This window comes from Streptomyces sp. NPDC029216, assembly GCF_040648015.1.
Taxonomy (GTDB): domain Bacteria; phylum Actinomycetota; class Actinomycetes; order Streptomycetales; family Streptomycetaceae; genus Streptomyces.
The window spans coordinates 1-49,977 of sequence record NZ_JBEZWL010000051.1 but is presented as its reverse complement, the minus strand read 5'-3'; the positions used below and the strand labels follow the sequence as shown (position 1 = coordinate 49,977).

Sequence of the window (49,977 nt, the reverse complement as noted above, 5' to 3'; positions counted from 1 at the left end):
GCGCGATCCGCGCACCGGGCCACCGGTCTTTTCACGTGCTCCGGAGGCTGGTCAGGCCGCGGAGCCGCCGGCCTGCTCGGCCGCGGCCGCCGCCGCGGCGGCCCGCTGGGCGCCCTGCGCCTTGGTGCGCTTGACGAAGCCGACCGTCCAGAGGGCCAGACCGCCGAGCGTCCCGTAGATCATGAACGGGCTCAGGGTCACCATGGTGGAGGTGTCCAGGACGTACGACAGGGCGATCCGGACCGCCGCCTCGATGAGATAGACCACGCCCCAGACCAGGGTCATGCGGCGCTGGGCGTTGCGGAAGCCCTCGAACTGCCACAGGCCGTTGTAGTACGCCACGCCCGCCGGGGTGCCGTCCGTGCCGAACTTCCGGCCGAAGTAGAACATCAGCGGCCGCGGCGCGAGCAGCGTGGCCAGGCACAGGAGCCCGAACAGCCCCGTGACGGCGGAGTCCTTGACCAGCAGGGCCCGGGTGGAGTTGGCGCCGACGAGGGAGACGGCGGCGGTGATCCCCAGGAACACCAGGGTGACGATGGCGAACTCGTCCAGCTTGCGCCGCCAGGCCACCATGATGGCGCTGTCGAGGACCGGCCAGGCGCCGCTGACCAGCAGCGCCGAGGCCTCGCTCCAGCCGTGGTCGTCGACGAGCGTGTTGTAGGTGACGATCGGTGCGACCACGCTGAGCGCGATGGTCAGGATCAAGCCGACCGCCGCCGCTCCGCCGGAGCGTGCGGGAGGTGAGGGCTGTACTGCTGCCGTGGACAAGGTTCCCCCTGGAACGTGCCTGAGTAGTGCGGTAAGGGGACCGTAAGGAACTGTCGCTGGCATGTACAAGTCGACACGGCTCAAATGATCACCAAGCCGGTCGGAGGGCCTAGTTCCGCATAACAGGGCGCGCAGTCACGCCAGTTAGGCGCGCAGGCCCCGGATGACGAGCGTGACGACGGCCTCGAACTCCGAGGTGATCGTGGGGGAGAGCCACTCCGTCACGTACTGCGGATCATGGAACCGGCCGGTGGCGTCGAAGACGGCGCGCGCGGCGGCCGGCACGTCGGGCGCGGCCAGGGTGCCGGCGGCGACGCCTTCGCCGATGATCCGGGTCAGCTGGTCGATCAGCTCCGTCAGGTGGGCGTCGACCACCCCGCTGTTCTCGGCGAGCAGCACCGTGTACGTGGCGAACAGCTCCGGGTCGTCGCCCGCCTTGTGGCGCTTGGCCTCGAAGAGGGCCTCCAGCCAGGCCTCCAGCTTGGAGGGGGCGGTCTTGCCCGGGGCGGAGGCGATCCCCTCCAGCATGACCACGCTCTTGGCGAGCCAGCGGTCCGTGACGGCCTCGCGCAGCGCCGCCTTCGAGGGGAAGTGGCGGTACACGCTGCCGTGGCTGACGCCCAGGGCGCGCGCCACGTCGACCACGGTCGCCTTGGTGGGGCCGAAGCGGCGCAGCACCTCCTCGGTGGTTTCGAGGATGCGCTCGGGGGTCAGGGGCTCGGCAGCAGGGGAGGGCATGGGTACGACCGTACCGCCAGGTCAGTGTTCGCTGTCGAGGTGGGCCATCTGCGCGGCCGGATAGCGGTCGCCGGAGGCCGCCCCGGCCGGTACCGCCGCCTCGATGGCGGCGAGGTCGGCCTCGGTCAGCTCGACCCGCAGGGCGCCGAGCGCCTCGGTCAGCCGGTCCCGGCGGCGGGCGCCCACGAGCGGCACGATGTCGACGCCGTGGCGCGGGCCCTGCGCGAGCACCCAGGCGATCGCGGTCTGGGCCACGGTGACCCCCTTCTCCCCGGCGACCTTGCGCAGGGCGTCGACCAGGTCGAGGTTGCGGTGCAGGTTGTCGCCCTGGAAGCGCGGGCTCATCCCGCGGAAGTCGCCGGGCGCCAGTGCGCGGTCACGGCTGAAGTGCCCGCTGATCAGGCCCCGGGACAGCACCCCGTACGCCGTCACGCCGATGCCGAGCTCGCGGGCGGTCGGCAGTATCCGGTCCTCGATACCGCGCGAGATCAGCGAGTACTCGATCTGGAGGTCCGAGATGGGGGCCACCGCCGCGGCCCGGCGCAGGGTGTCCGCGCCGACCTCGGAGAGGCCGATGTGCCGGACGTGCCCGGCCTGCACGGCCTCGGCGATGGCGCCGACGGTCTCCTCGATCGGGACGTCGGGGTCCACGCGGGCGATCCGGTAGACGTCGATGTGGTCGCGGCCGAGCCGCTGGAGCGAGTAGGCCAGGAAGTTCTTCACGGCCTCGGGCCGCCCGTCGTACCCCGTGAACCCGCCCTCGACGGTCCGCAGGGCGCCGAACTTGACGCTGGTCAGCGCCTGCTCGCGGGCCGCGGCCGGGGCGGTGCGCAGGGCCTCGTTGATCAGCAGCTCGTTGTGGCCCATGCCGTAGAAGTCGCCGGTGTCCAGGAGCGTGTTCATGCCCTGGGGGGCGGCCTCCAGGAAGGCGTGGATGGTCGCGAGGGACTCGGCCCGGTCGGCCTCGCCGTAGAGGGCGGACATGCCCATGCAGCCCAGCCCCAGGGGGAAGACGGCCGGACCCGTGGCCCCGAGGCGGCGGGCGGTGGCAGTGGACGCGGAGGTGTTCTCGTTCGTGGTCATGGAACGAGAATGGCATGACGAGTGACAGATTTCAATATCTGTCACTCGTCAGCGTTCAGCTCGCCGGAGCCGGCCCCGGGGCCGGGGGCAGTCCGCCGTCCATCCGGGGGCCGGGGGCCTGTCCCGACGGGGGAGCGGAGGGGGCGGCCGAGGACGATTCGAGGGCCCCGGCCGTGCGCAGCGCGGTGGCACGGGCCCAGGGGCCGGTGGTGACGGCCCCGACGACGAGCACCAGGAAGGCGCAGCCGGTGATGATCCACCAGGCGGGCCGGGTCGCCGCCGCGAAGTCCCCGCCGCCCGCCGTCCCGGCCGCCAGCACCGCCCCTATCACCGCCACGCCCAGCGCCCCGCCCGTCTGCCGGCTGGTGGAGGCCACCGCGGCCGCCACCCCCGCCTGGGCGCGCGGCATCCCGGACACCGCCGTATTGGTGATCGGGGCGTTGACCAGGCCGAAGCCGATGCCGAACAGCACGTACCCGGTGAACATCAGCGGCGTGGAGGCCTCCGCCGAGAACGCCGCGAACAGCAGCCCGCTCGCCCCCATGGCCACCCCGGAGACCAGCAGCGACGGCCTCGGCCCGTGACTGGCGACCAGCCGCCCCGACACCGGGGCGCACAGGAAGGCGAAGGCCGCCATCGGCAGCATGTGCAGCCCCGCCTCCAGGGCGCTCAGCCCCCGCACCTCCTGGAGGTAGAGGGTGGTCAGGAAGAGGAACCCGGAGAGCGAGGCGAAGGTGCTCACCGCGATCACGGTCGCCCCGCTGAAGGGGGCGCTGCGGAAGAACCGGGGGTCGATCAGCGGGTCCGCCCGCCGGGCCTCGTAGAACACGAGCCCCGCCAGCGAGGCCGCCGCGCCCAGCGCGCACCCGAGGATCGGCGGCGAGCTCCAGCCCTCGGCCGGGGCCTCGATGATCGCGTACGTCATCCCGCCCAGCAGCGTCATGACCAGCAGCTGCCCCACCGGGTCCGGCCGGCGCGGCCGCTCGGAGCGGGACTCCGGGACGTGCCGCAGGGTCAGCACGAGGGCGACCAGTCCGACGGGCAGGTTCACCCAGAAGATGGACCGCCACCCCACCGAGTCCACCAGCAGCCCGCCGATCAGCGGCCCGGCGGCCATGGAGATGCCGACCACCGCACCCCAGACGCCGATGGCGCGGGCGCGCTCCTTCGGATCGGTGAAGGTGTTGGTGATGATCGACATGGCGACCGGGTTGAGCATCGCCCCGCCCACGGCCTGGAGCATCCGGAACGCGATCAGCCACTCCAGGCCCGGCGCGAGGGAGCACAGCACCGACCCCGCCGTGAAGAGCACCAGCCCCCAGGCGAAGACCTTGCGGCGCCCGATCCGGTCCGCCGTGGACCCGGCCAGTATCAGCAGCGAGGCGATGACCAGGGTGTAGGCGTCGATGGTCCACTGCATCCCGGATACCGATGCGTGGAACTCGCGGCGCATGGCGGGCAGGGCCACGTTCAGGACGGTGTTGTCCAGGCTGACGATCAACAGGCTCATGCAGCAGATCGCCAGGACCAGCAGGCGGTGCCGACGACTCATGTGATCCACGCCACTCATGTGATGCATACCGCCGAGCGTACGAATAAGTAACGAACGGCGCTGCGGGACAATGGGGGGATGACCACGCTTCCCGCCCCCCTCGCGATCGGCCCGCACACCGTGCAGCCCCCGGTGGTGCTCGCGCCCATGGCCGGCATCACCAACGCCCCGTTCCGCACCCTCTGCCGCGAGTTCTCGGGCGGCAAGGGGCTGTTCGTGAGCGAGATGATCACGACCCGCGCCCTGGTCGAGCGCAACGAGAAGACCATGCAGCTGATCCACTTCGACGAGACGGAAAAGCCGCGGTCGATTCAGCTGTACGGGGTGGACCCCGCGACGGTCGGCAAGGCCGTCCGCATGATCGTCGAAGAGGACCGCGCCGACCACATCGACCTCAACTTCGGCTGCCCGGTCCCCAAGGTCACCCGCAAGGGCGGCGGCTCGGCCCTGCCCTACAAGCGCCACCTGCTGCGCGCCATCCTCCGCGAGGCCGTCGCGGGCGCCGGCGACCTGCCGGTGACCATGAAGATGCGCAAGGGCATCGATGACGACCACCTCACCTACCTCGACGCCGGCCGGATCGCCGTCGAGGAGGGGGTCACCGCCATCGCCCTGCACGGCCGCACCACCGCCCAGCACTACGGCGGCACCGCCGACTGGGAGGCCATCGCGCGCCTCAAGGAGCACGTGCCGGAGATCCCGGTCCTCGGCAACGGCGACATCTGGTGCGCCGAGGACGCGCTGCGCATGGTCCGCGAGACCGGCTGCGACGGCGTGGTCGTGGGCCGCGGCTGCCTGGGCCGCCCCTGGCTCTTCAACGACCTGGTGGCGGCGTTCGAGGGCCGCCCCGAGGACTTCCACAAGCCGACCCTGCGCGAGGTCAAGCGCACCATGCTGCGGCACGCGCAGCTGCTCGGGGAGTGGATCGGCGACGAGGCGCGCGGGGTGATCGACTTCCGTAAGCACGTGGCCTGGTACCTCAAGGGCTTCTCCGTCGGGTCCGAGATGCGCGGGAAGCTGGCGGTCGTCTCCTCCCTGGCCGAACTGGACGCTCATCTGAGCGAGCTCGACCTGGACCAGGCGTGGCCCGAGAGTGCGGACGGTCCGCGCGGCCGGACGTCCGGAAACAACCGAGTTGTCCTGCCGGACGGCTGGCTGAAGGATCCGTACGACTGCGCCGGTGTGAGCGAGGACGCCGAGCTGGACACGTCCGGAGGCTGACAAATCGCCCTGCGTGGCGCGTGATATACGCCACGCATGGGAGAGGTTTCGCTCAGATGAGCGCGTAAGTCACGGGTAAGACTTCCAAAGGGTGGCACTGGGTGCCACCCTTTGTGTGTTCAAGACTTGAACGCAAATGTATCGATGATCGCTCATCCGAGCGCGATCAAGCGGTTCTCGGCCCCTCACCCTTCGGGATGTGAACGCTGTTCGTAGCTTCTCATTACCGACCGGTTACTTTCGATACGGTGGCGCACGGGTGGTTACGGCCCCATGACCGCCAAGTGGACGTACCGATAAGCCTTCGATCTGGGTATGTTCCTGGCCGTCAGGGCAGCCACCCGAGTCCTCGAGGAGTCGAGACCCGTGTCGGAAAACAAAGATCAGAAGCTCGTCTACGACTTCACCGAGGGCAACCGGGACCTCAAGGACCTTCTCGGCGGCAAGGGGGCCAACCTCGCCGAGATGACCAACCTGGGCCTCCCCGTGCCCCCCGGCTTCACCATCACCACCGAGGCCTGCAAGGTCTACCTGGAGAGCGGCACGGCCCCGGCCGCGCTGCGCGACGAGGTCAGCGCGCACCTCGCCGCCCTCGAAACGAAGATGGGCAAGAAGCTCGGCCAGTCGGACGACCCGCTCCTGGTCTCCGTGCGCTCCGGCGCCAAGTTCTCCATGCCCGGCATGATGGACACGGTCCTCAACATCGGCCTCTCCGACGAGTCCGTGGCCGGTCTCGCCGCCCAGGCCGACAACGAGCGCTTCGCGTGGGACTCCTACCGCCGCCTCATCCAGATGTTCGGCAAGACCGTCCTCGGCGTCGAGGGCGAGCTCTTCGAGGACGCCCTCGACGAGGCCAAGGCCGCCAAGAAGGTCACCGTCGACACCGACCTCGACGCCGCCGACCTCAAGAAGCTGGTCAAGGCCTTCAAGAAGATCGTCGTGAAGGAGGCCGGCCGCGAGTTCCCGCAGGACGCCCGCGAGCAGCTCGACCTCGCCGTCGAGGCCGTCTTCAACTCCTGGAACACCGACCGCGCCAAGCTCTACCGCCGCCAGGAGCGCATCCCCGGCGACCTGGGCACGGCCGTCAACGTCTGCTCCATGGTCTTCGGCAACCTCGGCCCCGACTCGGGCACCGGCGTCGCCTTCACCCGCGACCCCGCCAGCGGCCACGCCGGCGTCTACGGCGACTACCTGCAGAACGCCCAGGGCGAGGACGTCGTCGCGGGCATCCGCAACACGGTCCCGCTCGCGGACCTGGAGGCCATCGACAAGGCCTCGTACGACCAGCTCATGGCGATCATGACGAAGCTGGAGACCCACTACAAGGATCTCTGCGACATCGAGTTCACCATCGAGCGCGGCCAGCTGTGGATGCTCCAGACCCGCGTCGGCAAGCGCACCGCCGGCGCCGCCTTCCGCATCGCCACCCAGCTCGTGGACCAGGGCCTGATCTCCGAGGCCGAGGCCCTCCAGCGGGTCTCCGGCGCCCAGCTGGCCCAGCTGATGTTCCCGCGCTTCGACGAGAACGCCGAGACCACCCTCCTGGGCCGCGGCATCGCCGCCTCCCCGGGCGCGGCGGTCGGCAAGGCCGTCTTCGACTCCTACACGGCCGTCAAGTGGTCCCGCTCCGGCGAGAAGGTCATCCTGATCCGCCGCGAGACCAACCCGGACGACCTCGACGGCATGATCGCCTCCGAGGGCATCCTGACCTCGCGCGGCGGCAAGACCTCGCACGCCGCCGTCGTCGCCCGCGGCATGGGCAAGACCTGCGTCTGCGGCGCCGAGGACCTCGACGTCGACACCAAGCGCCGCCGGATGACGGTCGGCGGCCAGGTCATCGAAGAGGGCGACGTCGTCTCCATCGACGGCTCCACCGGCAAGGTCTACCTCGGCGAGGTACCCGTCGTCCCGTCCCCGGTCGTCGAGTACTTCGAGGGCCGCATGCACGCCGGCGCGGACGACGCCGACGAGCTCGTCGGCGCCGTGCACCGGATCATGGCCTACGCGGACCGCGTCCGCCGCCTGCGGGTGCGCGCCAACGCCGACAACGCCGAGGACGCGCTGCGCGCCCGCCGCTTCGGCGCCCAGGGCATCGGCCTGTGCCGCACCGAGCACATGTTCCTCGGCGAGCGCCGCGAGATGGTCGAGCGCCTGATCCTCGCGGACACCGACTCCGAGCGCGAGGAGGCACTCAGTGCCCTCCTGCCGCTGCAGAAGAAGGACTTCGTCGAGCTGTTCGAGGCGATGGACGGCCTGCCCGTCACCGTCCGCCTCCTCGACCCGCCGCTGCACGAGTTCCTCCCCGACATCACCGAGCTGTCGGTGCGCGTCGCCCTCGCCGAGTCCCGCAAGGACGCCAACGAGAACGACCTGCGCCTCCTCCAGGCCGTGCACAAGCTGCACGAGCAGAACCCGATGCTGGGCCTGCGCGGCGTCCGCCTCGGCCTGGTCATCCCCGGCCTGTTCGCCATGCAGGTCCGGGCGATCGCCGAGGCCGCCGCCGAGCGCAAGAACGCCAAGGGCGACCCGCGCGCCGAGATCATGGTCCCGCTCGTCGGCACCGTCCAGGAGCTGGAGATCGTCCGCGAGGAGGCCGACGCGATCATCGCCGAGGTCGAGGCCGCCACCGGCACCAGCCTCAAGCTGACCATCGGCACGATGATCGAGCTGCCGCGCGCCGCGCTGACGGCCGCCCAGATCGCCGAGGCCGCGCAGTTCTTCTCCTTCGGCACGAACGACCTGACCCAGACGGTGTGGGGCTTCTCCCGCGACGACGTCGAGGCCAGCTTCTTCACCGCCTACCTGGAGAAGGGCATCTTCGGGGTCTCGCCCTTCGAGACCATCGACAAGGAGGGCGTCGGCTCCCTCGTGCGCCACGCGGTCAAGCAGGGCCGGGCCACCCGCCCCGACCTCAAGCTCGGCGTCTGCGGTGAGCACGGCGGCGACCCCGAGTCGGTGCACTTCTTCCACGAGGTCGGCCTCGACTACGTCTCCTGCTCGCCGTTCCGGATCCCGGTGGCGCGCCTGGAGGCCGGCCGTGCCGCCGCCGAGGCCAAGGGCTCCGACAGCCGCTGAGCCCGGCTCCCCCCGACAGCGCCCGCCCCCGGTTCCCTGACTGCCGGGGGCGGGCGCTTCCCACTATTCGGAAGCCCCTCAGGCCTCACCCGGCCGGTTTCGCGAAATATTCAACGATGTCATTACGGCGCCAGGCGGCGGACGGATCCCCACCCGTCCGCCGCCTGCCGCCTATCCGCCAGGCACGTCGGCGCTTCCCGGTGCGACCGACCGCCAGGCCCCGCAAAGCCCCCCACGGCCTTCACGGAGCGTTTCGGTCGCGCCGGAGTGTGCCTGGCGGAGTACAGGATTTCGCTTGTCACGCCCCTGCCGAAAGGGGTTTCAACTGTGGCCGAAAGGGCGTGGTGACCACGTGTGACGGCATGCATACTCATGGGGCGGGGGGATTGCGGTTGCACAGGTGGGGGTTCGGTGCTTCGTATCCATTTCACTGGAGTGGACCTGGCACGCGTACGGATGGCAGGGCGTCCCGATGCGTTGTGGGAAACGATTCTTAGTTTTCATCGCTTAAGAGACCGGCGTGACGCCCGGCTGTTCGGCGAATGGCGTACGGAAGCCCGGAGCCGGTTGAATGGTGAAACAAGGCTGCTGAGCGCGCTCATACCGGCTCGCGGCTATTTCCCCGATTTCCTGACCCCCTCCGAGGGCCAGTACGGGTGGGACGTCGCCCTCGACGCCCTGCGCGGGCTCCACGCCGACCGGCTGCGCCACGAGCTGTCCCTCGTGGGCGCGGGCGCCGCGGCGGGCTTCGGCGCGGCCTTCGGGACCCCGCCGCCGACCCGGCTGCGGGAGTTCATGGACGGCGGCACCAAGTACCTGCCCCGGCTGCTGGGCGAGCTGCGCGGCTACCACCGCGCGGCCGTGGAACCGTACTGGACCCACATCCAGGCCCAGATCGAGGCCGAGCGGGCCGCACGCGGCCGCGCCCTCCTCGACGGGGGCGCGGACGAGCTGCTGGCCTCCCTGCCGCCGATGCTGCGCTGGCGGGCCCCGGTGCTGGAGTGCGAGTACCCGGTGGACCGGGACGTACGGCTGCGGGGGCGCGGGCTGCTGCTCCAGCCCTCGTTCTTCTGCCGGCGCACCGCGGTGACCCTGCACGACCCGGAGCTGCCGCCCGTGCTGGTCTACCCGGCCGCGGCCCAGCTGGCCGGCGCCGGAGCCGGCGGGGAAGCCGCCCGGCCGGCCGAGGAGCAGCGCCAGCGCACCCTGGGCAAGCTGGTGGGCCACACCCGCTCGGTGGTGCTGCGGGCCATCGGGGACGGGGCCACCACCAGCGAACTGGCCCGCCGCGCCGGGGTCTCCCTGGCCTCGGCGAGCCAGCACGCCTGCGTGATGCGCGAGGCGGGCCTGGTGACGACCCTGCGCCACGGCAACGCCGTCCTGCACACGGTGACCCCGCTGGGCGCGGCGCTCCTCAAGGGCGGCGCGGTGGTCTCCTGAAGGATCGGTTCACCAGGGCGGCGGCCCCAGCCGCCGCCCTGGCACCGTCCTGACCTGCGGTTTCGTGGTCCGCAGAAAAAACTCGAAAAAACTTCGCGCACGCCGATGAGTTCCCGCGCCGCCCCCGGTCTACCTCTCGACAGCACCACACGGAACACGCGCACCACCGAGAGAAGAGGCACCGGCATGTCCGCCACCATGATCTTCGTCAACCTGCCCGTCAGCGACCTGGAGGCCACCAAGGCGTTCTGGGGCAAGCTCGGCTACTCCTTCAACGCCCAGTTCACCGACGAGAACTGCGCCGCCATGCCCATCACGGACAGCATCGTCGCGATGTTCCTCACCGAGGCCCGCTACAAGGACTTCACCCACAAGGCCATCGCGGACGCGCGGACCACCTCCGAGGTGCTGCTCTGCCTCAGCGCCGAGAGCCGCGCCGCGGTCGACGAGCAGGTCGACGGGGCCCTGGCGGCCGGGGCCACCGAGCCCCGCCCCGCCCAGGACCACGGCGTCATGTACGGCCGGGCCTTCGACGACCTCGACGGCCACACCTGGGAGATCATGTGGATGGACCCGGCCGTCGTCCAGGGCTGACGGCCCGCCCTACGAGGTCGCGGCGGTCCGCACCGGGTAGGTCCGGACCGTCACCTCCTCGTCGTCCAGGCAGCGCCCCGACTCCAGGTCGAAACGCTGCTTCAGCAGCGGCGAGGCCACGAACGCCCGCCCCGCCGCCCAGCCCACCAGCCCGCGCGACAGCACCTGCGCGCCGGTGAAGGGGTCCTGGTTGCCGATGGCGTACGGACGCCCCGCGCGGTCGACGAACACCGCGGCCTGGCTCCCGTCCGGGAGCAGGGCCGCGACCCCGCGCCCGGGGACGAGCGAGTCCAGCTCGCACACCGTCAGCCAGCCTTCGGCCACCCGCAGTTCGACGGTCATCGGACAGGACCTCCTATGGTCAGGACGGCCAGGTCGGGCTTGACCTGGTCGCGCTCGGGGACGAACCTCACGGTCGGGTCGGGGGCGCCCGGCGCGTTCACGAAGGACACGAACCGCCGCAGCCGCTCCGGGTCCTGGAGCGTCTCGGCCCACTCGTCGCGGTAGTGCGCCACGTGCTCGGCCATCAGCGACTCCAGCTCCGCGCACAGCCCGAGCGAGTCGTGCACCACCACGTCCCGCAGGTGGTCCAGGCCCCCCTCCAGCCGCTCCAGCCAGGTGGAGGTCCGCTCCAGCCGGTCGGCGGTGCGGATGTAGAACATCAGGAACCGGTCGATGAGCCGCACCAGTTCGGCGTCGGACAGGTCCTGCGCGAGCAGGTCCGCGTGGCGCGGGGTCGCCCCGCCGTTGCCGCCGACGTAGAGGTTCCAGCCGTTGGCCGTCGCGATGACCCCGAAGTCCTTGCTCTGGGCCTCCGCGCACTCGCGGGCGCAGCCGGACACCGCCGACTTCAGCTTGTGCGGGGCGCGCAGGCCCCGGTAGCGCAGCTCCAGGTCGATGGCCATCCGCACGCTGTCCTGGACCCCGTAGCGGCACCAGGTCTGCCCCACGCAGGACTTCACCGTCCGCAGGGCCTTCCCGTACGCGTGCCCGGACTCGAAGCCGGCGTCGACCAGCCGGGCCCAGATCTTCGGCAGCTGGTCCACGCTGGCGCCGAACAGGTCGATGCGCTGGCCGCCGGTGATCTTCGTGTACAGGCCGAAGTCGCGGGCCACCTCGCCGATCACGATCAGCTTGTCGGGGGTGATCTCACCGCCCGGGATGCGCGGGACGACCGAGTACGAGCCGTTGCGCTGGAGGTTCGCCAGGAAGTGGTCGTTGGTGTCCTGCAGGGCGGCCTGCTCCCCGTCGAGCACGTAGCCGCTGGCGCCCACGGCGGGGGCGAGCGAGGCGATGATCGAGCCGACGGCGGGCTTGCAGACCTCGCAGCCCTCGCCGCCGCGGGCCTCCGGCCGGCCGTGCCCGTCGAGCAGCTCCCGGTACGAGGACAGGCGCCGGGTGCGGACGATCTCGTACAGCTCCGCGCGGGTGTACGGGAAGCAGCCGCACAGCCCCGGGTCGGCGGCGGCCGGCAGCAGCTGGCCGATCACCTTGAGGCAGCTGCCGCAGCCGGTCCCCGCCTTGGTGCACTTCTTCACCTCGGGCAGGGTCGCGCAGGCGGTGATGGCCTTCTTGGTGACGTTGTGGCAGGAGCAGATCACCGCGGAGTCGGGGAGCGCGGACGGGCCGAGCTGCGCGGCGGGTCCGAGCCCGGCGGGCAGCACCAGCTGCTCGGGGGCCACGGGCGGGATGCTGCCGGTGAGCGGGCGCAGCAGCCCGTACGCGTCCGCGTCGCCGACGAGGACGCCGCCGAGCAGGACCCCCTCGGAGGAGATGACCAGCTTCTTGTAGATCCCGGAGCGGGAGTCGGACCAGACCACGTCCAGGCTGTCCTCGGCGGCGCCGTGCGCGTCGCCGAAGGAGGCCACGTCCACGCCGAGCAGCTTGAGCTTGGTGGACAGGTCGGCCCCGGTGAACTCCCGCTCCCGGCCCAGCAGGTCCTCGGCGGCGGTCTCGGCCATCTCGTAGCCGGGCGCGACCAGCCCGTAGACCCGGCCGTCGACGGCCTGCGCGCACTCGCCGATGGCGTACACGCGGGGGTCGGAGGTGCGGCAGCGGGCGTCGACGGAGATCCCGCCGCGCTCGCCGACCGCCAGGCCGCAGTCGCGGGCGAGCTGGTCGCGGGGGCGGACGCCGGCGGAGAAGACGACGAGGTCGGTGTCGACCGTCGACCCGTCGGAGAGGCTCATCCCGGTGACGGAGCCGTCCTCGCCGGTCAGCACCGCCTGGGTGCCGACGCCGGTGTGGACGGTGAGGCCCATGTTCTCGATGGTGCGCAGCAGGGCCGCGCCGCCGCCCTCGTCCACCTGGACGGGCATCAGCCGGGGCGCGAACTCCACGATGCGGGTGGTGAGCCCGAGGCCCTGGAGGGCGCCGGCCGCCTCCAGCCCGAGGAGCCCGCCGCCGACGACGGCGCCGCTGGGGGTCCCCCCGGACGGAGTCCGGGGGAGGGTTCTGGCGTACGCCTCGATCGCGAGGAGGTCCTCGATGGTGCGGTAGACGAAGCAGCCGGGGGCGTCCTTGCCGGGCACGGGCGGGACGAAGGGGTAGCTGCCGGTCGCCAGGACGAGGACGTCGTACGGGAAGACGCGGCCGGAGCGGGAGGTGACCGTACGGGCCTCCCGGTCGACGGTCTCGGCGGGGTCGTCCAGGTGGAGCTCGATGCCGTGCTCGGCCATGAAGCCGGCCGGGGTGAGGGAGAGCTCCTCGGGGCTGCTGCCGGAGAAGTACGAGGTGAGGTGCACGCGGTCGTAGGCGGGCCGGGGCTCCTCGCAGAGCACCGTGATCCGGTGCGTGGCGGTGGCTCCGCGCTCGGCGAGCGCCTCCAGGTAGCGCTGGCCGACCATGCCGTGCCCGATGAGCACGATCGCGGGCAGGGGCTCGGTCATGTCAGTGGCCTCCGTCGTCGGTGAGCAGGTGGAACATGTCGTGCGGTGCGTCCAGGGACTCGTCGCCCTCCCAGCTGCGGGCGAGGGCGCCCACGGTGGAGAGCTCGCCGAGCAGGACCCCGCCGACGAGCCGGTCGCCGCGCAGGACGACCTTGCGGTAGGTGCGGCGGGTGGCGTCGGCGAGGCGGACCACGTCGTCGCCGGGGAGCGGGGTGGGGTCGCCGAAGGCGGCGAGGTCGAGGGGGCGGCCGGCGCCGCCGAGGGTGAGCCGGGTGAGGGCGCGGGTGCCGGTGTAGTCGGTGGGGGACCCGGTGAGGGTGGCGGCGAGGGCGTCGGCCTGCTCCAGGGCGGGGCCGGCCAGGCCGTAGAGCCGTCCGGCGTGCTCGGCGCAGTCGCCGATGGCGTGCACGTGCGGGTCGCTGGTGCGCAGCCGGTCGTCGACCACGATCCCCTTGCGGACCTCCAGTCCGGCCGCCTGGGCCAGGCCGGTGCGGGGGCGTACGCCGCAGGCGAGGACGACGATGTCGGCGTCGAGGCGGTAGCCGTCGGCGAGCTCGACCCCGGTGACCCGGCGGGAGGAGGCCCCGCGCAGCGGCGTATCGGTCGTGGCCAGGCCGCGCACACGGCACTCGGTGTGGATCTCCACGCCCAGGCCCGCGAGGTGCTCCCGCAGCAGCGCGGCGGAATCGGCGTCGAGCTGCCGCTCCATCAGCCGCTCCGCCTGCTGGGCGAGGACCACCTGGGCGCCCCGCGCGGCCAGCGCACGGGCCGCCGAGACCCCCAGCAGGCCCCCGCCGATCACCACCGCCCGGACGCCGGGCCGTACGGCCTCGTCCAGGGCCAGGCAGTCGTCCATGGTGCGGAACGCGTGCACCCCCTCCGGGAGTTCCCCGCCGTCGGGGGCGAACAGCCCGCGCAGCGCCGGCAGGACCGGGTTCGAGCCGGTGGCCAGGACGAGGACGTCGTACTCCGGGGCCGTGCCGTCGTCGCAGTGCACCCGCCGCGCGGCGCGGTCGATCCGTACCGCCCGCACTCCCCGGCGCAGCACCGGGCCGGGGGCCGGGAGCGCGGCCACGTCGGCTCCGTACCGGCCGGCCAGCACCTCCGCCAGCAGGACCCGGTTGTAGGGGGCGTGGGGCTCCTCGCCGAGGACGGTCACCGCGGCGGCCGGTCCCAGCCGCGCGGCGAGCCGCAGGCCCGCCAGGCCGCCGCCGATCACCACCACACGCTGCTTCGAGGTCATGGAACGAGCGTGCGGGGCGGCTGTTTCCCCGCCGCATCGCTCCTGTTACCCGGACGGAACGCCGGCCTCAGCGCCCGTGGCGGGGGCCGGTGAGGCTTCCGGCGGCCGGGGTGCGCGGGCCGTGAACCTCAAGCTTCGCGCAACTTTCCGGGGATCGATGGGACCTGCACGGATCCGCTCCCTAGGGTCGGGTCCGTGCCTGACATATCAACGACCATGATCATCGTGCTGTGCGTGGCCGCCGGGGCGGCCGGCTGGATCGACGCGGTGGTGGGCGGTGGCGGACTGCTGCTCCTGCCCGCCCTGCTGCTCGGGCTGCCGCACGCCCAGCCCGCCGCCGTCCTCGGGACCAACAAGGCGGTGGCCATCGTCGGCACGGCCGGCGCCGCCGTCACCTACGCCCGCAAGACCCCGCTGGACGTGAAGCTCGCCGTGCGGATCGGGCTGGCCGCGCTCGCCGGGTCGATCGGCGGGGCGGCGCTGGCCGGCGGGATCAGCAAGGACACCATGCGGCCGCTGATCATGGGCGTGCTCGTGGTGGTCGCCGCCGTCGTGATCTTCAAGCCGGGCTTCGGCGCCGCCCCCGCCGCCGCGCCCGTCTCGCGGCGGCGCGTCCTGCTGACGATCGCCCTCGCCGGCCTGGGCATCGGTTTCTACGACGGCCTCATCGGGCCCGGCACCGGCACGTTCCTGGTGCTGGCCCTCACCGCTCTGCTCCACCTCGACCTGGTCACCGCCTCCGCCACCGCGAAGATCGTCAACTGCTGCACCAACGCCGGGGCGCTCGCGATGTTCGCCTACCAGGGGATGGTGTTCTGGCAGCTGGCCGCGCTGATGGCCGTGTTCAACCTGGCCGGCGGCATGGTCGGGGCCCGGATGGCCCTCAGGAAGGGCAGCGGGTTCGTCCGCGGCGTGCTGCTGACGGTGGTGGGCGCGCTGGTGGTCAAGCTCGGCCTGGAGCAGTGGGGCTGAGCGGGCACGGGGCCCCCGGGGCCCCGCGCCCGCCGAAGATCTAGGCCTGCGGGGCGCGGCGCATCACCCAGAGGGTCGGGCCGCCGCCGGGCAGCTGCGCCTCGCCGAGCACCGTGAAGCCGAAGTGCTCGTAGAACGGCACGTTGGACTCCTTCGAGGACTCCAGGTAGACGGGCAGGCCCGCCGCGTCCGCCTTGGCAAGCCCCGAGCGCAGCAGGGCGGCGCCGTGCCCCTGGCCCTGGCCGGCCGGGTCGGCGCCGAGCACCGCCAGGTACCAGTGCTCCTCCGGGGGTGCGTGCTCGGCCGCCGCCTCGATGCCCTCCCGGAACAGCGGAGCCCGGTCGCCGAGCACGTCGGCGAGCTCGTCGAGGGTCTCCTCGTCGGGAAGGGCCCGGCCGTCCGGCGCCACCCAGAAGGCGGCGGCCAGGTCCGTGCGCTCGCACACGCCGTGGCGGCCGTAGTGCCGGGTGTGGAGCGTCGCGAAGTAGCGGACCATGCGCTCCTCGCGCGAGGCCTCGTCGGGGAAGAACCAGCACATCATCGGGTCGTCGGCGAAGGCGCGGGTCAGGGCGCGGCTGATGTCCGCGGCGTCGTCGATCGTAGCTTTTTTGGGCGTGTTCGTTATCGACATACGGGTCATTCTGCAACCTGATGATCTTGGCCGGGGTGGCGGGGGCCCGTTCAGTACGTCCCGGTGAGGTGGGCGAAGACGACCACGTTGCCCTGGTAGCCGGTGCGCGGAGAGAACCCGCCGCCACACGTGATCACCCGCAGCTCGGCGCGCGGCGAGGGCCCGTACACGCGCCGGTCCGGGAAGGACTTCGCGTCGTAGACCTCGACGGCGTGGACCGTGAACACCGCCGTGCGCCCGTCCGCGCGGGCCACCTCGATCGCCGCGCCCCGGTGCAGCGCGCCCAGGTGGTAGAAGACCGCCGGGCCGCTCGCGTTGTCCACGTGGCCCGCGATCACGGCGGTGCCCGTCGCGCCCGGGGTGGTCCCGTCGCGGTACCAGCCCGCGAGGTCGCCCCGGGCGGGCGGCGGCACTTCGAGGCTGCCGTCGCGCTCCAGGCCGAGCCCGGCGAGCGGAGCGTCCACCCGGATGGAGGGGATCCGGATCCGGGTCGGCGGGGAGCCCGGGAGCGGGTCGATGCTGCCGGGGTAGGCGGCCTGCGCGCTCAGGGCCTCGGCGGGGGAGGGCAGGGGCGGCCGGATCGTCTCGCCGGAGCCGCTGGTGACGAGCCATACGCCGATGCAGGCGGCCACCGCCACCAGACCGGCCTGCCCGCGCCGGTCCCCGGGACCCCGCCCGTGCCGGTCGCCGGGCCCCCGCCCGCGCCCGGTGACCCGGAAGCCGAAACCGCCGGCCATGCCTCGTACCCCCTTGCCTCGCCGTGAACAGGGTGGCCGTCGCCCGGCCCCGCGAACGGGGGGGACCTCGCGGGGCGGGCGACGGGGGGCGGTACCGGTCGGACCGCGGCCGCAGCCGCGGTGGGCGCCCGTCAGCTCCGCGTGCCGCTCGCCCGGCGACGCAGGAGCCAGGTACCGCCGACGGCGGCCGCGGCCAGCACTGCCGCTCCCGCCGTGATCTTGGCCGGGTCGGTGGTGGTGGCCGTGCCACCGCCCACCCCGGTGCGCACGTGCCCCTGGGGGCCGTGCTCGGTGACGACCAGGTCGCCGGTGGCGAACTTGCCGTCGGCGCAGGTGGCGCCGATGCCGTAGGTCCCGGGCCGGATGTCGCGGGCGACCTGGAACTGGCCGGCCACCACCTCCTTGTGGGTGCCCGGAGTCAGCTTGAAGCGGCCGCCGCCCACGGTGGTGGCATCGCCCTCGGCGTGGCTGCCCGCGCCGCAGGCCTTGGTGTTCACGGTGACCGTGGCGCCCGGGACGGCCGACTTCGGCCAGACCTCCAGCACGGCGAAGTCCCCGGGCGCGAACGGGGGCATCCCGAGGTCCGCGGCGGCCACCGCTCCCGCGACCGGGCCGGCGAAGGCGACGGCGGTCAGCGCGGCGGCGGTCAGCGCGTGGGCGGTCCTGCGGCGCATGGGTCACTCCTGGGGACACGGGGTCGTGTCTTGAGGAAAACCGGGCCGCCCGGCGACCGCCTGCTGACCTGTCGTCAGATAGCGCGCCGGTGGCCCACCCGAGCGGCATCCGCCCACGTCAGAGGCCCTGCGCGGCCATCCGGGCACCCCCACCCCGTCCGGGTGAAATCCGGCCCCTCAGGCCTCCGGCAGGGTCACCGTCGCCGCCGCGCCCCCGGAGGCCGGGTTCCACAGGCGCACCCGGCGCCGATCACCTGGGCCTGCCCGAAGGCGATCGTCAGGCCGAGCCCCGTGCTGGTGACCGCGACCAGCGCACAGCCGGACGCCAGCAGCGCGGCGATCTTCCAGCGCAGCCCGAGCGCCCGCAGCAGCCGCCGGCAGCGGGCCGGCAGGGCCCTCACCGGGCGTCCCCGGCGGCGTCGCCCGTACCCGGCGTGCTCGGAGCACGGCCGGGGAGGGTCTTGTTGTAGCGCCGCTCCTCGTTGACCACCGTCATCCGCTCGCCGTCCCAGTGGTAGCGGACGGCCTGCTCGGAGCCGTCGTCCGGGGCGGTGCGGATCAGCAGGTCCCCGCCCGCCCAGGGCCTCGGCGGCCATCCGCCGCCCGATGGTGAACAGCACGGGGACGATCCGCTTGCCCCGGGCCGTGTACACGCTCAGTGCGGTGCGGCCGGTCTCGGTGTCGGCGGCGACGATCAGCTCCTTCTGCCCGTCCCCGGTCAGGTCCAGCCAGACCGGCGGGCGCAGCCCGGACCGGCCGGGGCCGTTGATCGTCCCCTTGTCGGCGAACAGCCGCATGCGCGGGTCCGCCGCGGCGACGTCCTCCGCCTTCACGCCCGTCAGCCCGCCCGGGCCCACCTCGGGCCCGTCCGCCAGCGGCGCCGGCGGCGGCTGGCGGGTGCCGGCCGCCACCCCGGGAGCCTTCGGGGAGTTCTCGGCCCAGGCCGGCCACAGGGGTTGGGGCTGGGGCTGGGGGGACGCCGGGGTCACGGGCTCCCCGGCGGCCAGTCCGCCGGGTGCGGCGCAGCCCCCGGCGGCCAGCGCGGCGGCGGCGCAGAGCAGCAGGGGGGTGACGGCGGAGGGGCGGCGCAGGGGTGATCGTGTCATGGGGGCGGAAACCGTGGGGTGAGGAAAGGGGAGGAACCGGACGGTAGTCGGCGACCGTCACGGGGACCGGGAGATTGTGTAACAGCGGTGCGTACGGTGGGGGTGCACCGGCGAAGAGGGGCCTTTGGACCCGGCCCCGCAGGCCCGGTCCTAGCCGAAGGAGGGGCTCGTGGCATCGGTCGATCGGCCGGGACCGGACGGCGTCCTGCCGTTCTTCGTGTACGGGACGCTGCGGCCCGGCGAGGTCAACCACGACCTGTTCCTGCGCGGCCGCACCGCCGCCGAGGAGCCGGCCCGGCTGCCGGGCGCGGTGCTGTACGAGGGGCCCGGATATCCGTACGCGGTCGAGCGGGCCGGGTCGGTGATAGCCGGCGAGCTGATCACGCCGGCGGCGGGCGCGTACGGGGAGCTGCTGGGGGCGCTGGACCTGCTGGAGGAGTACGTCGGGCCGGGCAGCCCGCGCAACGTCTACGACCGGGTCGCGCGGGAGGCCGTCCGGGGGGACGGGAGCCGGGTGCGGGCCTGGGTGTACGTCGCGGCCCCGCCGCTGGCTGTGCGTCTCGCCCGGTCGGGCCGGGAGATCCCCGGCGGGGACTGGCTGCGGAGGTAGCGGTACCCCCGGGCTACAGCCCCTCCGCGCCGCGGTTGCGTAGGCGTTGGCCGTACTGCTGGAGGACCCACAGTTCCTGCTGGACCGCCGCGTGCTGTTCCGGCGGGGCCTGGGGGCCGAGGCGGGCCATCTGGCCCTGGATCTCGTGGACGCGGCGGTCCACCGCGCGCAGCCGGACCTGCACCAGCTGGACCCCCGCGTAGACCTCGTCCACCGTCTTCGCGTGGATCGCCTCCACCGCCAGCTCCGTGACCAGCGCGCGCACGGTGTCGTTCGGGGCCGCCTCGCGGACCCGGGCCAGGTAGTCCTCGGTGCCCTGGGCGGCGCCGCCCGCGTCCTGGATGGCCTGGCGGACCGCCGCGTACGGCGGGGCCGTGAACTCGTCCGCGCCGTACGCGTCGAAGGCGGGGGAGACCAGGGCCGGCCGCTGGAGCGCCAGCTTGAGCAGCTCGCGCTCGGTGCGGTGCGCCGGGCTGCGCAGGTTCAGCGCGGGCCCGCCCGGCTGGGCGGCGGCGGGCGCGGGGGCCGGGGCCTCCTCGTAGCGCCGGCCGGGCTGCCGCTGCGCCGACTGCTGGCCGCGCTCGCGCGCCCAGCGGGCCTGCTGCGCGACGCGCTTGACCACGAACTGCTCGTCGCGGATGCCGAGCATGCCCGCCAGCTGGACCGCCGACTCGTGCTGGATCGCGATGTTCTTGATCCCGGCGACGACGGGAGCGGCCTCGTCCAGGGCGGCTGCCCGCCCCGCCGGGTTCTCCAGGTTGTGCCGGGACACGATGTGCCGCAGCGCGAACTCGAACAGCGGGGTACGGGACTCCACCAGCCCGGACACGGCCGCGTCTCCCTGCGCCAGGCGCAGGTCGCAGGGGTCCATCCCGCCCGGGGTGATCGCGATCGAGGTCTCCGCCGCGAACTTCTGGTCGTCCTCGAAGGCCCGCAGCGCGGCCTTCTGCCCGGCCGCGTCACCGTCGAAGGTGAAGATCACCTCGGCGGTCGCGTTGTCCATCAGCAGCCGGCGCAGGATCTTGATGTGCTCCCCGCCGAAGGCGGTGCCACAGGTGGCGATGGCGGTGGTCACCCCGGCCATATGGCAGGCCATCACGTCCGTGTAGCCCTCGACGACCACGGCCCGGGAGGTCTTCGCGATCTCCTTCTTGGCCAGGTCGATGCCGTACAGGACCTGGGACTTCTTGTAGATCGCCGTCTCGGGGGTGTTCAGGTACTTCGGGCCGGTGTCGTCCTCGCGCAGCTTGCGCGCGCCGAAGCCGACCACCTCGCCGCTGATGTCCCGGATCGGCCACATCAGCCGGCCGCGGAAGCGGTCGATGGGCTTGCCGCTGCGGCTGTCCTGGGCCAGCCCGGAGAGGATCAGCTCCTTGTCGCTGAAGCCCCGCCCGCGCAGGAACCGGGTCAGGTGGTCCCAGCCGGCCGGGCTGTAGCCCACGCCGAAGTGCTCGGCCGCCGCCTGGTCGAAGCCGCGCTCCGCCAGGAAGCGGCGGCCGATCTCGGCCTCGGCGCCGCCGAGCTGGTCCACGTAGAACTGGGCGGCCGCCTTGTGCGCCTCGACCAGGCGGATCCGCTCGCCGCGGCCGCTGGTGCCGGCGGTGTAGCCGCCCTCCTCGTAGCGCAGGGTGATGCCGGCCTGGCCGGCCAGCCGCTCGACCGCCTCCGAGAAGGAGAGGTGGTCGATCTTCATGATGAAGTCGAGGGTGTCCCCGCCGGCCTGGCAGCCGAAGCAGTGGTAGAGCCCCTTGCTCGGGCTGACCTGGAAGGACGGGGACTTCTCGTCATGGAAGGGGCACAGGCCCTTGAGGTTGCCGCCGCCCGCGTTGCGCAGCTGGAGGTACTCGGAGACCACGGCGTCGATCGGGACCGCGTCCCGTACCGCCTTCACGTCGTCGTCGTTGATCCGTCCTGCCACCCGAGAATTCTACGGTGGGGCGGCGGTAAACCCGTCAGGCCCCCTCGGCCGGGATCAGGGAGTCAAGCGGAACCGAGGGGTCCGCCAGTCGATCGCGGTCCACCGGGGCCTTCGAACGGATCAGGTTCTGGATGTGCTCGGTGACGTCCCACACGTTCACGTTCATCCCGGCCAGCACCCGGCCGTCGGAGAGCCAGAACGCGATGAACTCCCGCTTGGCCACGTCCCCGCGCACCAGCACCTGGTCGTAGCTGCCCGCCGGCGCGTACCCCGAGTACTCCAGGCCCACGTCGTACTGGTCGGAGAAGAAGTACGGCACCCGCTCGTACGAGACCTCCTGCCCCAGCATCGCCCGCGCCGCGGCCGGGCCGCCGTTGAGGGCGTTCGCCCAGTGCTCCACCCGCAGCCGGACCCCGAGCCGAGGGTGCTGGGCGGCCGCCACGTCCCCGACGGCGAAGACGTCCGGGTCGGAGGTGCGCAGCGAGGCGTCCACGGCGATGCCGCCGCCGTGCTCCCGGTCCACCAGGGCCAGCCCGGAGGTCTCGGCGAGCGCGGTGCGCGGCGCCGCGCCGATCGCGGCGAGCACCGCGTGCGCCGGGTGCTCCTCGCCGTCGTCGGTGCGGGCGGCCAGCACCATGCCGTCCTGGCCGACGATCTCCGTCAGCTTCGCGCCGAAGTGGAAGCGCACCCCGTGCTCGGCGTGCAGGTCCGCGAAGAACTGGCCGATCTCCGGACCGAGCACCGCGTGCAGCGGGCTGGGCAGCGGCTCGACCACCGTCACCTCGGCGCCGTACGAGCGGGCCGCGGCCGCCACCTCCAGGCCGATCCAGCCCGCGCCCGCGATCAGCAGGTGGCCGTTGTCGCGGCCCAGGGAGGTCAGCGCCTTGCGCAGCAGGTCGGCGTGGGCGAGCCGGCGCAGGTGGTGCACCCCGGCCAGGCCGGTGCCCGGGATGTCCAGGCGGCGCGGCTCGGAGCCGGTCGCCAGCAGCAGCTTGTCGTAGTGCAGCAGGGTGCCGTCACCCAGGCGCACCGTCTTCGCCCCGCGGTCCAGGTGCACCGCCGGCTGGCCCAGGTGCAGCTCGATGTCGGCGCCCGCGTACCAGGACGGCTCGTGCACGAAGACGCTGTCGCGCTCCTCCTTGCCCAGCAGGTAGCCCTTGGACAGCGGGGGCCGCTCGTAGGGATGGTCGCGCTCGTCGCCGATGAGGATCACCCGGCCGGTGAACCCCTCCGACCTCAGCGTCTCGGCGGCCTTCGCCCCGGCCAGCCCCGCGCCGACGATGATGAACGTCTGGTGTGCGTCGACCACCTGATGCCTCCTCATAACCTCTCCGCCATGTGCGGCCACATGCGAGCGTCCCGCACCGAGCCTGCCTCGTGAAGGGGGAATGGCCCGATCGGCTCACCCTTCGGCGCGCCGCCCGTGCCGGGTGAGGCGGGCGTGCAGGGACCGGGCGGAAGCGTCGGTGAGGCAGGCGATCTGGTCGATGACCGCGCGCTTGCGGGCCTTGTCGTCCGGCGCCGCGTCGAAGATCGCCCGGAACTGCGGGTCGAGCCCCTCCGGCGCACGGGCGCTGAGCGCCTCGGCGAGTTCGGCCAGGACGATGCGCTGGTCGGCCCGCAGCCGCTCCTGCTCGTCGCGCTGCATCACGTACAGGTCGGCGACCGCCTTCAGGACGGCGCACTCGTTGCGCGCCCGGCGCGGCACCACCAGCTCCGCCGCGTACCGGGTCAGCGGGCCCGATCCGTACGCCTCACGGGTGGCGCCCTCCGCGGCCAGGCAGAACCGGCCGATCAGCTGGCTGGTGGCGTCCTTCAGCCGGGCCTGGGCCACGGCCGAACCGTCGTAGCCGTGGGGCCACCACTCCTCCTCCATCAGCCGGTCCAGGGCCTCGCGCAGCTCCTCCGGATCGGTGTCGGCGGGCACGTACCGGCCGATGGCCACCCGCCAGATGGCGGCGCGCTCGGGCTCGGCGAACAGCAGGTTGGGGTCGACGTGCCCGGCGTGCAGGCCGTCCTCGAAGTCGTGCACGGAGTACGCGACGTCGTCCGACCAGTCCATCACCTGGGCCTCGAAGCACTTGCGGTCGGCGGGCGCGCCGCGCCGCAGCCACTCGAAGACCGGCAGGTCGTCCTCGTAGGCGCCGAACTTCACCGAGTCGGGGTCGGTGGGGTGCCCGCCGCGCGCCCAGGGGTACTTGGTGGCGGCGTCCAGACAGGCCCGGGTCAGGTTGAGGCCCACGCTCACGGCCTCGCCCGTGGCCGGGTCGGGCACGAACCGCTTGGGCTCCAGCCGGGTCAGCAGGCGCAGCGACTGCGCGTTGCCCTCGAAGCCGCCGCAGTCCTTCGCGAACTCGTTGAGCGCCTCCTCGCCGTTGTGCCCGAACGGCGGGTGCCCCATGTCGTGCGAGAGGCAGGCCGCTTCGACCAGGTCCGGATCGCAGCCGAGGGCCGCACCGAGCTCCCGCCCGACCTGCGCGCACTCCAGCGAGTGCGTCAGCCGGGTCCGGGGGCTCGCGTCCCAGTCGTACGAACGCGTACCCGGGGTCACCACCTGGGTCTTCCCGGCCAGCCGGCGCAGCGCGGCGGAGTGCAGCACGCGGGCCCGGTCCCGTTGGAAGGCGGTCCGCCCGGGCCGCTTGTCGGGCTCGGCGGCCCACCGCTCGGTGGCGGCGGGGTCGTAGGAGTCGTACGCGGGGACGTGCGCGGTGCCTTCCATGGATCAGACGGTAACCGGAGACACCGACAATCCGAGCAATCCGGTCCCGTCCGGTCCTCAGGCGGTGGCCAGTTCCCGGTGCCGCCCGGGGCGGGCCAGTGCCTCGTCGTAGCGGTGGAGGACCAGGCGGGCCAGCGCCGGGTGGGCGCCCAGCGGGGCGGCGGCCGGGCCCGGCGCGGCGGCGGCGCTCGCGGTGGCGAAACGGCCCGGGGCGGCGAAGTACGAGGCCACCGCCACCCGGTGGCCGCGCGCCGTGAGGGCCCGTACGGCCTCCGGCACGCTCGGGGCGGCCGCCGAGGCGTACGCCGGGACCACGGGCACCCCGCCGAGCCGCTCCGAGAGCAGGGCGGCGGTGCGGCGGGTGTCGGCGGCGGAGTCCGGGTCGAGGGAGCCGGCGGAGGCCAGGACGACGGCCGTGCCCGGCTCCCGGCCGGCCTCCAGGAGCCGCTCGTACAGGGCCTCCACCAGCAGCGGGTGCGGCCCGAGCGGCGCCGCGATCCGTACCCTCAGGTGCCCGGCCCGGGCCGCGGCGGCGGGCAGGTCCCGCTTGACGTGCGTGCCGCGCCCGAGCAGCAGGGGGACGAGGACGGCCGGACCGGTGGCGTCCCGCAGGGTGTCGGAGAGCAGCGGCCGGTTCAGCTCGATGTGCCCGAGCCGGACGTCGAGGCGCGGGCGGAGCTCGCGGACCCGGTCGAGGAGGGCGAGGACGGTGTGCGCGGCGCGCGGGTCGCGGCTGCCGTGGGCCACGGCGACGAGGGTGGGCTGCATGAGGGGGCTCCGTGGGGCCGGGCGCGCGGCGGGCGCACTCCGCTCAGCTGGGCGCCGAGCTGGTCGGTGATCCGGGTCAGCAGCTCGGCGGCGCTGCCGAACGGGAGGAAGGGGAAGGCGGGGGAGTGGCTTTCGGGAGGGTGCACCGGCTCCGTCATGGACCGATCCTGCGGGCCGCAGATTGCGTGGGCGTTGCGGCGTGGTGACGGGTCTTTGCCGGGTGCTCACACCGGGGCCCCGTCGCCACCCCGGCGCAACCGGGTCCTGCCCGCACGCGTCCTGACCTGCGAGCCGCCGCTCCGGTGAGGACCGGGCGGCGACACCGGACACCCAGGGGGGAACCAGGATGCGCAGGATCGCGCGCGCGGTGCGGGACCTGCTGCCGCGCACCGTACGGGCCCGGCGGCGGGCCGTGCAGGTCGTGATGGGGCTGTGCGTACTGGCCCTGCTGCCCTCCACCTGGACCCACGCGACCGCCGCCGGCCGGCTGCGCACCACCGCGCAGGCGCCCGCCGCCGGGGTGGCCGTCGTGTTCGGGGCGGGGCTGTGGGACGGGAAGCCCACCCCGTACCTCGCGGCCCGCCTGGACGCGGCCGTCGAGCTGTACCGCGCCGGGAAGGTGAAGGCGGTCCTGGTCACCGGCGACAACAGCCGCACCGAGTACGACGAGCCCGACGCGATGCGCGGCTACCTCACCCGGCACGGGGTGCCGGACGGCCGGATCGTCAGCGACTTCGCCGGCTTCGACACCTGGGACTCCTGCGTGCGCGCCCGGGAGATCTTCGGCGTGCGCCGGGCGGTGCTGATCAGCCAGAGCTTCCACATCCACCGGGCCGTCACGCTGTGCCGGGCCGCGGGCGTGGACTCGTACGGGGTCGGCGTCGACAACGCGCACGACGCCACCTGGTACTACGGCGGCGTCCGCGAGGTCTTCGCGGCCGGCAAGGCAGCGGTGGACGCCGTCTTCGAGCCGCGGCCGAAGTTCCTCGGGCCCAAGGAGGAAGGGGTGTCGCGGGCCCTGGACGCTCTGGCAGACTGACGCCGCGATCGACGTATGCCGATTAGGCATATGCGGATGGGTCTGGGGTGGGAACCGTGGCTGTTGTGAACCTGGGCGGCAAGGCCGTCGTCATCACCGGCGGGGCCCGCGGCCTCGGCGCGGCCGCCGCGCGGGCCGTCGTCGACGGCGGCGGCCGGGTGCTGATCACCGACGTGCTGGAGGCGGAGGGCGCCGAGACCGCCGCGCAGCTCGGCGACGCGGCCCGCTTCCTGCGCCACGACGTCACCAGCGAGGCCGACTGGCAGGCCGTACTGGACCACGCGGTCGCCGAGTTCGGCCGGCTCGACGGACTGGTCAACAACGCCGGCATCGCCACCGGCCAGTTCCTGGAACACGAGAGCGTCGAGCACTTCCGCCGGGTCGTCGAGGTCAACCTGGTCGGTACGTTCATCGGCATCAAGGCCGCGATCCCGCTGCTGCGGGCGAACGGCGGCGGCTCCGTCGTCAACATCTCCTCCGCCGCGGGCCTCACCGGGCTCGCCCTGACGGCCGGGTACGGGGCCTCCAAGTGGGGTGTGCGGGGGCTGTCGAAGATCGGCGCGGTGGAGCTGGCCGAGGCGCGGATCCGGGTCAACTCCGTCCATCCGGGCATGACCCTGACCCCGATGACGGCGCCCGTCGGGATCCAGGCGGGCGAGGGGAACTATCCGGGTGCGCCGCTGGGCCGGGTCGGGGTTCCCGAGGAGATCGCGGCGGCCGTCGCGTTCCTGCTCTCCGACGCGTCCTCGTACATGACCGGAGCCGAACTCGCCGTCGACGGCGGCTGGACGGCGGGCCTGACGGTCCGGCACCTGACGGGGCAGTAGCCGGGGCCCGGGCCTGCCTGGGGGCCGCTGCGCGCGGCGATCGAGCGCACCGGGCGCGCAGCGCCCGGAACGGGGCAGGGGCAGCCCCCTGGAAACGGTGAAAGGGCGGGGCGGGGAGTCCTCACCGGTCGGGCCGGCCCGCGCTGAGCCCCCGCACCCCCGGCCGTAACGCGGCCGCGCGGCCCCCGTAACACCCCGCCCGCACCCTGGCCCGTATGCACAGCACCCAGGAAGCCACCGCCACGCACTGCCCGTACTGCGCGCTCCAGTGCGGCATGAACCTGCGTCCCCAGGCGAACGGCGAGGGCGGCGTCGTGGTCGAGGAGCGGGCCGACTTCCCGGTGAACCGGGGCGCGCTGTGCGGCAAGGGCCGCACCGCCCCCGCCCTGCTCTCCTCCCGGGTGCGCCTCACCGAGCCGCTGATCCGTACCCACGCCGGCGGGCCGCTCGTACCGGCCACCTGGGAGGAGGCCCTCGACGCCGTCGCCGCCGGCCTCGCCCGCACCGGCCGCGCGCACGGACCCGACGCCGTCGGCGTCTTCGGCGGCGGCGGGCTCACCAACGAGAAGGCCTACGCCCTCGGCAAGTTCGCCCGCGTCGCCCTGGGCACCTCCCAGATCGACTACAACGGCCGCTTCTGCATGTCCTCCGCCGCAGCCGCCCACCAGCGCGCCTTCGGCCTGGACCGCGGGCTGCCGTTCCCGCTGGAGGACATCCCGCGCACCGGCTGCGTGATCCTCGTCGGCTCCAACCCCGCCGAGACCATGCCCCCCGCCCTGCGTTACTTCACCGAGCTCAAGGCCAACGGCGGCACCCTCATCGTCGTCGACCCCCGCCGCACCCGCACCGCCGAGCAGGCCGACCTGCACCTGGCTCCGCGCCCCGGCACCGACCTCGCCCTGGCCCTCGGCCTGCTGCACCTGATCGTCGCCGAGGGCCGCACCGACGCCGAGTTCATCGCCGCCCGCACCACCGGCTGGGAGGACGCCCGGGCCGCCGCGATGGCCCACTGGCCCGAACTCGTGGAACGGATCACCGGCGTACCGGTGCCCCAACTGCGGCGCGCCGTCGAGATGTTCTGCGCCCCCTCCGCGGCGATGGTGCTCACCGCCCGCGGCCCCGAACAGCAGGCCAAGGGCACCGACACCGTCGGCGCGTGGATCAACCTGTGCCTGGCCACCGGCCGGGCCGGCCGCCCGCTCTCCGGCTACGGCTGCCTCACCGGCCAGGGCAACGGCCAGGGCGGCCGCGAACACGGCCAGAAGGCCGACCAGCTCCCCGGCTACCGCAAGCTCACCGACCCGGCCGCCCGCGCGCACGTCGCCCGGGTCTGGGGCGTCGCCCCCCAGACCCTGCCCGGCCCCGGCCGCAGCGCCTACGAACTCCTCGACGCCCTGGGCACCGACGTGAAGGCCCTCCTCCTCATGGGCTCCAACCCCGTCGTCTCCGCCCCCCGCGCCGCGCACGTCGAGGAGCGCATCCGCTCCCTGGACTTCCTCGCCGTCGCCGACGTGGTCCTCTCCGAGACCGCCGCCCTCGCGGACGTGGTCCTGCCCGTCACCCAGTGGGCGGAGGAGACCGGCACCACCACCAGCCTGGAGGGCCGCGTCCTGCTGCGCCGCCGGGCCCTCACCCCGCCCCCGGGCGTCCGCAGCGACCTGGAGGTCCTGCACGGCCTCGCCTCCCGCCTCGGCCTGGAGAAGGGCTTCCCCACCGACCCCGAGGAGGTCTTCGAGGAGCTGCGCCGCGCCTCCGAGGGCGGCCCCGCCGACTACTCCGGCATCTCCTACGAGCGCATCGCCGCCGAACAGGGCGTCTTCTGGCCCTGCCCCGAGGGCTCCCCGGGAACGCCCCGGCTCTTCCTGGACCGCTTCGCCACCGACGACGGCCGGGCCCGCTTCGTGCCCGTCACCCACCGCGAGGCCGCCGAGACCCCCGACGCCGCCTACCCGCTGCTGCTCACCACCGGCCGGGTCGTCGCCCAGTACCAGTCCGGGGCGCAGACCCGCCGCGTGGCCGAGCTCAACGAGGCCGCCCCCGGCCCCTTCGTGGAACTCCACCCACGCCTCGCCGCCCGCCTCGGGGTGGCCGACGGCGCCCCGCTGGCCGTCACCTCGCGCCGCGGGCGGGCCGTGGCCCCGGCCCGGATCACCGACGCCATCAGGGCGGACACCGTGTTCATGCCCTTCCACTGGTACGGGGAGGGCCGCGCCAACACCCTCACCAACCCCGCCCTGGACCCCGTCTCCCGGATGCCGGAGTTCAAGGTCTGCGCGGTCCGGGTGGAGCCCGCGTAGCGGCGTACACCGGCGGACCATCTCTTGCCGGACTCTTGGGACCCGCTTTGGCGAGGCCCGCGGCTCCCGCAACTAGCGTTCCGCGCATGTCACTTCGACCCCCGCACACCCTTCCCGTGCTGCCCTGCCGCAAGCCCGCCCGCGGCCGTGACTACTGGGTGCTGGACGACGTACTGCCCGACGTGGACGCCGTACGGGAACGCTGCCTCGCCAAGGGCGACTGGGTCCAGGGCGCCCCGCACAAGCCCGAGCCCTGGCCCGGGCTGCGGGCCATGCCCGCCCTGGAACCGGCCGAACTCGCCCGCGTGGAGAAGCTGGTACGGCGGGCCACCGGGGCGAAGCGGATCTGGGCCGAGGACCCCTCCGGCGCCGGCACCTTCCACCACAACTGCGTCCAGGTCGTCGGCGAGGGGGAGTGTGAGTCCCGCCCGCACACCGACTCCCGCACCGGGTGCCGCTACGCCGCCGTGCTCTACCTCACCCCCGGCATCCCCGAGGACTGCGGCACCAGCTTCTACCGCCAGAGCCCCGGGGACTCCTTCACCGAGGACCTCCGCGTCCCCCACCGCTACAACCGCCTCCTGCTGTACTCCGCCGACCTGATCCACAGCGCCACCGGCTACTGGGGAAGCACCCTGGAGGACAAGCGGATGACGGCCGTCTTCTTCTGGATGGCCTGACCGGACGCCCTGCACGGGCCCGGCGCGGGCGGCCCCCGATCGTCTCGGACATGAGTCCGATCCGCATCGGGGTTGCCGCCGGGGGGTAACCATCCGGTCACGCAGCGGGCCCAGAAAGTGCCCGCACGCCCCTCGTGGCGGCGATGTGCCGTACCCCACACTGAGGTGCGGTGCCACCGTCCTCGGAGCCCCTGGAGGTCGCCCCCGTGCAGACCCGGACCCTGACCGTGAACGTGAGCCACCCCGCCGGCAGCCCCTTCCACGCCGGTGAAGTCGCAACCGCAGAGGCCGAGGTCGAGGCCGTGGACGAAACCGCAGACGCAGCCGCCCGCGACGCCGCGGAGCAGGCCGGGGACGACGAACCCGAGGTGCTCGAACTCATCGAGCCGGCACCCCCGCAGCCCGGCCGCGGACAGGCCGGCCCCGGCACGGGCGGCCCCTCCGCCGACCTCTTCCGCCAGTACCTGCGCGAGATAGGCAGGATCCCGCTCCTCACCGCCGCCGAGGAGGTGGAACTCGCGCGGCGGGTGGAAGCGGGACTCTTCGCCGAGGAGAAACTCGGCGGCGCCACCGACCTCGACTCCCAGCTCGCCGTCGACCTCGACAAACTCGTCGTCATGGGCCGGATGGCCAAACGCCGCCTCATCGAGTCCAACCTGCGGCTGGTCGTCTCCGTCGCCAAACGCTACGTCGGCCGCGGCCTGACCATGCTCGACCTGGTCCAGGAGGGCAACCTCGGGCTGATCCGGGCCGTCGAGAAGTTCGACTACGCGCGCGGCTACAAGTTCTCCACCTACGCGACCTGGTGGATCCGCCAGGCCATGTCACGGGCCCTCGCCGACCAGGCCCGCACCATCCGCGTCCCCGTCCACGTCGTCGAGCTCATCAACCGCGTCATCCGCGTCCAGCGCCGGATGCTCCAGGAACGCGGCTACGAACCCACTGCCGAAGAGGTCGCCCTCCACCTGGAACTGACCCCCGAACGGGTCCTGGAAGTGCTGCGCCTCGCCCAGGAGCCGGTCTCCCTGCACGCCCCCGTCGGCGAGGAGGAGGACGTCGCGCTCGGCGACCTCATCGAGGACGGCGACGCCGCCTCCCCCATGGAGTCCGCCGCCTTCTTCCTGCTGCGCGAACACCTCGAAGCCGTCCTGTCGACCCTCGGCGAACGCGAACGCAAGGTCGTCCAGCTCCGCTACGGGCTCGCCGACGGCCGGCCGCGCACCCTGGAGGAGATCGGCCGGATCTTCGGCGTCACCCGCGAGCGGATCCGCCAGATCGAGTCCAAGACCCTCGCCAAGCTCCGCGACCACGCCTTCGCGGACCAGCTGCGCGGCTACCTCGACTGAACCCCGCACCGCAACGGGAAGGGGGCGCCCCGAAGGACGCCCCCACCCGTGCGCGTACGCGGCCGGTCAGTCGACCTCGGCCACCGCCTGCGCGAACTGCGCCGCGTACAGCCGCGCGTACGCGCCGTCCGCGTCCAGCAGCTCCTCGTGCGTGCCCTGTTCCACGATCGAGCCGTTCTCCATCACCAGGATCACGTCGGCGTCGCGGATCGTCGACAGCCGGTGCGCGATCACGAAGGACGTACGGCCGTGCGCGAGGCGCGCCATCGCCTTCTGGATCAGCACCTCGGTACGGGTGTCCACCGAGCTCGTCGCCTCGTCGAGGACCAGGATCACCGGGTCCGACAGGAACGCCCGGGCGATGGTGATCAGCTGCTTCTCGCCCGCGCTGACACCCGCGCCCTCGTCGTCGAGGACCGTGTCGTAGCCGTCGGGCAGCGTACGGACGAACCGGTCCGCGTGCGCGGCCCGCGCCGCCTCCTCGATCTCCGCGCGCGTGACCTCGCGCGAGGCGCCGTAGGCGATGTTCTCCGCGATGGTCCCGCCGAACAGCCAGGTGTCCTGGAGGACCATGCCGATCCCCGAACGCAGCTCCTCGCGGGTCATCTTCGCGATGTCCACCCCGTCCAGGGCTATCTCGCCGCCGGTGACCTCGTAGAACCGCATCAGCAGGTTGACCAGCGTGGTCTTGCCCGCGCCCGTCGGGCCGACGATCGCGACCGTCTGCCCCGGCTCCACGCGCAGCGACAGGTTCTCGATGAGCGGCTTGTCCGGCTCGTAGCGGAAGGCCACCTTGTCGAGGACGACCTGTCCGCGCAGTTCCTCCGGACGCTCCGGAACCTCGGCGTCCGGCTCCTGCTCGGGCGCGTCCATCAGCTCGTACACCCGCTCCGCCGAGGCGACGCCGGACTGCACCAGGTTCGCCATCGACGCCACCTGCGTCAGTGGCATCGAGAACTGGCGCGAGTACTGGATGAACGCCTGCACGTCACCGATCGACAGGGTGCCCGAGGCCACCCGCAGACCGCCGACGACCGCCACCAGCACGTAGTTGATGTTCGAGATGAAGAACATCACCGGCTGCATGATGCCGCTGACCAGCTGCGCCTTGAACGAGGCCCGGTACAGCTCCTCGTTCTGTTCGGCGAAGACCTCCGCCGACTCCTTCTGCCGCCCGAAGACCTTCACCAGCGCGTGGCCGGAGTACATCTCCTCGATGTGGGCGTTCAGCGCGCCGGTGCTCTTCCACTGCGCCACGAACTGCGGCTGCGACTTCTTGCCGATCTTCGCCGCGACCACCATGGCCACCGGCACGGTCGCCAGCGCGACCAGGGCCAGCAGCGGCGAGATCCAGAACATCATCGCCAGCACGCCGACGATCGTCAGCAGCGAGTTCATCAGCTGACCCAGCGTCTGCTGGAGCGTCTGCCCGATGTTGTCGATGTCGTTCGTCGCCCGGCTCAGCACCTCGCCGCGCTTCTGCTGGTCGAAGTACGACAGCGGCAGCCGCGACAGCTTCGCCTGGAGCTCCTCGCGCATCCGGTACACCATGCCGTTCTGCACGAGGTTCGACAGCCTCGTCGCGACCAGCATCAGCAGCGCCGCCATCACGAAGACCGCCAGCGCCCAGAGCGCCACGACCCCGACGGCACCGAAGTCGATGCCCTCGCCCGGAGTGAAGTCGCTGCTCGCCAGCATGTCCGCCATGCCGCCGTGCCCCTGGGCGCGCAGCCCCTCCAGCGCCTGCTCCTTCGTCAGGCCCTTCGGCAGCTCCCGGCCGACGATCCCCGCGAACACCAGGTCCGTGGCCTCGCCCAGGATCTTCGGCCCGACCACCGAACAGCCGACGCTGCCGACCACGGCCGCGACCATGCCCCACAGCTTCGCCTTGTCCTGGGCCAGCTGGCCCAGCAGCCGCTTGCCCGACCCCTTGAAGTCCATGGACCTCTGGGGCGAGCCCATCATCATCCGTCCTCCGGGCCCGCTCATGCGGCCTCCGCCTCCGTCAGCTGGGAGAGCACGATCTCCCGGTAGGTCTCATTGCCGGCCATCAGCTCGTGGTGACGGCCCTCGCCGACCACCTGGCCCTCGTCGAGGACGATGATCCGGTCTGCGTCGCGGATCGTGGAGACCCGCTGCGCGACGATGACCACCGTCGCCTCCTCCGTCTCACGGGCCAGCGCCGCGCGCAGCGCCGCGTCCGTGGCGTAGTCCAGGGCCGAGAAGGAGTCGTCGAACAGGTAGATCTCCGGGCGCTGCACGAGCGTGCGGGCGATCGCCAGACGCTGGCGCTGGCCGCCGGAGACGTTCGTACCGCCCTGGGTGATCGGCGCGTCGAGGCCGCCCTCCAGCGCGGAGACGAACTCCTTGGCCTGGGCCACCTCCAGGGCCTGCCACAGCTCCTCGTCGGTCGCGTCCGGGCGCCCGTAGCGCAGGTTGGAGGCCACCGTCCCGGAGAACAGGTACGGCTTCTGCGGGACCATGCCGACCGTCCTGGCCAGCAGCTGCGGGTCCAGCCGGCGCACGTCCTCACCGTCGACGAGCACCTCGCCGCCGGTCGCGTCGAACAGCCGGGGCACCAGGCCCAGCAGCGTGGACTTGCCGCTGCCGGTGGAGCCGATCACCGCGGTGGTCTCGCCGGGGCGGGCCACCAGGTCCACCCCGCGCAGCACCGGAACCTCGGCGCCCGGGTAGTGGAAGTCGGCGCCGCGCAGCTCCAGCTGGCCGCGCAGGGAGAGCGTGCGCACCGGGTCGGCCGGCGGGACCACGCTGGAGTCGGTGTCCAGGACCTCCTGGATGCGCTCGGCGCAGACCTCGGCGCGCGGCACCATCATGAACATGAAGGTGGCCATCATCACGGCCATCACGATCTGCATCAGGTAGGCGAGGAAGGCCGTGAGCTGGCCGATCTCCATCTCCCGGCCGTCCACGCGCATCGCACCGAACCAGATGACGGCGACGCTGGAGATGTTCACGACCAGGAGGACCACGGGGAACATCAGCGCGAGCAGCCTGCCCGAGGCCAGCGAGACGCCGGTCAGCTCCGAGTTCGCGCCACGGAAACGCTCCTCCTCGTAGCCGTCGCGGACGAAGGCGCGGATCACGCGGTTGCCGGTGATCTGCTCGCGCAGCACCCGGTTGACCACGTCGAGGCGTTCCTGCATCCGGCGGAACAGCGGACGCGTCCGCCAGACGATCGCGCCGACCGACATGCCCAGGACCGGGACCACCGCGAGCAGGACGCCCGACAGCTTCACGTCCAGGGAGAGCGCCATGGCGATGCCGCCGACGCACATGATCGGCGCCGAGACCATCAGCGTGAAGGTCAGCAGCGCCAGCATCTGGACCTGCTGGACGTCGTTGGTCGTACGGGTGATCAGCGACGGCGCGCCGAACTGGCCCAGCTCCCGGGCGGAGAAGCTCTGCACCCGGTCGAAGACGGCGGCGCGGACGTCCCGGCCCAGCGCGGCGGCGGTCCGCGCACCGAAGTAGACGGCCCCGACGTTGCAGGCGAGCTGGACGAGCGAGACACCGAGCATCAGTGCGCCGAAGCGCAGGATGTATCCCGTGTCACCGTTGACGACACCGTGGTCGATGATGTCGGCGTTGAGCGTGGGCAGGTAGAGGCTCGCACTGGTCTGCAGGAGTTGCAGCAGCACCAGTGCGGCGATGGGTTTCCGGTGCGGACGCAGGTACGTCCGCAGAAGTCGTATGAGCACGCGCAGGCTCCGGTAGCAAAGATCGAGGGGGTTCACTCCATCTTGTGCCAAGCGGAGGCTTGATCCCTACCGCTTTTCGCAAAGCCGGGACAAAAGGAGTAGGCCTCTTCGTGCCAAGGTCCCCTTGCTGCCAGAACCCGGACCCGCAAGGGGTTGCGGACCGGGTACGACTCCTGTCATCCGCGGTTCAGAAGGCCCCTGGGTGCAGCTGCTCCCGCGTCGTGACGTACTGCTGACGCACCGCCTGCCAGGCCGCGAACTCCTCGCCCGGCTCGAACACCTGGGCGGCCGGGGCAGGCCACAGCGGCGGGGTGTGCGGGGCCAGCGTGCCCTGCTGCACCCCCAGCGCCCACGCCGCCTGCCGGGCCGCGCCCAGAGCCGCGTAGTCCGCCGGAGCGGGCACGACCACCTGCGTCCCGAACAGCCCCGGAGCGGCGGCCTGTACGGCGGGCAGCTCGGCCGCCGCACCCAGCAGGAACACCCGCCGGATGCCGACGCCCCGGTGCCGCAGCACGTCGAGGGCGTCCACCAGCCCGCACAGCATCCCCTCGAAGGCGGCCCGCGCCAGGTGTTCCGGCTTCATGGAGTCGCGGCGCAGCCCGGACAGGGTCCCGGCGCTGTGCGGCAGGTACGGGGTCCGCTCCCCCTCCAGGTACGGCAGGAGTACGAGCCCGTGCGCGCCCGGAGTCGACTTCAGCGCGAGCGCGCTCAGCCCCTCCAGGTCGGTGCCCAGCATGTCGGCGGTGCCGCGCAGGGTCCGTACGGCGTTGGAGGTGTTCACCACCGGCAGGTGCATGCCGCCGGCGTCGGCGAGGGAGGTGATCAGGCCGTTCGGCTCCACGAGCGCCTCGTGGTGCACGGCCATCACCGAACCGGAGGCCCCCAGCGAGACGACCGCGTCCCCCGGGCCCAGGCCCAGCCCGAGCACCGCGGCCGTGGTCTCCCCGGTCCCGGCGGAGATCAGCAGCCCCTCCGGGGTCACCCCGGCGACGTCGCAGGGCCCGAGCACCTCGGGCAGCAGCGCCTGGTGCCCGAGCGCCAGCTCGACCAGGTCCGGGCGGTACGCGCCGGTGGCCGCCGACCAGTACCCGGTCCCGGAGGCGGCGCCCCGGTCGGTGGTGCGGCGGGCGGGCCGGCCCAGCAGCTGCCAGACGAGCCAGTCGTGCGGGGACAGCAGCACCGACACCCGGCGCGCGGCCTCGGGCTCGGTACGGGCCAGCCAGGCGAGCTTCGCTATCGGCTGCGCGGCGTGCGGGACGGAACCCACGGCCGCCGTCCAGGCGGCCTTCCCGCCGAGCGCCTCGACCAGATCGGCCGCGGCGACCTGGCCGCGCTTGTCGTTGCCCACCAGGGCGGGCCGGACCAGCCCGCCCTGCGCGTCCAGCGGCAGCAGACCGTGCTGCTGCGCGGAGACCCCGATGGCCTGGACGCCCTCCAGCAGCCCGCCGCCGGCGGCCTCGCCGAGCGAGAGCAGCCAGGCCTGGGGGTCGGTCTCATGGGGCACCGTTTCGCCCGCGGACGGCGGATGGGGTGCGTAGCCCTGGCGCAGCACGGCGCCCGTGTCCGTGTCGCAGACGACGATGCGAGTGAAGGCGGAAGAGCTGTCCAGCCCGGCGACTATCCCCATGCGGAGAATTCTGCCCCACCGGGTGCCCCTCCCAGGAGACTCAGGTGTTGCTGGTTCCCCACTCGTCCTCGTAGCCCTGTCCCCGCTCCCGCAGCCCGGGCACCCGCCTCACCACGGACGGCGGCAGTGCGTCGCCGACCCTGTCGCCCACGGCGGCGAACGCCTTCCCCGCGAACGCCCGCCCGCTCTGGCCCGCGGTCTCGGCGGCGTTGCGCACCACCGGGTTCTGCGCGAGCCGCCGGGCGGACTTCTTCATCTCCTCGTAGCGTTCCCGTCCCGCGGCCGTACCCACTACGTACCCGAGGGCCACTCCGGCGAGGAACGTGACCTTGTACCGCATGCCTGCCACCCTTCGTCGTGTCGGTGCCCGGCCGGCTGGCGATACCGATTGGCGGAGCACCCCCCTGCTTGCGCTAATCTATGACTCGCAACGGGCGCTCGCCCCCCGGCAAGGCCGGAGGTGGGCTGTTCGTGGCACCGCAGCAATCCCCTGTAGCTCAATTGGCAGAGCAGCCGGCTGTTAACCGGCAGGTTACTGGTTCGAGTCCAGTCGGGGGAGCTCGGTCCCCTGTAGCTCAATTGGCAGAGCAGCCGGCTGTTAACCGGCAGGTTACTGGTTCGAGTCCAGTCGGGGGAGCAAGAAGGGAAGAGGACCCGATCGGGTCCTCTTTCTTTTTGCCCGAACGGGAACCGGGCAGCTTCCAGCGCGGTCTCTCTGAACATGCGAAGCCGATCATGCGAGGCATCCGAGGCAGGAGATCGTATGAGCGGCTATGCTGCGGCAGACGGCGCGCACACATGTACGCGCCACGCCGTGAAGGGGCGGTAGCTCAGCCGGTTAGAGCAGCGGACTCATAATCCGTCGGCCGTGGGTTCGAGTCCCACCCGCCCCACCGCGAGGCCTGTCCAGCAGAAACGTTTCGGCAGCGCCTGAGTGCCCCGACCCGGGTTTCCGGGCCGGGGCACTTGTGCGTTCTGGGGTGCCGACGTCCATGCCCCGCCCCCTGTGATGCGTGTCATAACGCGGCGAAGGCGGCCCCGGAGGGCCGCCTTCGAATGCCGGGGAAGGGGGGAGGTCAGTCCCAGCTGATGACCTTGGTGTCCATCGGGGCCGAGTCCCAGCTGATCACCTTCGGGCCGGCGGGGGCGGCGGCGCGGACCGAGTCCCAGCTGATGACGCCCGGGCCGGGCTCCGTGGCCGTAGCCGTGGCGGTCGCGGTGGCGGACAGCAGGGCGGTGAGCGCGGCGGTGGTGACGAGGCGGGCGGTGCGAGACATGGAATCCCCCTGGAGCGAGCACGTGTGGCTGGAGCGGTCGGCTTGCGCGCTGTACCGGTCCGGCCTTGCGGCCCTGGCCTGGGGTGGGGCTCCGTGCCCCGCCGTCCCGGTGAACACCATCCTGCTCGCCCGCCCGGGCCGGCAGAAGAGGATCGCGATGGCACCAAGGTGACTGACACCTTGGTGTCGCCTCGGGGCTCCGACCTGCACAGCTTTAAGATCACTGGAGTCGGCGGACGCTTGTCCGCCGGGATCCATCCGGGCCGGGGGGCACACATGCTGGAAGCATTGGGACTGGACAGACACGTCGAGGCCGTCTACCGCGAGATGCTCGCGGATCCGACCGGGGGAGTGGCCGAACTGTGCTCCCGTCTCGGTATGACCGAGGGGCAGGTGCGCGACGGGCTGGACCGGCTCGTCGACCTCGACCTGCTCGCTCCCTCGCGGGAGAACACGGGGGGTCTGCGGGCCGTCAGCCCCGAGGCGGGGCTGGAGCAGATCCTCCGCCGCCAGGAGGAGGAGCTGCTCCGCCGCCAGCAGGAGCTGGCACTGAGCAAGGCGGCCGCCGCCCGCGCCGTGGCCGAGTTCGCGGGACTGCGGCCCAACACCGAGACCGACGGCGCGGAGCGGCTGGTGGGGCTCGACGCCATCCAGTCCCGGCTGGAGGTGCTCGGCCGCGGGCTCACCGGGGAATGCCTGTCGATCATGCCGGGCGGGGCCCAGTCCCAGGCCAGCCTCGACGCCTCCAAGCCGCTGGACGAGGACGCGCTGAGCCGCGGCATCCAGATGCGGGCCGTCTACCAGGACAGCGCCCGCAACGACCAGGCCACCCTCGCCTACGCCCAGTGGACCACCGACCGGGGCGGCCAGGTCCGCACCAGCCCGGTCCTGCCGCCCCGCCTGGTGATCTTCGACCGGAAGACCGCCGTGGTACCCATCGACCCCGCGAACTCCCGGCTGGGCGCCCTGTGCACCACCTCGCCCGGCATCGTGGCCTCCCTCGTCACCCTCTTCGAGCAGACCTGGGAGACCGCCGTCCCGCTGGGCGCCGCCCGCGAGCAGGCCCCGGACGACGGGATCACCGCCGGCGAACGGGAACTCCTCAAGCTGCTGGCCTCCGGGCTGACCGACGAGGCCGCCGGCAAGCGGCTCGGCGTCTCGCTGCGCACCGTCCGCCGCCAGATGTCCGGGCTGATGGAGCGCCTCAACGCCACCAGCCGCTTCGAGGCCGGCCTGCGGGCCGCCCAGCGGGGGTGGCTCTGAGACCGGCCCCGGAAGGGGTCAGGCGAGGTCGCTGCGGAACCAGTTCCAGCTGCCGGAGCCGGAGTCCCAGTTCTTGACGGGGGTGTTGAAGCCGGAGCCGGAGGAGGAGAACCTCCACAGGCCGCTCCGGCTGCCGCCGTCGGCCTGGTGGCCGTAGTCGTACAGGACGCCGACGTCGGTCTTCCCGTCGCCGTCGAAGTCCCCGGCGGTCACCTTGGCGGAGTCGGCGTTCCAGCTGTCGGAACCGGAGTCCCACTTCCTGACCGGGCCGCTGATGCCGGAGCCGGTGCTGGTGAAGGTCCACAGGGCGGTGTGGTTGGTGCCGTCGGCGTCCCGGCCGTTGTCGTACAGGACGCCGACGTCGGCCTTGCCGTCGCCGTTGAAGTCCCCGGCCACCATCTTGGAGCGGCTCCAGCTCCAGGAGCCGGTGGTGCGGTCGTCGTTGTCCCACTTCTTGACCGGGGCGCCGAAGCCGGATCCGGTGCTGGTCATGGTCCACAGGGCGGTGATGTTGGTGCCGTCGGCCTGGCGGCCGTTGTCGTAGAGGATCCCGACGTCGGTCTTGCCGTCGCCGTCGAAGTCCCCGGACGTGAGCTTGGAGCGGCTCCAGCTCCAGGAGCCGGTGGTGCGGTCGTCGTTGTCCCACTTCTTGACCGGGGCGCCGATGCCGCTGCCGGTGCTGGTCATGGTCCACAGGGCGGTGATGTTGGTGCCGTCGGCCTGCTGGCCGTTGTTGTAGAGGATGCCGACGTCGGTCTTGCCGTCGCCGTTGAAGTCGCCGGAGGTCAGCTTGGAGCGGTTCCAGTTCCAGGAGGCGGTGCTGTCCCACTTCTTGACCGGGTTGGAGAAGCCGGATCCGGTGCTGGTGAAGGTCCAGAAGGCGGTGTGGTTGGTGCCGTCGGTGTCCTGGCCGTTGTTGTAGAGGACGCCGATGTCGGTCTTGCCGTCGCCGTTGAAGTCGCCCGTGGTCACCTTCGAGCGGCTCCAGTTCCAGGAGCCGGATCCCGAGGCGATGTTGTCCCACACCTTCACCGGGGCGTTGAAGCCCGTGCCGTTGCTCGTGTACGTCCACAGGCCGGTGTGGTTGGTGCCGTCCGCCTCCTGGCCGTAGTTGTAGAGGACGCCGACGTCCGCCTTGCCGTCACCGTTGAAGTCGGCCTGGAAGGTGGAGCTCGCGTCGCCGTTGGAGGTGATGATCTGGGTGCGGGAGTTACCCGTGTTGCCCTGGGTGTCGGTGACCTCGGCGGAGACGATGTGCTTGCCGTCCGGTACCGAGCTGGAGTCGAAGTCGAAGCCGTACGGGGCGGTCGTCCGCTTGGCGACCTGCTTGCCGTCCACGTAGTACTGGACCGAGGCGATCGGGTACGTGCCGTTGGACACGGCCGCCGACAGCTGGGCGACACCGGAGACGGACGTGCCCGGCAGGCCCTTCAGCGAGACCGACGGCGGGGTGGCGGACTGCAGCTTCGGCGAGATGTACCCGCTGATGGTCTGGCCCCAGGGGGACTCGCCCACGCGGTAGCGGGTGGTGGTGTTGGTGGACACCATGTTGTGCTGGTTGCCGCCGGTGATGGTGACGTAGCCGCCCGAGATGTCGGTGACCATCGCCACGTGCTGGGCCCAGCCGTTGCTGTACTCGTAGACCACCGCGTCGCCCACGTGCGGGGTGCTCGACAGCGTCCCGTACTTCTCCCCGTAGGCGTAGAAGCTGGAGGCGGCGTCGGTCAGCGTGGCCATGCCCTGGACGTTGTGCCGCGACCAGACCCAGCCCACGAAGTCCGCGCACCAGGCGTGCGCCTGCCCGCCGTACCCGTCGCAGCTGCTGTACTGGTTTACGCCGCCGTCGTAACCGCCGTGGGCACAAGGGCCGTTGCCGTTCTCGGCCTGCGCGTCGGCGGCCATCAGCTCCACCTCCGAGGCGGCGTGCGCCGGGACGGCGGCCAGGCCTCCGATGGCGGCGGCGACGACGAGCGCGGCCAGGCCGGTACGGACGCGGGCGGACTTACGGCCCGTTACGGACGGGGCGGATGCGGCGGATGCCGCGGACGTCCACCGGGCACGCGAAGGGGCCGCAGGCGCGCGCGTCGGCACCTGCGGCCCCGGTCTCCGGCGGGCGCCGGCTAGAACTTCTCCGTCTCCTCCACCAGCAGGCGCAGCACGTCCGTCAGGTCCTGGCGGCGCGCGAAGGCCGCCCGCTGCCGGGCCGCACCCGACCCGCCGCGCAGCAGCCCGCCCAGGGTCCGCGCCGCGTGGTCCAGGTCGCCCGCGGCGGCCAGGTCCGGGGCGACCCGGTCGAGCAGGGCCTCCGCCAGGTCGGCCGCCGGGAGCTCGGCCCCCGTGTACGGGTCCAGGCCGAAGCCCTCCAGGCCGTCGTGGGCCGCCCGCCACCGCGCGAGACGCAGTACGTCGTCCCGTACGGGCTGTTCGGGCCGCTGCTCCGCGATGTCGCGCAGCGCCGAGGAGACCAGGGCGCGGCCGAGCTCGGCCTGCAGTACGGCCGTGTCGATGTCCGGGGACATGTCGGGCGCCCGGATTTCGAGCGTGGGCCAGTTCCCGGAGGGGCGGAGGTCCCAGTAGACCATCTTGGTGTCCAGGGCCGCCCCGGAGCCGAGCAGGGTCTGCACCGAGCTCCGGAAGTGGGCCGTGGACGCGAAGTGCGGGGGCGGACCCGCCGAGGGCCAGCCCGACCAGGCCATCGCCCGCCAGCTGGAGTGGCCCGTGTCACGGCCGCCCCAGAAGGGGGAGTTGGCCGCCAGCGCGATCAGCGTGGGCAGCCACGGCCGGACCCGGTTGGACACCGCCACCGCCGTGTCCACGTCGAGGGTCCCGATGTGGATGTGGCGGCCGCAGCTGACCAGGGTGTCGGTCAGCGCGCCGAACCGGCGGTGCTGCTCGCGCTGGCGCGGCTCGTCGTCGGTCAGGTGCAGCGGCCCTTCGACGGCCACGACGGGCGAGGGGGCCGCCAGCAGCCGGCAGCCGTGCTCGCGGGCCGCCGCGGCGAGGGTCCGCCGCAGGGCGGCGAGCTCCTCGCGCAGGGTGATCGCCGAGTCGGCGACCGGGGTGGAGATCTCCACCTGGTACCGGGTCCCCTCGGCGTGCAGCTGCGCGGGAAGCCCTGCCGCGGTGGCGAGGACGAGCGGGGCGGCGGGGACCACCCGTAACGTGCGGTCGTCGACGAGCAGGAACTCCTCCTCCACCCCGACCGTGAGGGGGGTGGTGACACCGCTCGCGGGGCGCAGGCTGTGGCCCGCGGGGCCGGTGTCACTGGTGCTCGTGGTGCTGTTGCCAGGATCGATCACTACGCCTCCCTGGACATACGAGTCTTTCATCATGAGCCGAACAGGCGGCGGGGAGGCCACGCCGATCCGGTCAAATGTCGGGTGATAATGGCGAGTTAGCGGCAAGAGCGACCCCGCCCTGAAACGCCGGATCCGGACGGGGCGCGCGTGACGGGAGTGCGAAGGACCCGACGGACCCTCCCGGGCTCCAGAGCCGCCCTAGACGGGGCTGGTTACCATCCCGTGTGACTGGTACCGCCTCCCCGCCCCGACCCAAGCGACGCATACTCGCCGACCTGACCCCGCTGCGCACCTCCGCCCACTACCGGCGGCTGTGGGTGGGCGGCACCATCTCCTGGATGGGCCAGGCCATGACCGCCCTGGCCATCTCGCTCCAGGTCTACGAGATCACCGGCTCCAGCTTCTCCGTCGGGCTGGTCGGGCTCTTCTCGCTCGTCCCGCTCGTCGCCTTCGGCCTGTACGGCGGCGCCATCGCCGACACCGTGGACCGGCGCAAGCTCGGCCTCTACAGCCAGATCGGGCTCACCGTGCTGTCCGCCGGCCTGGCCGCCGCGGCGCTGCTCGACTACCACCGCGTCTGGCTGCTCTACACCGTCGTCGCCCTCCAGGCCGTCTGCGGGGCGCTGAACGGGCCGGCCCGCTCGGCCATGATCCCCAAGCTGCTGCCGCCCGAGCAGCTGCCCGCCGCGAACGCGCTGGGCTCCGTGACCATGACCTCCGGGACCATGCTGGGCCCGGTGCTGGGCGGGCTGATCGTCGGCTGGTGGGGGTACCAGGCCGCGTACCTGATCGACGCGGTGACCTTCGTCGCCGCCCTGTACGCCATGTGGCGGCTGCCCGCGATGCTGCCGGAGGGGCGCAAGGGGCGGGCCTCGGTGATGGACGGGCTGCGCTTCCTCGGAACCACGCCCAACATCCGGATGACCTTCTTCTCCGACATGGCCGCGATGATCTTCGCGCAGCCGAAGGCGCTGTTCCCGGCCATCGCCGTGCTCTGGTACGGCGGCGACGCCAAGACCGTCGGCCTGCTGGTCGCCGCACCCGCCGTGGGCGCGCTGCTCGGCGGGCTCTTCTCCGGCTGGCAGGGGCGGATCCGGCGGCACGGGCTGGCCATCCTGCTGTCCGTCGCGGGGTGGGGGCTGGCCATCGCCGTCTTCGGCCTGACCCGCAACCTCTGGCTGGGGCTGCTCTTCCTGGCGCTGGCCGGGTGCGCCGACACCATCTCGATGGTGTTCCGCTCCACGATGATGCAGACCGCCACCCCGGACGGGATGCGGGGCCGGCTCCAGGGCGTGTTCATCGTGGTCGTCGCGGGCGGGCCCCGGCTCGGGGACTTCCTGGCCGGAACCGTGGGCGACCTCGCCTCCCCGTCCGTGGCCGTCACCGGCGGCGGGCTCGCGTGCGTGCTCGTACTGGGGCTGCTCGCCGCGCGGTGGCGGTCCTTCGCCCGGTACGACGCCAGGTCGCCGGAGGCGTAGGGGGAGGGGCTGGGGGCCCGTTGTGAACGGGAGTCGGCGGGTTCGTTGCCGTTCTGCCCGCCCCGACGGCCGACGCCGCCCCGGCGGACCGGGCCTGCTCCCCGTACATGTCCGTCGCCGGCTACTCCGACTCGCTCGACAAGGCCCAGCTCGACGGGAAGCTCGTCGGCGGCATCTCCGGGCTCGCGCTCGACCGGCGTCCCGCCGGCGTTCCGCGTCGCCCCCGAGGGCCGGGCCACCGCCAACCAGACCTTCGAGTCGCTCACCCTCCTGCCGGGCGGGCACACCCTGGTCGCGGCGCTGGAGGGCCCGCTGGCCGGGGACGGCAAGGACGCGCGGGGGCGCACCCTCCAGCGGATCCAGACGTGGGAGCGGCGCCGGGACGGGGAGTTCGTCCTGGGCCGGCAGTACGCCTACCCCGATCGGCGACTTCGACACCTGCCCGACGCTGGGCGCCCCGTCGGAGCTGCCGCAGAACCATCCCCTCGTGGACAACATCGAGGACATGACCGTCACCGGCCAGGACGGCGCGGGCCGCGTCCGGCTGCTGCTGGCCAGCGACGACAACGAACTGCCGCAGCAGGTCACGCGGCTGTACCGGGTGGAGGTGCGGGTGCCGGGGCGGCTTGGATGAGCCGGCGCCCTTTGGGCCTGGTGTTTCGGGTCTAGCCCTTCGGGCCGACGATCCCCCGGGCCACGCCGAGGTCGACCAGGTCCTGGGGGCGGATGCGGAGCTGGTCCGCCGTGGCGGGGGCCTCTTCGGCCGGGCGCTTGAGGATGGCCGCCGCCAGCTCGGGGGCGATGACGGAGAAGTAGCCGTCCGGGGTCACCCAGGTGTTCCCGGGCGCGGCCAGGGCCAGCGCCCCGCCCGAGCCGCCCTCGCCGATCAGCAGGGTCGTCACCGGTACGGTGGCCGCCGCGACCGCCGCGAAGCAGTCCGCGATGGCCGGGCCGGCGCCCGCGTGCTCGGCGGCGGCGTCGTTGGCCGCGCCCGGGGTGTCCACCAGGGTGAGCACCGGGATCCCGAGCCGGTCCGCGAGGCGGATCACGCGGGCCGCCGTACGGTAGCCCGCCGGACGGGTGGCGGTGCCGCACTGGGCGGCGTACGCGACCGCCCGGCCCCCGCGCAGCCCGAACCCGCACAGCATCCCCGGGTCGGCGGCCCCGGCCCGGTCCCCGCGCAGCGGCAGCCGCAGCTCGAAGTACGCGTCCAGGTACGCCTCCGCACGGGGTCGCTCGGGGTGCCGGGCCTGCCGGACGGCGTCCCAGCCGGTCAGCGGGGGCGTGACGCCGCCCAGCGCGGCCGGGGGTTCGACGGGGGAGACGGCCCGGGGCGCGGCCAGCACCCGCAGCCAGTCCGCCACGGCCGAGGGCAGCTCCGCCGCGGGGACGACGGCGTCGACGTGCCCGGCGTCGTACTGCCCCTCGGCGGTGTAGGCCGCCGGATCGGCATCGGCCGGCCGCACCCGGGACCCGGCGAAGCCGACCTGCGCCCCGGGCAGTGCCAGAACCACGTCGGCCCCCGCCCCGAGGGTGGCCCACCCGCCACCGGTGGTGGGGTCGCGCAGCACCGCGATCTGCGGGAGCCCGGCGGCCCGGGTCAGCACGCCCTGGCGGGCCACCCGCTGGAGCTGCGCCAGCGCGAGCATCCCCTCCTGCATGCGGGAGCCGCCGGTGGCGATCAGGGAGACCAGCGGCAGGCGGCGCTCGCGGGCGTGCGCGTAGGCGGCCTCCAGCCGGTCACCGGTACGGCGGCCGAGGCTGCCGCCGAGGAAGCCGAACTCGAAGGCGATGAGGGCGGCTTCACGGCCACCGATCCGGGCGGTACCGGTGACGACGGACTCCCGCTCCCCGGTCCGGGCGGTGGCCCGGGCCCGCGAGGCGTCGTACCCGGCCCACCCGAGCGGCCCGTCGTCGTCGGGGTACTCCTCCGCCCGGGGCACGGGCAACTCCTCGAAGCTCCCGAGGTCGATGAGGGCGGCAATGGCGGCACGGGCCGAGAGACGGGTCGTCACGCGGCCAGGGTAGGCGGTGGGGCGGGGGTTTGGGGGTGGGCGGGGCCTGAGCCGGGCGGTCTCAGAGCAGCCTTGGGGGTTTCCCGTCAGTCCCACTGTCCTTCCGGTTCGGGCCGGGCTGTCAAGGGCGCTCCCTTCGGTCGCGTCGCTTCGCGATGTCGCTGCGCTCCACCCTTGACAGCCCGTCCCGCCCCGGAAAGACAAGGACTGCCGGGAAACCCCCAAAAGGACGGGCCGGTCGTTCCTTGGCCATGCGGCTCCCTCAGCGATGAGGCGGGGCGGTCGGGGCCCGCCTCGCCGGGCATCCGGGCCGACATCGTCGGCCTTCGGGGCCGCCCTCCGCACCAGATCGCTACGCGCTCCTCCCGTCTCAGCGTCCGCCGCCCGCCTGGGGCTGATACCCGCACCTGAGGACGAAGGGATCGTCATCCGGGGCCGGCGGGCGCCTCAGATCGCTACGCGCTGCCCAGGTTTTGGCGTCCGGCGGCCGTCCGGGGCTGGTCGTAGGCGGGTTGGACGTTGGCGGCGGCGGTGGTGACGCCCGAGGCGATCGCGAAGCGACGCGACCGAAGGGAGCGCCCTTGACAGGGCGGCCCGACGCGGAAGGACGATGAGACTGGCGGGAAGCCCCCAACCCTCCCTGAGGCCGCCCCACTCGGGCACCGCCCTCCCCCGTCCCGCCCGGCTACAGCTCCGACTCCCACGTCACCGTCGTCCCCCTGGCGCCCGCCTCCGTGTGGCCGTCGTCCGAGACCGTCAGACGGACTCGGGACGGGGTGGCGTCGACCTCGACCTCGATCGTCGTGACCCCGCTGCGGCGGTGGGCCGCTGCCAGGGCGGTGCGGAGGGTGGACAGGAGGGCGTCCGTGACGCGGTCCGGGAGCAGGGCGTCCACCGCGCCCGCGAAGTGCACGGACGGCTGGAAGCCCAGCAGGACCGCCGCCCCGCCGGTCTCCCGCAGGACCCTCCCCCGGAACGTCGTCGGGGCGTCCGTCGGGGGCTGCTGGAGGGCGAAGATGGCCGTGCGGACCTCCTGGATGGTGGAGTCCAGCTCGTCCACGGCACGGCCCAGCTCGTGGCCCACGTCCTCCACGTCCCCCGAGGGGGCGTTCGAGGAGCGCCGCCGGGTGCTCTCCAGCATCATCTCCGTCGCGAACAGCCGCTGCACCACCAGGTCGTGCAGGTCGCGCGCGATGCGGTCGCGGTCCTCGTACACCGCGAGCTGTTCGCGGTCGTGCTGGGCGTCGGCCAGGACCAGCGCCAGTGCCGCCTGCGAGGCGAACTGGGAGGCCAGCAGCCGGTCCACCGCGTCGTACGGGGGGCCGCCCCGGGCCCTGGGCAGGGCGAGGGTGCCGATCAGCTGGCCGCCGCTCTGCAGCGGCAGCATCATGCTCGGACCGAACCGCTTGCGCACGTGCGTGGTCATACGGGGGTCGGTCGCCGAGTCCTCTATGAACACGGGTTCCCCGCCCAGCAGCTGCACCAGCACCGGCGAACCCGGGGCGATGGTCGTGCCGATCAGGTCGCCGGGGTCTCCGTGCGTGGAGGCGGCCACGATCTCCATGCCGCCCTCCGGGGTCGGCTGGAGCACCACTCCCGCCGCCGCGTCCGCCAGCAGCCGCGCCCGTTCGGCGACGCACATCAGGGCGTCGGCCGCCGGGCGGCCCGCCAGCAGGGTGGTGGTCACGGCTGCCGCGCCCTCGATCCAGCGCTCCCGGCGGCGCGCGGTCTCGTACAGCCGGGCGTTGCCGATCGCTATCCCCGCCTGCGAGGCCAGGACCCGCATCAGCGCGAGGTCCTCGTCGGTGAAGGGGTCGCCGCCGTGCTTCTCGGTGAGGTAGAGGTTTCCGAAGACCTCGGTGTGCACCCGGATCGGCACGCCCAGGAAGCTGCGCATGGGCGGGTGCCCGGGCGGGAAGCCGGCCGAGCGGGGGTCCTGGGTGAGGTCGTCCAGCCGCAGCGGCCGGGGGTCGGCGATCAGCGCGCCCAGCACGCCGCTGCGGCCGTCGGGCAGCCGGGGGATCGCGGCCCGTTCGGCCTCGGTCATCCCGGAGGTGAACAGCTGCGTCAGCCGGCCGCGCTCGGGGTCGACGACCCCGAGCGCGCCGTAACGGGCCCCGCACAGGTCGGTGGCGGAGTCCACGACGTGCTGGAGGGTGGCCCGGAGCTCCAGCTCCGAGCCGACGCTGAGGACGGCCTCCAGCAGTACCGGCAGACTGGACGGCGCCCCGCCCGCGACCAGCCCGCCCGACCCCGTACCGGCCGCCGGCTCCACGCCCGGACCCGCGCCCGGACCCCCCTCGCCAGGGTCCCGCGTCATTCGGCCAGCGGGTTGAGAACCATCGGGGCGATCTTCCCTTCGAGCATCGCGCCCAGTCCCAGGACGGCGCACACGTCGGGCCGTTCCGCGATGGCCACCGGCATTCCGGTCGAATCCCTCAGCATCTGGTCCAGCCCGGGCAGCAGGGCGCTGCCGCCCACCATCATGATCCCCCGGTCCGTCAGGTCCGCGACCAGGTCCGGCGGGCAGTCGCGCAGCACCTTGCCGATGCCGTCGAGGACGGCCGTCAGCGGGGTGTGGATGGCGTTCCGGACGGCGGCGGTGTCCACGTGGACGGAGCGGGCCAGCCCGGTGGCCACGTCGCGGCCGTGGATCAGGGTGGAGGCGGGGCCATCCGGGGTGATGCCGTTGCCGTGCAGGGCCAGCTGGAGCGGGCGGACGGCCTGGCTCGGCAGCATCAGCTCGTGCGCGTGCCGCAGGTGCTGGACCACCGCGTGGTCGATGGCCTCGCCGCCGACGGGGATCCGCTCGGCGGTGACGATGGAGCCGAGGGAGAGGACCGCCACCTGGGTGGCCGCCGCCCCGCACACCATGATCATCGTCGCGGTCGGCTGCTCCACCGGCAGGCCGCAGCCGACGGCCGCCGCGATCAGGGTGTCGACCAGTTCGACGCGCCGTGCCCCGAGTCCGACCATCGTCTCGACGGCCGCGCGCTGGGCCAGCGGGTCGGCGTCGTGCGGGGTGCAGCAGGCGGCGCGCAGCCGGGGCTTGCGGCGCAGGGCGCGGCGCAGCTTCTCGCCCAGGAGGTGACGCAGCATCCGCTGGGCCATCTCGATGTCGACGACGGTGCCGCCGGAGACGGGGCGTACGACGCGGATGTAGTCGGGCGTGCGGCCCGTCATCCGTTCGGCGAAGGTGCCGACGGCGATGAGCGCGCCGGTGCGGGTGTTGACGGCGGCGACGCTGGGCTCGTCGACGACCAGTCCGGCGCCCTTCACGTAGACGCGGGTCCTCGCGGCTCCCAGGTCGACGGCGACGTGGCAGCGGCGCAACTGCTCAAGACTGACGGTCACGGCAGGTCCTCCCGAGAGCGCTGGTGCAGAAGGGACCGGCGGATGCCGGTCGCAATTCATATCTTCTCGGGTCAATGGGGCATACCGCCCGCTGGAATGCTCCGGCTGGGGCGTGGCGTACGGGGCGTACGTGCTGCACGGGGGTGGATTTCTGTACCGACAGGCAGCACCATGCGCGCACCATCCGCGCTACCCGTGCGTAACAAGGTAAAGGGGACCCGATGCTGACGCCCCGCCAGAGATTCCTGGCGCTCCTGACCCTCTGCCTCACCCTCGTCGCACCCGTTCCGGCCCACGCCGCCCCCGTCGGCGCGCCGGCCGCCGCCGCCCGCAATCCGGTGGTCTTCGTCCACGGTTACAACGCCGACCCCGGCGTCTGGGGATCCCTCCGCGAGGACCTGCGGGCCGACGGGTACGCGGACTCCGAGCTCTTCTCCTTCGGCTACGACACCCACCAGTCCGTCAACGAGGTCCTCTCCGGCCGTCTCGCCGCCTACGTCGACGACGTGCGGCGGCAGACCGGCGCCGCCCGGGTGGACGTCGTGGGGCACTCCTTCGGCTCGCTCGTCAGCCGCTGGTACGTCAAGTACGGCGGCGGGACGGCGGCCGTGGACCACTGGGTCTCGCTGGCCGGCCCCAACCACGGCACCTCCACCGCCTGGGCCTGCGCCCTGTGGGACCAGGCCTGCCGCGATATGACCCCGGGCTCGTACGTGGTCAAGAACCTCGCCTCCGGCGACGAGACCCCGGGCGAGGTGAAGTACGCGACCTTCTGGTCGGACTGCGACGAGGTGGTCAACCCCGACGGCAGCGTCCCGCTCGCCGGGGCCCTGAACACGGCCGTCGGCTGCCTCAAGCACAACGACCTGCTCGGCGACGACGCCACCTCGGCCGGGGTCCGCGCCTTCCTGCGCTCCTAGGGTCTGTCGTCAAAGTCCCGTCTGCCCCGCGACGCCTGGCACGCACTCTCGCCGCACCGGGCGCAAGACCGAGTACGCCCAGTACGAGGTCTTGCGCCC

40 protein-coding genes, 3 tRNA genes and 1 pseudogene are annotated in these 49,977 nt (G+C 72.9%); 19 read left to right on the top strand and 25 right to left on the bottom strand.

What is annotated here, in order from left to right:
- Positions 1–51: 51 nt before the first annotated feature.
- The 4 genes from AB0F18_RS19815 to AB0F18_RS19800 form a co-directional block, all read right to left on the bottom strand.
- Positions 52–768, bottom strand: a complete 717-nt coding sequence (locus AB0F18_RS19815) for a VC0807 family protein (protein ID WP_362062310.1) — start codon at positions 766–768, stop codon at positions 52–54.
- A 144-nt stretch (positions 769–912) separates the two neighbouring features.
- The gene (locus tag AB0F18_RS19810) at positions 913–1,506 is read right to left on the bottom strand and encodes a TetR family transcriptional regulator (RefSeq protein ID WP_362062307.1); all 594 of its coding nucleotides are present in this window, start codon (positions 1,504–1,506) and stop codon (positions 913–915) included.
- A gap of 21 nt (positions 1,507–1,527) precedes the next feature.
- Positions 1,528–2,589, bottom strand: a complete 1,062-nt coding sequence (locus AB0F18_RS19805) for an aldo/keto reductase (RefSeq protein ID WP_362062304.1) — start codon at positions 2,587–2,589, stop codon at positions 1,528–1,530.
- A 55-nt stretch (positions 2,590–2,644) separates the two neighbouring features.
- Complete coding sequence (locus tag AB0F18_RS19800; protein WP_362062301.1) at positions 2,645–4,141, bottom strand: MFS transporter; 1,497 nt, start codon at positions 4,139–4,141, stop codon at positions 2,645–2,647.
- A gap of 78 nt (positions 4,142–4,219) precedes the next feature.
- Between AB0F18_RS19800 and dusB the strand changes: the two genes are divergently transcribed.
- The 4 genes from dusB to AB0F18_RS19780 all read left to right on the top strand — a co-directional run bounded on the left by dusB (position 4,220) and on the right by AB0F18_RS19780 (position 10,471).
- Complete coding sequence (gene dusB / locus AB0F18_RS19795) at positions 4,220–5,362, top strand: tRNA dihydrouridine synthase DusB (RefSeq protein WP_362062298.1); 1,143 nt, start codon at positions 4,220–4,222, stop codon at positions 5,360–5,362.
- Positions 5,363–5,728: 366 nt separating this feature from the next.
- Positions 5,729–8,437 (top strand): pyruvate, phosphate dikinase, encoded by a 2,709-nt coding sequence (ppdK, locus tag AB0F18_RS19790; protein WP_362062295.1) that lies wholly within the window; start codon positions 5,729–5,731, stop codon positions 8,435–8,437.
- Between the two features lie 411 nt (positions 8,438–8,848).
- On the top strand, positions 8,849–9,877 hold the full coding sequence (locus tag AB0F18_RS19785) for a winged helix-turn-helix domain-containing protein (protein WP_362062293.1): 1,029 nt from the start codon (positions 8,849–8,851) through the stop codon (positions 9,875–9,877).
- Between the two features lie 186 nt (positions 9,878–10,063).
- Positions 10,064–10,471, top strand: a complete 408-nt coding sequence (locus tag AB0F18_RS19780) for a VOC family protein (protein WP_362062290.1) — start codon at positions 10,064–10,066, stop codon at positions 10,469–10,471.
- Positions 10,472–10,480: 9 nt separating this feature from the next.
- Here AB0F18_RS19780 and nirD read toward each other — a convergent pair whose 3' ends face one another.
- Genes nirD through AB0F18_RS19765 form a run of 3 tightly spaced genes read right to left on the bottom strand, consistent with a single transcriptional unit; the run spans position 10,481 to position 14,602 of the window.
- The gene (gene nirD, locus AB0F18_RS19775) at positions 10,481–10,813 is read right to left on the bottom strand and encodes a nitrite reductase small subunit NirD (RefSeq protein ID WP_362062287.1); all 333 of its coding nucleotides are present in this window, start codon (positions 10,811–10,813) and stop codon (positions 10,481–10,483) included.
- Complete coding sequence (gene nirB / locus AB0F18_RS19770; RefSeq protein WP_362062284.1) at positions 10,810–13,359, bottom strand: nitrite reductase large subunit NirB; 2,550 nt, start codon at positions 13,357–13,359, stop codon at positions 10,810–10,812. Before nirB ends, nirD begins: the two co-directional genes overlap by 4 nt.
- Before the next feature lies 1 nt (position 13,360).
- Entirely contained in the window at positions 13,361–14,602 is a 1,242-nt protein-coding gene (locus AB0F18_RS19765; protein ID WP_362062282.1) for an FAD-dependent oxidoreductase, read from the bottom strand.
- 195 nt (positions 14,603–14,797) lie between these two features.
- On the opposite strand from AB0F18_RS19765, the gene AB0F18_RS19760 reads away from it, so the two are divergent.
- Positions 14,798–15,574 (top strand): sulfite exporter TauE/SafE family protein, encoded by a 777-nt coding sequence (locus AB0F18_RS19760; RefSeq protein ID WP_362062279.1) that lies wholly within the window; start codon positions 14,798–14,800, stop codon positions 15,572–15,574.
- Positions 15,575–15,614: 40 nt separating this feature from the next.
- Here the strand turns inward: AB0F18_RS19760 and AB0F18_RS19755 are convergent, their stop codons facing one another.
- The 4 genes from AB0F18_RS19755 to AB0F18_RS19740 form a co-directional block, all read right to left on the bottom strand.
- On the bottom strand, positions 15,615–16,214 hold the full coding sequence (locus AB0F18_RS19755; RefSeq protein ID WP_362062276.1) for a GNAT family N-acetyltransferase: 600 nt from the start codon (positions 16,212–16,214) through the stop codon (positions 15,615–15,617).
- 41 nt (positions 16,215–16,255) lie between these two features.
- Positions 16,256–16,942 (bottom strand): class F sortase, encoded by a 687-nt coding sequence (locus AB0F18_RS19750; protein ID WP_362062273.1) that lies wholly within the window; start codon positions 16,940–16,942, stop codon positions 16,256–16,258.
- A gap of 131 nt (positions 16,943–17,073) precedes the next feature.
- Positions 17,074–17,616 (bottom strand): hypothetical protein, encoded by a 543-nt coding sequence (locus tag AB0F18_RS19745; RefSeq protein ID WP_362062270.1) that lies wholly within the window; start codon positions 17,614–17,616, stop codon positions 17,074–17,076.
- 194 nt (positions 17,617–17,810) lie between these two features.
- Positions 17,811–18,722, bottom strand: coding sequence for a hypothetical protein (locus AB0F18_RS19740; RefSeq protein ID WP_362062267.1), 912 nt, complete (start codon positions 18,720–18,722; stop codon positions 17,811–17,813).
- A 169-nt stretch (positions 18,723–18,891) separates the two neighbouring features.
- Here AB0F18_RS19740 and AB0F18_RS19735 point away from each other — a divergent pair, with 169 nt between their 5' ends.
- A complete protein-coding gene (locus tag AB0F18_RS19735) occupies positions 18,892–19,332 on the top strand; it encodes a gamma-glutamylcyclotransferase family protein (RefSeq protein ID WP_362062264.1) in 441 nt (146 codons plus the stop codon).
- Between the two features lie 13 nt (positions 19,333–19,345).
- Here the strand turns inward: AB0F18_RS19735 and dnaG are convergent, their stop codons facing one another.
- The 4 genes from dnaG to AB0F18_RS19715 all read right to left on the bottom strand — a co-directional run bounded on the left by dnaG (position 19,346) and on the right by AB0F18_RS19715 (position 24,737).
- Positions 19,346–21,250, bottom strand: a complete 1,905-nt coding sequence (dnaG, locus tag AB0F18_RS19730; protein WP_362062261.1) for a DNA primase — start codon at positions 21,248–21,250, stop codon at positions 19,346–19,348.
- Between the two features lie 34 nt (positions 21,251–21,284).
- A complete protein-coding gene (locus AB0F18_RS19725) occupies positions 21,285–22,559 on the bottom strand; it encodes an FAD-dependent oxidoreductase (RefSeq protein ID WP_362062258.1) in 1,275 nt (424 codons plus the stop codon).
- Between the two features lie 93 nt (positions 22,560–22,652).
- The gene (locus AB0F18_RS19720; RefSeq protein WP_362062255.1) at positions 22,653–23,969 is read right to left on the bottom strand and encodes a deoxyguanosinetriphosphate triphosphohydrolase; all 1,317 of its coding nucleotides are present in this window, start codon (positions 23,967–23,969) and stop codon (positions 22,653–22,655) included.
- Between the two features lie 57 nt (positions 23,970–24,026).
- Complete coding sequence (locus AB0F18_RS19715) at positions 24,027–24,737, bottom strand: sirohydrochlorin chelatase (protein WP_362062253.1); 711 nt, start codon at positions 24,735–24,737, stop codon at positions 24,027–24,029.
- Positions 24,738–25,083: 346 nt separating this feature from the next.
- Here AB0F18_RS19715 and AB0F18_RS19710 point away from each other — a divergent pair, with 346 nt between their 5' ends.
- The 5 genes from AB0F18_RS19710 (at position 25,084) to AB0F18_RS19690 (ending at position 30,926) form a co-directional block, all read left to right on the top strand.
- The gene (locus AB0F18_RS19710; protein WP_362062250.1) at positions 25,084–25,776 is read left to right on the top strand and encodes an ElyC/SanA/YdcF family protein; all 693 of its coding nucleotides are present in this window, start codon (positions 25,084–25,086) and stop codon (positions 25,774–25,776) included.
- A gap of 56 nt (positions 25,777–25,832) precedes the next feature.
- Complete coding sequence (locus tag AB0F18_RS19705) at positions 25,833–26,603, top strand: glucose 1-dehydrogenase (protein WP_362062247.1); 771 nt, start codon at positions 25,833–25,835, stop codon at positions 26,601–26,603.
- A gap of 215 nt (positions 26,604–26,818) precedes the next feature.
- A complete protein-coding gene (locus AB0F18_RS19700; protein ID WP_362062244.1) occupies positions 26,819–28,900 on the top strand; it encodes a molybdopterin oxidoreductase family protein in 2,082 nt (693 codons plus the stop codon).
- An 86-nt stretch (positions 28,901–28,986) separates the two neighbouring features.
- Positions 28,987–29,580, top strand: coding sequence for a DUF6445 family protein (locus tag AB0F18_RS19695; RefSeq protein ID WP_362062241.1), 594 nt, complete (start codon positions 28,987–28,989; stop codon positions 29,578–29,580).
- A gap of 170 nt (positions 29,581–29,750) precedes the next feature.
- The gene (locus AB0F18_RS19690) at positions 29,751–30,926 is read left to right on the top strand and encodes an RNA polymerase sigma factor (RefSeq protein WP_362062238.1); all 1,176 of its coding nucleotides are present in this window, start codon (positions 29,751–29,753) and stop codon (positions 30,924–30,926) included.
- Between the two features lie 66 nt (positions 30,927–30,992).
- Here the strand turns inward: AB0F18_RS19690 and AB0F18_RS19685 are convergent, their stop codons facing one another.
- From AB0F18_RS19685 to AB0F18_RS19670, 4 genes are all read right to left on the bottom strand, one after another.
- Positions 30,993–32,915, bottom strand: coding sequence for an ABC transporter ATP-binding protein (locus AB0F18_RS19685; protein ID WP_362062235.1), 1,923 nt, complete (start codon positions 32,913–32,915; stop codon positions 30,993–30,995).
- Positions 32,912–34,645: an ABC transporter ATP-binding protein gene (locus AB0F18_RS19680; protein WP_362062232.1), complete on the bottom strand. Its 1,734-nt coding sequence runs from the start codon at positions 34,643–34,645 to the stop codon at positions 32,912–32,914. Before AB0F18_RS19680 ends, AB0F18_RS19685 begins: the two co-directional genes overlap by 4 nt.
- Before the next feature lie 187 nt (positions 34,646–34,832).
- The gene (locus AB0F18_RS19675; protein WP_362062229.1) at positions 34,833–36,272 is read right to left on the bottom strand and encodes an FGGY family carbohydrate kinase; all 1,440 of its coding nucleotides are present in this window, start codon (positions 36,270–36,272) and stop codon (positions 34,833–34,835) included.
- A gap of 40 nt (positions 36,273–36,312) precedes the next feature.
- Complete coding sequence (locus tag AB0F18_RS19670) at positions 36,313–36,612, bottom strand: YtxH domain-containing protein (protein WP_362062226.1); 300 nt, start codon at positions 36,610–36,612, stop codon at positions 36,313–36,315.
- A 146-nt stretch (positions 36,613–36,758) separates the two neighbouring features.
- On the opposite strand from AB0F18_RS19670, the gene AB0F18_RS19665 reads away from it, so the two are divergent.
- From AB0F18_RS19665 to AB0F18_RS19655, 3 genes are all read left to right on the top strand, one after another.
- Positions 36,759–36,831 (top strand) — tRNA-Asn (locus AB0F18_RS19665).
- A gap of 5 nt (positions 36,832–36,836) precedes the next feature.
- Positions 36,837–36,909, top strand: a tRNA-Asn gene (locus AB0F18_RS19660).
- Positions 36,910–37,091: 182 nt separating this feature from the next.
- Positions 37,092–37,165, top strand: a tRNA-Ile gene (locus AB0F18_RS19655).
- Positions 37,166–37,348: 183 nt separating this feature from the next.
- On the opposite strand, the gene AB0F18_RS19650 is transcribed toward AB0F18_RS19655, so the two are convergent.
- Positions 37,349–37,549 carry a hypothetical protein gene (locus AB0F18_RS19650; protein ID WP_362062223.1) on the bottom strand — a complete coding sequence of 67 codons (201 nt, stop codon included), beginning with the start codon at positions 37,547–37,549 and terminating at the stop codon, positions 37,349–37,351.
- 276 nt (positions 37,550–37,825) lie between these two features.
- Here AB0F18_RS19650 and AB0F18_RS19645 point away from each other — a divergent pair, with 276 nt between their 5' ends.
- Positions 37,826–38,812, top strand: a complete 987-nt coding sequence (locus AB0F18_RS19645; RefSeq protein WP_362062220.1) for a LuxR C-terminal-related transcriptional regulator — start codon at positions 37,826–37,828, stop codon at positions 38,810–38,812.
- A gap of 18 nt (positions 38,813–38,830) precedes the next feature.
- Here AB0F18_RS19645 and AB0F18_RS19640 read toward each other — a convergent pair whose 3' ends face one another.
- On the bottom strand, positions 38,831–40,903 hold the full coding sequence (locus AB0F18_RS19640) for an FG-GAP-like repeat-containing protein (RefSeq protein ID WP_362062217.1): 2,073 nt from the start codon (positions 40,901–40,903) through the stop codon (positions 38,831–38,833).
- Between the two features lie 29 nt (positions 40,904–40,932).
- Complete coding sequence (locus tag AB0F18_RS19635; protein ID WP_362062214.1) at positions 40,933–42,111, bottom strand: glutamate--cysteine ligase; 1,179 nt, start codon at positions 42,109–42,111, stop codon at positions 40,933–40,935.
- A gap of 224 nt (positions 42,112–42,335) precedes the next feature.
- On the opposite strand from AB0F18_RS19635, the gene AB0F18_RS19630 reads away from it, so the two are divergent.
- The 3 genes and pseudogenes from AB0F18_RS19630 to AB0F18_RS19620 all read left to right on the top strand — a co-directional run bounded on the left by AB0F18_RS19630 (position 42,336) and on the right by AB0F18_RS19620 (position 44,223).
- Positions 42,336–43,589, top strand: coding sequence for an MFS transporter (locus AB0F18_RS19630; protein ID WP_362062211.1), 1,254 nt, complete (start codon positions 42,336–42,338; stop codon positions 43,587–43,589).
- A 45-nt stretch (positions 43,590–43,634) separates the two neighbouring features.
- Positions 43,635–44,003: pseudogene (locus tag AB0F18_RS19625) on the top strand (esterase-like activity of phytase family protein); the annotation flags it as partial.
- A 73-nt stretch (positions 44,004–44,076) separates the two neighbouring features.
- On the top strand, positions 44,077–44,223 hold the full coding sequence (locus tag AB0F18_RS19620; RefSeq protein ID WP_362062312.1) for a hypothetical protein: 147 nt from the start codon (positions 44,077–44,079) through the stop codon (positions 44,221–44,223).
- 31 nt (positions 44,224–44,254) lie between these two features.
- On the opposite strand, the gene AB0F18_RS19615 is transcribed toward AB0F18_RS19620, so the two are convergent.
- The 3 genes from AB0F18_RS19615 to AB0F18_RS19605 form a co-directional block, all read right to left on the bottom strand.
- Positions 44,255–45,604, bottom strand: coding sequence for a carboxyl transferase domain-containing protein (locus AB0F18_RS19615; protein ID WP_362062208.1), 1,350 nt, complete (start codon positions 45,602–45,604; stop codon positions 44,255–44,257).
- Positions 45,605–46,289: 685 nt separating this feature from the next.
- Positions 46,290–47,924, bottom strand: a complete 1,635-nt coding sequence (locus AB0F18_RS19610) for a GAF domain-containing protein (protein ID WP_362062205.1) — start codon at positions 47,922–47,924, stop codon at positions 46,290–46,292.
- Positions 47,921–48,958, bottom strand: coding sequence for a rod shape-determining protein (locus tag AB0F18_RS19605; RefSeq protein WP_362062202.1), 1,038 nt, complete (start codon positions 48,956–48,958; stop codon positions 47,921–47,923). Before AB0F18_RS19605 ends, AB0F18_RS19610 begins: the two co-directional genes overlap by 4 nt.
- A gap of 221 nt (positions 48,959–49,179) precedes the next feature.
- Between AB0F18_RS19605 and AB0F18_RS19600 the strand changes: the two genes are divergently transcribed.
- Positions 49,180–49,878: a triacylglycerol lipase gene (locus AB0F18_RS19600; protein ID WP_362062199.1), complete on the top strand. Its 699-nt coding sequence runs from the start codon at positions 49,180–49,182 to the stop codon at positions 49,876–49,878.
- The last annotated feature ends 99 nt before the right edge of the window (positions 49,879–49,977 follow it).

Bases quoted from the DNA above. Each gene is read 5' to 3' on its own strand.
- AB0F18_RS19810 (WP_362062307.1), bottom strand. From the start codon at position 1,506: ATGCCCTCCCCTGCTGCCGAGCCCCTGACCCCCGAGCGCATCCTCGAA.
- AB0F18_RS19805 (WP_362062304.1), bottom strand. From the start codon at position 2,589: ATGACCACGAACGAGAACACCTCCGCGTCCACTGCCACCGCCCGCCGC.
- AB0F18_RS19800 (WP_362062301.1), bottom strand. From the start codon at position 4,141: ATGAGTCGTCGGCACCGCCTGCTGGTCCTGGCGATCTGCTGCATGAGC.
- dusB (WP_362062298.1), top strand. From the start codon at position 4,220: ATGACCACGCTTCCCGCCCCCCTCGCGATCGGCCCGCACACCGTGCAG.
- AB0F18_RS19780 (WP_362062290.1), top strand. From the start codon at position 10,064: ATGTCCGCCACCATGATCTTCGTCAACCTGCCCGTCAGCGACCTGGAG.
- nirD (WP_362062287.1), bottom strand. From the start codon at position 10,813: ATGACCGTCGAACTGCGGGTGGCCGAAGGCTGGCTGACGGTGTGCGAG.
- nirB (WP_362062284.1), bottom strand. From the start codon at position 13,359: ATGACCGAGCCCCTGCCCGCGATCGTGCTCATCGGGCACGGCATGGTC.
- AB0F18_RS19765 (WP_362062282.1), bottom strand. From the start codon at position 14,602: ATGACCTCGAAGCAGCGTGTGGTGGTGATCGGCGGCGGCCTGGCGGGC.
- AB0F18_RS19755 (WP_362062276.1), bottom strand. From the start codon at position 16,214: ATGACCCGTATGTCGATAACGAACACGCCCAAAAAAGCTACGATCGAC.
- AB0F18_RS19750 (WP_362062273.1), bottom strand. From the start codon at position 16,942: ATGGCCGGCGGTTTCGGCTTCCGGGTCACCGGGCGCGGGCGGGGGCCC.
- AB0F18_RS19745 (WP_362062270.1), bottom strand. From the start codon at position 17,616: ATGCGCCGCAGGACCGCCCACGCGCTGACCGCCGCCGCGCTGACCGCC.
- AB0F18_RS19740 (WP_362062267.1), bottom strand. From the start codon at position 18,722: ATGACACGATCACCCCTGCGCCGCCCCTCCGCCGTCACCCCCCTGCTG.
- AB0F18_RS19720 (WP_362062255.1), bottom strand. From the start codon at position 23,969: ATGGAAGGCACCGCGCACGTCCCCGCGTACGACTCCTACGACCCCGCC.
- AB0F18_RS19715 (WP_362062253.1), bottom strand. From the start codon at position 24,737: ATGCAGCCCACCCTCGTCGCCGTGGCCCACGGCAGCCGCGACCCGCGC.
- AB0F18_RS19710 (WP_362062250.1), top strand. From the start codon at position 25,084: ATGCGCAGGATCGCGCGCGCGGTGCGGGACCTGCTGCCGCGCACCGTA.
- AB0F18_RS19700 (WP_362062244.1), top strand. From the start codon at position 26,819: ATGCACAGCACCCAGGAAGCCACCGCCACGCACTGCCCGTACTGCGCG.
- AB0F18_RS19695 (WP_362062241.1), top strand. From the start codon at position 28,987: ATGTCACTTCGACCCCCGCACACCCTTCCCGTGCTGCCCTGCCGCAAG.
- AB0F18_RS19685 (WP_362062235.1), bottom strand. From the start codon at position 32,915: ATGAGCGGGCCCGGAGGACGGATGATGATGGGCTCGCCCCAGAGGTCC.
- AB0F18_RS19675 (WP_362062229.1), bottom strand. From the start codon at position 36,272: ATGGGGATAGTCGCCGGGCTGGACAGCTCTTCCGCCTTCACTCGCATC.
- AB0F18_RS19670 (WP_362062226.1), bottom strand. From the start codon at position 36,612: ATGCGGTACAAGGTCACGTTCCTCGCCGGAGTGGCCCTCGGGTACGTA.
- AB0F18_RS19650 (WP_362062223.1), bottom strand. From the start codon at position 37,549: ATGTCTCGCACCGCCCGCCTCGTCACCACCGCCGCGCTCACCGCCCTG.
- AB0F18_RS19645 (WP_362062220.1), top strand. From the start codon at position 37,826: ATGCTGGAAGCATTGGGACTGGACAGACACGTCGAGGCCGTCTACCGC.
- AB0F18_RS19610 (WP_362062205.1), bottom strand. From the start codon at position 47,924: ATGACGCGGGACCCTGGCGAGGGGGGTCCGGGCGCGGGTCCGGGCGTG.
- AB0F18_RS19600 (WP_362062199.1), top strand. From the start codon at position 49,180: ATGCTGACGCCCCGCCAGAGATTCCTGGCGCTCCTGACCCTCTGCCTC.